At 67.7% G+C, this 50,595-nt stretch carries 48 protein-coding genes, 1 tRNA gene and 2 riboswitches (1 of these 51 only partly in view); of the genes, 14 read left to right on the top strand and 35 right to left on the bottom strand.

Features of this window, described 5'->3' with window-relative positions; all coding sequences use genetic code 11:
• The 4 genes from K309_RS0116125 to K309_RS0116110 all read right to left on the bottom strand — a co-directional run.
• On the bottom strand, nucleotides 1-407 hold a 407-nt coding region (locus K309_RS0116125), incomplete at its 3' end, for a 3-hydroxyacyl-CoA dehydrogenase NAD-binding domain-containing protein (RefSeq protein ID WP_029047399.1).
• 53 nt (nucleotides 408-460) lie between these two features.
• A complete protein-coding gene (locus K309_RS0116120; protein WP_029047398.1) occupies nucleotides 461-898 on the bottom strand; it encodes an HIT family protein in 438 nt (145 codons plus the stop codon).
• Between the two features lie 156 nt (nucleotides 899-1,054).
• A complete protein-coding gene (gene icmF / locus K309_RS0116115) occupies nucleotides 1,055-4,354 on the bottom strand; it encodes a fused isobutyryl-CoA mutase/GTPase IcmF (RefSeq protein ID WP_029047397.1) in 3,300 nt (1,099 codons plus the stop codon).
• A 266-nt stretch (nucleotides 4,355-4,620) separates the two neighbouring features.
• A complete protein-coding gene (locus K309_RS0116110) occupies nucleotides 4,621-4,968 on the bottom strand; it encodes a DUF2917 domain-containing protein (protein ID WP_029047396.1) in 348 nt (115 codons plus the stop codon).
• Between the two features lie 174 nt (nucleotides 4,969-5,142).
• On the opposite strand from K309_RS0116110, the gene K309_RS0116105 reads away from it, so the two are divergent.
• A complete protein-coding gene (locus tag K309_RS0116105; protein ID WP_029047395.1) occupies nucleotides 5,143-6,552 on the top strand; it encodes an aminotransferase-like domain-containing protein in 1,410 nt (469 codons plus the stop codon).
• Nucleotides 6,553-6,555: 3 nt separating this feature from the next.
• Here the strand turns inward: K309_RS0116105 and bcaP are convergent, their stop codons facing one another.
• The 3 genes from bcaP to K309_RS36665 form a co-directional block, all read right to left on the bottom strand.
• Nucleotides 6,556-7,953, bottom strand: a complete 1,398-nt coding sequence (gene bcaP, locus K309_RS0116100) for a branched-chain amino acid transporter BcaP (protein ID WP_029047394.1) — start codon at nucleotides 7,951-7,953, stop codon at nucleotides 6,556-6,558.
• A gap of 183 nt (nucleotides 7,954-8,136) precedes the next feature.
• Nucleotides 8,137-8,340: a hypothetical protein gene (locus K309_RS0116095; RefSeq protein ID WP_029047393.1), complete on the bottom strand. Its 204-nt coding sequence runs from the start codon at nucleotides 8,338-8,340 to the stop codon at nucleotides 8,137-8,139.
• Between the two features lie 9 nt (nucleotides 8,341-8,349).
• Nucleotides 8,350-9,585 carry an MFS transporter gene (locus K309_RS36665; protein ID WP_051320483.1) on the bottom strand — a complete coding sequence of 412 codons (1,236 nt, stop codon included), beginning with the start codon at nucleotides 9,583-9,585 and terminating at the stop codon, nucleotides 8,350-8,352.
• Between the two features lie 136 nt (nucleotides 9,586-9,721).
• Between K309_RS36665 and K309_RS0116085 the strand changes: the two genes are divergently transcribed.
• Nucleotides 9,722-10,741, top strand: a complete 1,020-nt coding sequence (locus K309_RS0116085; protein ID WP_369796433.1) for a GlxA family transcriptional regulator — start codon at nucleotides 9,722-9,724, stop codon at nucleotides 10,739-10,741.
• Between the two features lie 167 nt (nucleotides 10,742-10,908).
• On the opposite strand, the gene aptA is transcribed toward K309_RS0116085, so the two are convergent.
• Complete coding sequence (aptA, locus tag K309_RS0116080) at nucleotides 10,909-12,240, bottom strand: omega-aminotransferase AptA (protein WP_029047391.1); 1,332 nt, start codon at nucleotides 12,238-12,240, stop codon at nucleotides 10,909-10,911.
• Between the two features lie 382 nt (nucleotides 12,241-12,622).
• Here aptA and K309_RS0116075 point away from each other — a divergent pair, with 382 nt between their 5' ends.
• Nucleotides 12,623-14,089, top strand: coding sequence for an aminotransferase-like domain-containing protein (locus K309_RS0116075; RefSeq protein WP_029047390.1), 1,467 nt, complete (start codon nucleotides 12,623-12,625; stop codon nucleotides 14,087-14,089).
• A 421-nt stretch (nucleotides 14,090-14,510) separates the two neighbouring features.
• On the opposite strand, the gene K309_RS0116065 is transcribed toward K309_RS0116075, so the two are convergent.
• Nucleotides 14,511-15,389, bottom strand: coding sequence for an alpha/beta fold hydrolase (locus tag K309_RS0116065; RefSeq protein WP_029047388.1), 879 nt, complete (start codon nucleotides 15,387-15,389; stop codon nucleotides 14,511-14,513).
• A gap of 227 nt (nucleotides 15,390-15,616) precedes the next feature.
• On the opposite strand from K309_RS0116065, the gene dmeF reads away from it, so the two are divergent.
• On the top strand, nucleotides 15,617-16,630 hold the full coding sequence (gene dmeF, locus K309_RS0116060) for a CDF family Co(II)/Ni(II) efflux transporter DmeF (protein ID WP_029047387.1): 1,014 nt from the start codon (nucleotides 15,617-15,619) through the stop codon (nucleotides 16,628-16,630).
• Between the two features lie 35 nt (nucleotides 16,631-16,665).
• Here the strand turns inward: dmeF and K309_RS0116055 are convergent, their stop codons facing one another.
• From K309_RS0116055 to K309_RS0116040, 4 genes are all read right to left on the bottom strand, one after another.
• Nucleotides 16,666-17,109 carry a GNAT family N-acetyltransferase gene (locus tag K309_RS0116055; RefSeq protein WP_029047386.1) on the bottom strand — a complete coding sequence of 148 codons (444 nt, stop codon included), beginning with the start codon at nucleotides 17,107-17,109 and terminating at the stop codon, nucleotides 16,666-16,668.
• Between the two features lie 296 nt (nucleotides 17,110-17,405).
• Nucleotides 17,406-17,480 (bottom strand) — tRNA-Cys (locus K309_RS0116050).
• A gap of 98 nt (nucleotides 17,481-17,578) precedes the next feature.
• Nucleotides 17,579-18,058, bottom strand: coding sequence for a bacterioferritin (gene bfr / locus K309_RS0116045; protein ID WP_029047385.1), 480 nt, complete (start codon nucleotides 18,056-18,058; stop codon nucleotides 17,579-17,581).
• Nucleotides 18,059-18,378: 320 nt separating this feature from the next.
• On the bottom strand, nucleotides 18,379-19,359 hold the full coding sequence (locus K309_RS0116040; RefSeq protein WP_029047384.1) for a Bug family tripartite tricarboxylate transporter substrate binding protein: 981 nt from the start codon (nucleotides 19,357-19,359) through the stop codon (nucleotides 18,379-18,381).
• A gap of 113 nt (nucleotides 19,360-19,472) precedes the next feature.
• Here K309_RS0116040 and K309_RS0116035 point away from each other — a divergent pair, with 113 nt between their 5' ends.
• The 3 genes from K309_RS0116035 (at nucleotide 19,473) to K309_RS36660 (ending at nucleotide 21,752) form a co-directional block, all read left to right on the top strand.
• Nucleotides 19,473-20,423, top strand: a complete 951-nt coding sequence (locus tag K309_RS0116035; protein ID WP_029047383.1) for a LysR family transcriptional regulator — start codon at nucleotides 19,473-19,475, stop codon at nucleotides 20,421-20,423.
• A gap of 106 nt (nucleotides 20,424-20,529) precedes the next feature.
• The gene (locus tag K309_RS0116030) at nucleotides 20,530-21,498 is read left to right on the top strand and encodes a SphA family protein (protein WP_029047382.1); all 969 of its coding nucleotides are present in this window, start codon (nucleotides 20,530-20,532) and stop codon (nucleotides 21,496-21,498) included.
• A gap of 71 nt (nucleotides 21,499-21,569) precedes the next feature.
• Nucleotides 21,570-21,752: a hypothetical protein gene (locus K309_RS36660; protein ID WP_029047381.1), complete on the top strand. Its 183-nt coding sequence runs from the start codon at nucleotides 21,570-21,572 to the stop codon at nucleotides 21,750-21,752.
• A 120-nt stretch (nucleotides 21,753-21,872) separates the two neighbouring features.
• On the opposite strand, the gene glmS is transcribed toward K309_RS36660, so the two are convergent.
• Together glmS and glmU are read right to left on the bottom strand one after the other, a co-directional pair.
• The gene (gene glmS, locus K309_RS0116020; RefSeq protein WP_029047380.1) at nucleotides 21,873-23,711 is read right to left on the bottom strand and encodes a glutamine--fructose-6-phosphate transaminase (isomerizing); all 1,839 of its coding nucleotides are present in this window, start codon (nucleotides 23,709-23,711) and stop codon (nucleotides 21,873-21,875) included.
• 104 nt (nucleotides 23,712-23,815) lie between these two features.
• A complete protein-coding gene (glmU, locus tag K309_RS0116015; protein ID WP_029047379.1) occupies nucleotides 23,816-25,180 on the bottom strand; it encodes a bifunctional UDP-N-acetylglucosamine diphosphorylase/glucosamine-1-phosphate N-acetyltransferase GlmU in 1,365 nt (454 codons plus the stop codon).
• Nucleotides 25,181-25,470: 290 nt separating this feature from the next.
• Between glmU and K309_RS36655 the strand changes: the two genes are divergently transcribed.
• The gene (locus tag K309_RS36655) at nucleotides 25,471-26,298 is read left to right on the top strand and encodes a DUF6279 family lipoprotein (protein ID WP_035877651.1); all 828 of its coding nucleotides are present in this window, start codon (nucleotides 25,471-25,473) and stop codon (nucleotides 26,296-26,298) included.
• A gap of 63 nt (nucleotides 26,299-26,361) precedes the next feature.
• Here the strand turns inward: K309_RS36655 and ttcA are convergent, their stop codons facing one another.
• The 3 genes from ttcA to K309_RS0115995 form a co-directional block, all read right to left on the bottom strand.
• Nucleotides 26,362-27,303, bottom strand: a complete 942-nt coding sequence (gene ttcA / locus K309_RS0116005; protein ID WP_029047377.1) for a tRNA 2-thiocytidine(32) synthetase TtcA — start codon at nucleotides 27,301-27,303, stop codon at nucleotides 26,362-26,364.
• 108 nt (nucleotides 27,304-27,411) lie between these two features.
• On the bottom strand, nucleotides 27,412-27,816 hold the full coding sequence (locus tag K309_RS0116000) for a dihydroneopterin aldolase (RefSeq protein WP_029047376.1): 405 nt from the start codon (nucleotides 27,814-27,816) through the stop codon (nucleotides 27,412-27,414).
• 96 nt (nucleotides 27,817-27,912) lie between these two features.
• On the bottom strand, nucleotides 27,913-28,779 hold the full coding sequence (locus tag K309_RS0115995) for an SDR family oxidoreductase (RefSeq protein WP_029047375.1): 867 nt from the start codon (nucleotides 28,777-28,779) through the stop codon (nucleotides 27,913-27,915).
• 15 nt (nucleotides 28,780-28,794) lie between these two features.
• On the opposite strand from K309_RS0115995, the gene K309_RS0115990 reads away from it, so the two are divergent.
• Together K309_RS0115990 and K309_RS0115985 are read left to right on the top strand one after the other, a co-directional pair.
• Complete coding sequence (locus K309_RS0115990; RefSeq protein ID WP_029047374.1) at nucleotides 28,795-29,997, top strand: class I SAM-dependent methyltransferase; 1,203 nt, start codon at nucleotides 28,795-28,797, stop codon at nucleotides 29,995-29,997.
• Nucleotides 29,998-30,012: 15 nt separating this feature from the next.
• Entirely contained in the window at nucleotides 30,013-30,207 is a 195-nt protein-coding gene (locus K309_RS0115985) for a DUF2905 domain-containing protein (protein WP_029047373.1), read from the top strand.
• A 16-nt stretch (nucleotides 30,208-30,223) separates the two neighbouring features.
• Here K309_RS0115985 and K309_RS0115980 read toward each other — a convergent pair whose 3' ends face one another.
• The 4 genes from K309_RS0115980 to K309_RS0115965 all read right to left on the bottom strand — a co-directional run bounded on the left by K309_RS0115980 (nucleotide 30,224) and on the right by K309_RS0115965 (nucleotide 35,450).
• Nucleotides 30,224-31,471, bottom strand: a complete 1,248-nt coding sequence (locus K309_RS0115980; protein WP_029047372.1) for a multifunctional CCA addition/repair protein — start codon at nucleotides 31,469-31,471, stop codon at nucleotides 30,224-30,226.
• A gap of 48 nt (nucleotides 31,472-31,519) precedes the next feature.
• Nucleotides 31,520-32,209 (bottom strand): glutathione S-transferase family protein, encoded by a 690-nt coding sequence (locus K309_RS0115975; RefSeq protein ID WP_029047371.1) that lies wholly within the window; start codon nucleotides 32,207-32,209, stop codon nucleotides 31,520-31,522.
• A gap of 157 nt (nucleotides 32,210-32,366) precedes the next feature.
• Complete coding sequence (locus tag K309_RS0115970; RefSeq protein WP_029047370.1) at nucleotides 32,367-33,389, bottom strand: complex I NDUFA9 subunit family protein; 1,023 nt, start codon at nucleotides 33,387-33,389, stop codon at nucleotides 32,367-32,369.
• Nucleotides 33,390-33,494: 105 nt separating this feature from the next.
• Nucleotides 33,495-35,450 (bottom strand): lytic transglycosylase domain-containing protein, encoded by a 1,956-nt coding sequence (locus K309_RS0115965; protein ID WP_029047369.1) that lies wholly within the window; start codon nucleotides 35,448-35,450, stop codon nucleotides 33,495-33,497.
• A 109-nt stretch (nucleotides 35,451-35,559) separates the two neighbouring features.
• Between K309_RS0115965 and K309_RS0115960 the strand changes: the two genes are divergently transcribed.
• The gene (locus K309_RS0115960) at nucleotides 35,560-36,162 is read left to right on the top strand and encodes a 5-formyltetrahydrofolate cyclo-ligase (protein ID WP_029047368.1); all 603 of its coding nucleotides are present in this window, start codon (nucleotides 35,560-35,562) and stop codon (nucleotides 36,160-36,162) included.
• A 39-nt stretch (nucleotides 36,163-36,201) separates the two neighbouring features.
• Here the strand turns inward: K309_RS0115960 and K309_RS0115955 are convergent, their stop codons facing one another.
• The 5 genes from K309_RS0115955 to ahcY form a co-directional block, all read right to left on the bottom strand.
• The gene (locus tag K309_RS0115955) at nucleotides 36,202-36,945 is read right to left on the bottom strand and encodes a Mut7-C RNAse domain-containing protein (protein ID WP_029047367.1); all 744 of its coding nucleotides are present in this window, start codon (nucleotides 36,943-36,945) and stop codon (nucleotides 36,202-36,204) included.
• A gap of 48 nt (nucleotides 36,946-36,993) precedes the next feature.
• Nucleotides 36,994-37,353 carry a TfoX/Sxy family protein gene (locus tag K309_RS0115950; protein WP_029047366.1) on the bottom strand — a complete coding sequence of 120 codons (360 nt, stop codon included), beginning with the start codon at nucleotides 37,351-37,353 and terminating at the stop codon, nucleotides 36,994-36,996.
• An 18-nt stretch (nucleotides 37,354-37,371) separates the two neighbouring features.
• Nucleotides 37,372-38,202, bottom strand: coding sequence for a methylenetetrahydrofolate reductase [NAD(P)H] (gene metF, locus K309_RS0115945; protein ID WP_029047365.1), 831 nt, complete (start codon nucleotides 38,200-38,202; stop codon nucleotides 37,372-37,374).
• A 40-nt stretch (nucleotides 38,203-38,242) separates the two neighbouring features.
• Nucleotides 38,243-38,593, bottom strand: coding sequence for a phage holin family protein (locus K309_RS0115940; RefSeq protein ID WP_029047364.1), 351 nt, complete (start codon nucleotides 38,591-38,593; stop codon nucleotides 38,243-38,245).
• Nucleotides 38,594-38,765: 172 nt separating this feature from the next.
• Nucleotides 38,766-40,184, bottom strand: coding sequence for an adenosylhomocysteinase (gene ahcY / locus K309_RS0115935; protein ID WP_029047363.1), 1,419 nt, complete (start codon nucleotides 40,182-40,184; stop codon nucleotides 38,766-38,768).
• A gap of 121 nt (nucleotides 40,185-40,305) precedes the next feature.
• A riboswitch (S-adenosyl-L-homocysteine riboswitch) is annotated at nucleotides 40,306-40,399 on the bottom strand.
• 58 nt (nucleotides 40,400-40,457) lie between these two features.
• On the opposite strand from ahcY, the gene thiD reads away from it, so the two are divergent.
• Nucleotides 40,458-41,294 (top strand): bifunctional hydroxymethylpyrimidine kinase/phosphomethylpyrimidine kinase, encoded by an 837-nt coding sequence (gene thiD / locus K309_RS0115930; RefSeq protein ID WP_051320482.1) that lies wholly within the window; start codon nucleotides 40,458-40,460, stop codon nucleotides 41,292-41,294.
• A 7-nt stretch (nucleotides 41,295-41,301) separates the two neighbouring features.
• Nucleotides 41,302-41,736: a PGDYG domain-containing protein gene (locus K309_RS0115925; protein WP_029047361.1), complete on the top strand. Its 435-nt coding sequence runs from the start codon at nucleotides 41,302-41,304 to the stop codon at nucleotides 41,734-41,736.
• A gap of 23 nt (nucleotides 41,737-41,759) precedes the next feature.
• On the opposite strand, the gene K309_RS0115920 is transcribed toward K309_RS0115925, so the two are convergent.
• From K309_RS0115920 to thiC, 7 genes are all read right to left on the bottom strand, one after another.
• Complete coding sequence (locus K309_RS0115920; protein WP_029047360.1) at nucleotides 41,760-42,209, bottom strand: PaaI family thioesterase; 450 nt, start codon at nucleotides 42,207-42,209, stop codon at nucleotides 41,760-41,762.
• A 174-nt stretch (nucleotides 42,210-42,383) separates the two neighbouring features.
• Nucleotides 42,384-42,890, bottom strand: a complete 507-nt coding sequence (locus tag K309_RS0115915; RefSeq protein WP_029047359.1) for a GNAT family N-acetyltransferase — start codon at nucleotides 42,888-42,890, stop codon at nucleotides 42,384-42,386.
• 7 nt (nucleotides 42,891-42,897) lie between these two features.
• Complete coding sequence (locus K309_RS0115910) at nucleotides 42,898-44,031, bottom strand: thiamine phosphate synthase (protein WP_029047358.1); 1,134 nt, start codon at nucleotides 44,029-44,031, stop codon at nucleotides 42,898-42,900.
• A complete protein-coding gene (locus K309_RS0115905; RefSeq protein WP_029047357.1) occupies nucleotides 44,028-44,870 on the bottom strand; it encodes a thiazole synthase in 843 nt (280 codons plus the stop codon). Before K309_RS0115905 ends, K309_RS0115910 begins: the two co-directional genes overlap by 4 nt.
• Before the next feature lie 4 nt (nucleotides 44,871-44,874).
• Nucleotides 44,875-45,072: a sulfur carrier protein ThiS gene (thiS, locus tag K309_RS0115900; RefSeq protein ID WP_029047356.1), complete on the bottom strand. Its 198-nt coding sequence runs from the start codon at nucleotides 45,070-45,072 to the stop codon at nucleotides 44,875-44,877.
• 12 nt (nucleotides 45,073-45,084) lie between these two features.
• Nucleotides 45,085-46,275, bottom strand: coding sequence for an FAD-dependent oxidoreductase (locus tag K309_RS0115895; protein WP_029047355.1), 1,191 nt, complete (start codon nucleotides 46,273-46,275; stop codon nucleotides 45,085-45,087).
• Nucleotides 46,276-46,417: 142 nt separating this feature from the next.
• Nucleotides 46,418-48,298 carry a phosphomethylpyrimidine synthase ThiC gene (gene thiC, locus K309_RS0115890; RefSeq protein WP_029047354.1) on the bottom strand — a complete coding sequence of 627 codons (1,881 nt, stop codon included), beginning with the start codon at nucleotides 48,296-48,298 and terminating at the stop codon, nucleotides 46,418-46,420.
• A gap of 99 nt (nucleotides 48,299-48,397) precedes the next feature.
• A riboswitch (TPP riboswitch) is annotated at nucleotides 48,398-48,499 on the bottom strand.
• A gap of 210 nt (nucleotides 48,500-48,709) precedes the next feature.
• On the opposite strand from thiC, the gene K309_RS0115885 reads away from it, so the two are divergent.
• On the top strand, nucleotides 48,710-50,380 hold the full coding sequence (locus K309_RS0115885; RefSeq protein ID WP_029047353.1) for an acyl-CoA dehydrogenase family protein: 1,671 nt from the start codon (nucleotides 48,710-48,712) through the stop codon (nucleotides 50,378-50,380).
• Between the two features lie 24 nt (nucleotides 50,381-50,404).
• On the opposite strand, the gene K309_RS0115880 is transcribed toward K309_RS0115885, so the two are convergent.
• Nucleotides 50,405-50,595: the end of a GMC family oxidoreductase gene (locus K309_RS0115880; protein ID WP_029047352.1), read on the bottom strand. Its footprint extends 1,489 nt past the window's final position; only the last 191 of its 1,680 coding nucleotides appear in the window; its start codon lies off the right edge, out of view — the gene reads right to left on this strand; the stop codon is at nucleotides 50,405-50,407.

Genomic DNA, 50,595 nt, shown 5'->3' with positions numbered 1-50,595 from the left:
AAGCGGTCGGCGCGCGAGGTCACCGCGGCCAGCTTGGTGATCGAGATCGACGAGGTGTTGGACGCGATGATCACGTTCTCGCCGACGATGCCGTCGATCTGCTTGAGGATCTTGACCTTCAGGTCGTAGTTCTCGGTGGCGGCCTCGATGACGATGTCGGTGGCCTTCAGGTCGTCATACGAGGTGCTGCCCTTGAGGCGCGCCAGCGCGTCGGCCTTCTGCGCCTCGGTCAGCTTTTCCTTCTTGATCAGCCGGTCCAGGCTGCCCGACACGGTGGCCACGCCCTTCTGCACGGCGGCGTCGCTGATGTCGACCATCACCACGTTCAGTCCCACTACCGCGCAGGCCTGGGCGATGCCATTGCCCATGGTGCCGGCACCGACGATGCCTACTGTCCTGATTGCCATCTTCTCTTCCTCTGTCTGCTGGTTGCTTGCTGGATGCTTATGGATGTCTGGTTTCAGTCCGCCTGCTTGCCCAGCGCGGCGATGATGCGTTCGGCATGCCCCTTGAGCACTTCCGGCTCCTGCATGTCGCGCGCGTGGCCGCGCAGCGCCTGGTCGTTGTAGCGCGGCACGATGTGGAAATGGATGTGCGGCACGGTCTGGCCTGCCGCTGCGCCGTTGAACTGGCCGATCGAGATGCCGTCGGGGCTGAAGGCGGCGCGCACCGCGCGCGCCACGCGCTGGGTGGCCACGATGGCCGCCTGTGCGCCGTGCTCCGACAGGTCGAAGAGATTGACCGCGGCTTCCTTGGGCACCACCAGCGTATGGCCATCGGCCTGCGGCATGATGTCCATGAAAGCGATGGTGTCGTCGTCCTCGTACACCTTGATGCACGGCATCTCGCCACGCAGGATCTTCGCAAAGATATTGTTCGGGTTGTACTGGCTGTCCATGGTCTTGTCTTGCGGTTGTCTCGGGATTTGTTGCCGCCAGGCGCTATGTTGCGCTTGCTGCGCAGTTACGGTGCGGCGCAGCATTCGAGTGTAACGCAGGGCGGCCCTTCACTGCGGCCGCCCTGCGCGATTACCGGTCAGCGCGTGAATCCGGGTCTACATATTGCGCCGGTACTGCCCGCCCACCTCGAACAGGGCGTGCGTGATCTGCCCCAGCGAGCAGACCCGCACCGCGTCCATCAGCACCGCAAATACGTTCTGGTTGTCGATCACGGCCTGGCGCAGCCGCTGCAGCATCGCCGGGGCTTCGTCGGCATTGGCTTTCTGGAAGGACTGCAAGCGGTCGAGCTGGCTCTGCTTCTCGGCCTCGCTGGAGCGCGCCAGCTCCAGCTTCTGCGGGACCGGGTCGCCATCCGGATTGCGGAAGGTGTTCACGCCGATGAGCGGCAGCGTGCCGTCGTGCTTGAGCTGCTCGTAGTAGAGTGACTCTTCCTGGATCTTGCCGCGCTGGTAGCCGGTCTCCATTGCGCCCAGCACGCCGCCGCGCTCGGCGATGCGCTCGAACTCCTGCAGCACCGCTTCTTCCACCAGGTCGGTCAGTTCCTCGATCAGGAAGCTGCCCTGGTTGGGGTTCTCGCACTTCGCCACGCCCCATTCGCGGTTGATGATCAGCTGGATCGCCAATGCGCGGCGCACCGATTCGCCCGTAGGCGTGGTGATGGCCTCGTCGTAGGCATTGGTGTGCAGCGAATTGCAGTTGTCGTAGATCGCGATCAGCGCCTGCAGCGTGGTGCGGATATCGTTGAAATCGATCTCCTGCGCATGCAGCGAGCGCCCCGAGGTCTGGATGTGGTACTTGAGCTTCTGGCTGCGTTCGTTGGCGCCGTACTTGTCGCGCATCGTCACCGCCCAGATGCGGCGCGCGACACGGCCGAGCACGCTGTACTCGGGATCCATGCCGTTGGAGAAGAAGAACGACAGGTTGGGCGCGAAGTCGTCGATATGCATGCCGCGCGCCAGGTAGGCTTCGACGTAGGTGAAGCCGTTGGAGAGCGTGAAGGCGAGCTGCGAGATCGGGTTCGCGCCGGCCTCGGCGATGTGGTAGCCGGAGATCGACACCGAGTAGAAGTTGCGCACCTGGTGGTGCACGAAGTACTCCTGGATATCGCCCATCACCTTGAGCGAGAACTCGGTGGAAAAGATGCAGGTGTTCTGGCCCTGGTCTTCCTTGAGGATATCGGCCTGCACCGTGCCGCGCACGTTCTGCAGCACCCAGGCGCGGATCTTGGCCTCTTCGTCGGCGGTGGGATCGCGCTGGTTGTCGGCGCGGAACTTGTCGAGCTGCTGGTCGATGGCGGTGTTCATGAACATCGCCAGGATGGTCGGCGCGGGGCCGTTGATGGTCATCGACACCGACGTCGACGGACTGGTCAGGTCGAAGCCGTCGTACAGCACCTTCATGTCGTCGAGCGTGGCGATCGACACGCCCGAGTTGCCGACCTTCCCGTAGATGTCGGGCCGCACGTGCGGGTCTTCGCCGTACAGCGTGACCGAGTCGAACGCGGTCGACAGGCGCTTGGCATCCATGCCCTCGGACACCAGCTTGAAGCGCCGGTTGGTGCGGAAGGCATCGCCCTCGCCGGCGAACATGCGCGTCGGGTCCTCGTTCTCGCGCTTGAAGGCAAAGACGCCGGCGGTATACGGGAAGCTGCCGGGCACGTTCTCGCGCATCAGCCACTTCAGCACCTCGCCGTCGTCCTCGAAGCGCGGCAGCACCACCTTGCGCACCCTGGTGCCTGACAGCGTCGTGGTGACGAGGCCGGTGCGGATCTCCTTGTCGCGGATCTTCACCACGTATTCGTCGCCGCTATAGGCTTCGCGCATCTGCGGCCACATCGCCAGCAGCTTGCGCTCGACCTGGCCGAGGGCAGTGTCGCGTTCCGCGGCGAGCGCATCGAGTGCGGCGCCGCCGTCGGCCTGGCCGTGCGCGGCCCGCAGCATGCGGCTCGATTCGCGCAACTGCTGGCGTTCGCGTGCAAGGCGGCTTTGCTCGGACACGCGGCGGTGGTAGCCACGCACGGTATCGGCCAGCTCGGCCAGATAGCGGCTGCGTGCCGGCGGCACGATCACGTTCTGGCCGGTAGAGATGCGCCCCCACAACTCGGGCAGCGCGCCGGGCCGCAACTTCAGGCCGCGCTCGGCCAGCGCCGCGCGCAAACCCTGGTACAACATGGTCACGCCATCGTCATTGAAGCGCGACGCCTGCGTGCCGTACACCGGCATGTCCTCGGCCTTGCCATGCCATTGCTCGCGGTTGCGCTGGACCTGCTTGGCTACATCGCGCCACGCATCCTGCGCCCCCTTGCGGTCGAACTTGTTGATGGCGACAAAGTCGGCAAAGTCGAGCATGTCGATCTTCTCGAGCTGGCTGGCCGCGCCGAACTCGGGCGTCATCACGTACAGCGACAGGTCCACGTGCGGCACGATGGCGGCGTCGCCCTGCCCGATGCCGGAGGTCTCCACGATCACCAGGTCGAAGCCCGCCACCTTGCATGCCCCGATCGCGTCCGGCAATGCCTCCGAGATCTCCGAGCCCGCCTCGCGCGTGGCCATCGAGCGCATGAAGATGTTCGGATGGTTGATTGCGTTCATGCGGATGCGGTCGCCCAGCAGCGCGCCGCCCGACTTGCGGCGCGACGGGTCGATCGAGATCACGGCGATCGACAATGCGTCCTGCTGGTCGAGGCGGAAGCGGCGGATCAGTTCGTCGGTCAGCGACGACTTGCCGGCGCCGCCGGTGCCGGTGATGCCAAGGACCGGGATCGCGGCCTGCTGCGCCTGCGCATGCATCGCCTGCACCAGCGCGGCCTCGGCCTTGCCGTTTTCCAGCGCGGTAATCAACTGCGCCAGAGCACGCCGGTCGCCGCCGGCAACAGGATCGAGCGAGGTGGGCGCGTAGCGCGACAGGTCAATGTCGCAACGCTGCACCATGTCGGCAATCATGCCGGCCAGGCCCATGCGCTGCCCGTCCTCCGGACTGTAGATGCGCGCCACGCCGTAGGCCTGCAGCGCACGGATCTCGTCCGGCACGATCACGCCGCCGCCGCCGCCGAAGACCTGTACATGCTCGCCGCCCTTTTCGCGCAGCAGGTCGACCATGTACCGGAAGTACTCGACGTGGCCGCCCTGGTAGCTGGAAATGGCAATGCCCTGCGCGTCTTCCTGCAAGGCCGCCGTGACCACTTCCTCGACCGAGCGGTTGTGGCCCAGGTGGATCACCTCGCAGCCGTGCGACTGCAGGATGCGGCGCATGATGTTGATCGAGGCGTCATGGCCGTCGAACAGCGACGCCGCCGTGACAAAGCGCACCTTGTTGGCCGGACCGCGGCCCTGCTGCACCGGCTTGGGCTGCGGCGCGCCGCGGCGCACATCATGCAAATCGGAAAGGTCGGTCATTGTCTCCACCGTCTCTGGGTGTTGGCTGCCACCGCGAGGTCCGCCTCGGGTGCCGTTCTGTGCCGGCTTGGCTGGAGTTGCGCGGGCTTGCCCCGGACTTGGGCTGGTCGATTATATGACGTTGACGTAAACGTCAATCAATGGGGCAGAACCCCAACGGCGCGGCGCAGCGGTGCTTATAGAGTAGGTGGCCGCGGAGGATTGCAGGCAAGCAAAAGGCCACCTTGCGGTGGCCTTCCTCGGTACTTCGCCAGCAATGCCGGATATCACCGGCACAACGCCCATATCCGCGGGCATTCCCCAAACGCATCCGTGCTGTGCTCTTCGACCCTGTGCCGCAGCGCGTGCAGCCACGCCGCCATCCGCCGCACCGACCAGGGCGCCGGCGTCTGGGCCAGCGTAAAGCGTGCCCCCGGGCCATCACCCGACAGCCATACGCGATAGCCCTCCGGCAGCGCCAGTTCCTGGCCGGGCTCCAGCCAGATATCGTCGGGATTGCCTTCGACCGTCACCCACAGCTTGCCCGCCGCCGCGCAGACGGTCTGCCCGTAGCCGGCGCGCCAGCTCACTGGCTGTCCGGGCTCGCCCAGTTCGAAAGTCCGTAGTTCGCGCATGATGCTCTCCTGATCAGCCTGGCGGTCTCGATCTCTCCGCCATGCTTCCATTATTCGCATCCCTCACTACAATCCCATGTACAGTTGTGAACAGTTTTCGATGCACTGTTCAGTAGTTTCCCCTGACAGTTGCACTGACAGTTGCATATCCCGGTTTCCCCCGGCTGCCTGCCTATGAAACTCATATTAGATGCTTCCACCGGGATTCCACTGACCGATCAGATCGTCAACGGCGTGAAGTCGTGGATCGGTAACCGCGAAGCGCGGCCGGGGGCAAAGCTGCCCTCGATCCGCCAGCTGGCGGCAGAAAATGGCATCAGCCGCTTTCCCGTGATCGAGGCCTATGACCGGCTGGTGTCGCAGGGGCTGCTGGATTCGCGGCAGGGGTCGGGCTTCTACGTGGCGGACAGCCCGCTCGCGGGACGCTCGGCGCGCGGCTGGTCGGACCCCAGCCTGGCGGAGGATCTTTCCGACCACATCCTGGAGCAGTTCAACCATCCCAGCAGCACGCTGAAACTGGCCGGCGGCTTCGTACCCGAGAGCTGGCGCGACGTGGAAGGGCTGCAGCAGGCGATCCGCGCGATCTCGCGCACCGAGATCGACAGCGTGATCCACTACGCCACGCCGCTGGGCCATCCGGAACTGCGCCGGCAGGTGCTGCTGCGCGTGCGCCAGCTCGGCATCGCGGCGGAACTGCCGCAGGTGCTGATCACCACCGGCGCCAGCCAGGCGCTGGACCTGGTGGTGCGCCACCTGCTCAAGCCGGGTGATACCGTGTTCGTGGAGGATCCCGGCTACTACAACCTGTTCGGCCTGCTGCGGCTGCATGGTGTGCAGCTGGTGGGCGTGCCGCACACGCCCCTCGGCCCGGACCCCGACGCGTGCGAGGCGCTGCTGCGCCAGCACAAGCCCAAGCTGTTCTTCACCAACAGCGTATTGCAGAATCCCACCGGCGCCACGCTGGCGCCGCCGGTCGCGTTCCGGCTGCTGGAGCTGGCGCGCCGGCACGGCTTCCGCTTTGTCGAGGACGATATCTTCTCCGACTTCCAGACGCACTTCACCGACCGTCTGGCCACGCTGGACCAGCTCGAGCACGTGATCTACATCGGCGGGTTTTCCAAGACGGTGTCGGCGTCCCTGCGGATCGGCTACGTGGTGGCCGACAAGGCGCTGGTCAAGGACCTGGTCGACGTGAAGGTGCTGACCAGCGTCGCCGGCTCGCACTTCGCGGAAGCGGTCACGGCGGCGCTGCTGGAGCGCGGCGGCTATCGCAAATACATCGAGCGGCTGCGCCTGCGCGTGCGCGAGGCGTCGGCCAGCGCGGTGCGGCAGCTGACCGGCTGCGGCTGGGAAGTGTTCTGCGAGCCCAGCGGCGGCAATTTCCTGTGGGCGCGGCCGCCCGTCATCGAGGATTCGCGCGACCTGGTGGCGCTGGGCGAGGAATACGGCGTGACGCTGGCGCCGGGCAATTACTTCCGGCCCGGCGGCGAGACCTCGGCCTGGATCCGCATCAACGCCGCCTACGCCAACGAGCCGCGCGCGGTGGCCTTTATGAAGGCCGCGTCGGAGCGCCGCGCGCGCTGACGCTCAGCCGCCGTGGTTATGCAGCACGGCGTTGCGCCGCGCGTAGGCGAAGTAGATCACCAGCCCCAGTGCCAGCCACACCAGGAAGGCGATCCAGGTCAGTGCCTGCAGGTGGGCCATCAGGAACAGGCAGAAGCCGATCGCCAGCAGCGGCACCACCGGCACGCCCGGGCAGCGGAACGCGCGCGGCAGGTCGGGACGGATCCTGCGCAGCACCAGCACCGCGACCGAGATCAGCGTAAAGGCGGCCAGCGTGCCGATATTGATCAGCTCGGCCAGCACGTTCAGCGGCACAAAGCCGGCGATCGCGGCAAAGATCAGTCCCACGGTCCAGGTGGCGAAGTAAGGCGTCGCATGCACGGGGTGCACCGACGACAGCCGCTCCGGCAGCAGCCCGTCGCGCGACATGGCGAAGATCACGCGGGTCTGGCCGTAGGTCATCACCAGGATCACCGTGGTCATGCCCAGGATCGCGCCCAGGTCGACAAAGCCCGCGACCCAGTTCTGCCCGGCGTATTGCAGCGCCAGCGACACCGGGTGGTCGACGCCGGCAAACCTGGCGAACGGCACGATGCCGGTCATGATCGCCGCCACCACGACATACAGCACCGTGCATACCGCCAGCGAACCGATGATGCCGATCGGCAGGTCGCGGCGCGGGTTGCGCACTTCCTCGGCCGCCGAAGTCACTGCGTCGAAGCCGATGAAGGCGAAGAACACCAGCGCCGCCGCATTGAAGATGCCGCTGAAGCCAAACGGCGCGAACGGCTCCCAGTTGGCCGGCTGCACGTGCCAGACTCCGACCGCGATAAACAGCAGCACCACGCCGATCTTCACCGCCACCATCAGGTTGTTCACGCGCGCGGATTCGCGCACGCCGTAGGACACGACCCAGGTGATCGCCAGCATGATCAGGCAGGCCGGCAGGTTGATCATCGTCTCCACGCCCGGCACCGCGCCCGGCGCGGCAGTCAGCGCCGCCGGCAGCTTCAGCCCGAAGCCCGCCATCAACGACTGGAAATACCCCGACCAGCCCACCGACACTGCCGAGGTGGCCAGCCCGTACTCCAGCAGCAGGTCCCAGCCGATCATCCACGCGACGATCTCGCCGAGCGTGGCATAGCTGTACGTATAGATCGATCCCGATACCGGGATGGCCGAGGCAAACTCCGCGTAGCACAAGGCGGCAAAGCCGCACGCCAGCGCGGCGATGACGAAGGACACGGTCAGCGCCGGCCCGGCGGTCAGCGCGCCGGTGCCGGTCAGCACGAAAATCCCGGTGCCGATGATGGCGCCGATGCCCATCATCACCAGGTCGACCGGACCCAGCACCTTTTTGAGGCCGTCATCGCGCGCGACGGCCAGCATCGCTTCGATGTCCTTGGTGCGGAACAAACTCATTCAGACTCCTGCAGCAGTGGCCGGGGCGCCTGCTTCTGCCTTGGCAGCGGCCCGGAAAAAGCGCGCTAGTTTACGCCTGCCGCACTGCGCAGGCGTCACATTCGGCGTCCGTGCCCGGCGGGCACGGCATCGGAATGATAGGGAACGCGCGATCGTCCGGTGCTGACCGGCAGCAATCCGGCCTCAGCCGCCGCAGCCAGGCGCGGAAAGGACGCCGTCGACACGCGCCAGCGCGGTGGCGAGCGGGTCCAGCATGAGCATGGCGGTGCCGGCGAGCGCCAGCACCGCCAGGGCGACGATCCGGGCGTGCCGTGGGCCCGGCATCGTGCATGCGGCCGCCACCAGCGGAGCCAGCGTGGCGGTCACCAGGAGAAGCCTCAGCAGCATGGCGCCGACTCAACGGCTTGGCGCAACAGCCGGTCCCTGGCCATCGTCCTCCACTGGCAACGTCCCCGCACGGCGCAGCCCGAACCACGAGCATGCTGCCGAGCAAAGCGTGATCGCGACCAGCGCGACGATGGTGTGGCGGTAGCTGCGCGTGGCATCGAACGACCACGCGCCCAGCTGCACCGTCAGGAAGGCACCGAGCTGGTGGCCCAGGAACAGCAGCCCGAACACCTTGCCCTTGATCCGGTTGCCATAGCGCTCGAAGCAGAACATCGAGGTCAGGATCACCGTGCCCAGGTAGCTGGCGCCAAAGCCCATCGCGAAGGGCAGCACGCCAAGGCCCGGCACCAGCAGCAGCACCATCGACAGCGAGCGCAGCGCATAGAACCCCGCCAGCAGGCGATGCTTGTCCCACCGCAACGCCAGCGCGCCCGAGACGATGCCGCTGGCCAGTTCCAGCACGCCAAGCGTGCTCAGCGCGGTACCCATCGCCAGCCGCGGCACACCTTGCCCTTGCCAGTAGGCCACCAGGTGCACGTCGATGAAGGCCATGGTCGCGCCGCATCCGAAGAAGCCCGCTGCCAGCGCATAGAAGACGGGGTCGCGCCGGACCAGCGCCCATGCCGAGACCTCCGCCGCCTGCAGTGCCGGCGCGGCTCGCGGCTCCCGGCGCGAGGCCAGCCACAGCGCGCCAGCCACCGGCAGCGCGAACACCACGCCCGCCATGCCGAAGGCCGTGGTCCACCCTGCCTGCGGCTGCAGCCAGATCCACAGCGGCGACAGCACGATGAATCCAATCGCGGTTCCGTTCGTCACGACCGCGTAAGCCAGGCCCTTCCTGCGCTCCTCGAACAGGCGATCGACCAGGATGCCCATCGGCACGAAGGTCATCGCCGCCAATCCGAAGGCGCCCGCCAGCCCGAACGCCAGCACGAAGAAAGCGAGCGACTGGTGCCACCACGCCACGCTGGCAAGCGCCAGCCCTGCGGCCAGTGCTCCCGCCGCCGCCGTGCGCAGCGGCCCGACGCGATCGCTCAGTGCGCCGACCACCGGCGACATCAGCCCCGTCGCCAGCATGAACACGCTGCCTGACCAGGCGAACTGCGCGCGGCCCTGGCCGAAGTGGGTCGCGAGGTCGACGAAATACACCTGGTACAGGCCCTTCACCGCGGTCGAGACAAACATCGCGGCAAAGCCGATGGCAACCAGCGCGAGGGGGATGGCGGGGATGCGGGTGCGGGTCATGGCGGTTCCTCGGTTCATGCATGGTGCGGGCCTGCCGACATGCTAAGCAACGCCATGCTCTCGCCACGGCAATGCCGCAGACCAGAAAAGCAAATTTTCAGCCACCGCCGTCGCAACGGGGCCGGATCGCGCGAGAATGGCGGCATCGGACCGTTCGACCTTACTTGCCGCGATGACCAACGCCTATCTGCTGGTGCTGCCCAAGGTCCACATGCTCGACCTTGGCGGCCCGCTCCAGATCTTGTCCAGCGTATCGGAACTGGGCATCGCACCGCTGCGGGTCCGCTGCGCCGGACCACATTCGAGCGTGACGTCGTTCCAGGGGCCGGCGCTGAGCCAGGTCGAACGGCTGCCTGCGCGCGTGGCGCCCGGCGACGTGGTGCTGGCCATCGGCAGCAAACTTCTGGACACGCTGACGACTTCGCCGGCGTGGCGCGATAGCGCCGCGTGGCTCAGGGAAACGTTTGCGGACGGCAGGAATGCCGACGTACAGGTCGCCGCCGTCTGCACCGGCGCCTTCCTGCTGGGCGCCGCCGGCCTGCTCGACGGCCGCCTGTGCACCACCCACCATGCACACACCCGCCGCCTGCGCGCGCGGCACCCCGCTGCGTCGGTCGTGGACAACCGGGTGTTCGTTCGCGACGGCAATGTGTGGACGTCGGCCGGCGTGGCCTCTGGCATCGACCTCGCGCTGCGGCTGGTCGCCGACGCCTATGGCGACGACGCCGCCATCGCCGTCGCGCGCGACAACGTCGTGCCCTTCCGGCGCTTCAGCGCCGATCCGCAACTGGCGCCGCAGTTCCGCGCGCGCTCGCATGGCAACGCGCTGGTACATGCGGTGCAGGACGCGATCGCGCGCGAGCTGGACGCCAATGTCGCCGACCCGCGCTTCGCCGACCGCTTCGCCATCAGCGTGCGGCACCTGTCCCGCATCTTCCATGAGGAAACCGGCCTGACGCCCAAGCAATACCAGCTCACGCTGCGCATGGCGCGCGCGCGCAAGCTGCTGGCGTCATCGAGCCTTGCCGTGGAGGAAATTGCGTTGAAGAGCGGCTTCGCCAGCGTGCAGGCCTTCCGTGCCTGCTGGAACAAGGCCGAGCCGGCCACGCCGAGCGCCTATCGCCTGGCTACCACCGGCAATCCGCAAACCGTATAACTCATTACGACCCGCGCAGCGCAGCCGAAGGCGTTCCTACCACACCGCCCGCAGCAGGGGCCACCGTTGACACTTTCGATGGCCACGGCGCGCGCCGTGGCTTGCAATCAGAAAGCCGGCCCAGAAAACTCGAAGGGCCGGCGGCAATGCGATGCGGCGTGCGCCGCTTACTTGATGTCCTGCAGCGCCTTCTTCACCGTATCGAACAGCTCGCCGATCTGCGCTTCCGAGATGATCAGCGGCGGCGAGAACGCCAGGATGTCGCCGGTGTAGCGCACCAGCACGCCTAGCTCCAGGCACTTGAGGAAGGCCTCGTAGGCACGCGCGCCGGGCTGGCCCGGACGCGACTCCAGTTCGATCCCGGCCACCATGCCGAAGTTGCGGATGTCCTTCACGTGCGGCGCGCCACGTACGCTGTGCACCGCCGCTTCGAACACCGGCGACAGCTCGGCCGCGCGGCCGAACAGGTTCTCGCGCTGGTACAGGTCGAGCGTGGCGACGGCAGCGGCAGCGGCCAGCGGGTGGCCGGAGTAGGTGTAGCCGTGCAGCAGCTCGATCGTGCCCGGCGCGGCAGCGTTGACCACGGCGTCGTGCACCTCGCGGCGCACCGCGACGGCGCCCATCGGCACCGCGGCGTTGTTGATCGCCTTGGCCATCGTGATCAGGTCCGGCGTGACGTTGAAGCGCTCGGCAGCGGTGGCCGCGCCGAGGCGGCCGAAGGCGGTGATCACTTCATCGAAGATCAGCAGGATGCCATGCTTGCTGGTGATCTCGCGCAGCTTTTCCAGGTAGCCGACCGGCGGCACCAGCACGCCGGCGGAGCCGGCCAGCGGCTCGACGATCACGGCGGCGACGTTGGCCGGGTCATGCAGCGCGAGGATGCGCTCCAGTTCGTCGGCAAGGTGCGCGCCCCATTGCGGCTGGCCCTTGGAGAAAGCGGCCTCGGCGATGTTGAGCGTGGCCGGCAGGTGGTCCGTGCCCGGCATCAGGTTGGCAGAAAAGGCCTTGCGGTTCGGGCCGATGCCGCCCACCGCCATGCCGCCGAAGCCCACGCCGTGGTAGCCGCGCTCGCGGCCGATAAAGCGGGTGCGCTGGCCTTCGCCGCGCGCGCGGTGGTACGCCAGCGCGATCTTCAGCGCGGTGTCGACCGACTCGGAGCCCGAGTTGGTGAAGAAGATGCGGTCCAGCCCCTGCGGCATGAGCGCGGCAACCTTGGTGGCGGCCTCGAACGACAGCGGGTGGCCCATCTGGAACGGCGGCGCATAGTCCAGGGTGGCCGCCTGGCGCGCGACGGCGTCGGCGATCTCCTTGCGGCAGTGGCCCGCGGCCACGCACCAGAGGCCGGCGCAACCGTCCAGGATCTGGCGGCCGTCGTGGGTGGTGTAGTACATGCCGCTTGCCGAAGCCAGCAGGCGCGGCGCCGCCTTGTACTGGCGGTTGGCGGTGAAGGGCATCCACAGGGCATCGAGATCGGGAATCACGGTCTTGGCGGCGTCCATACGTCCTCCTCGGGGCAATTGGAAATTGGGCGGGTCGGTTGGCTGATGCCGGTACGGCACCGCTGCGAGTGGCGAGCACTGAAGCGGGACCGGAACGGCGGCAATGACGGCCACTCTACCGGCGGCGTCTGGCCGACAAAATATACAGTCCGGACAGCAACGCCTTACCGTACAGTTTGATCATGCAAAACCGTACAGGCAAGCAGCCGCGGCGCCTACCGGGCCATCACCCTGCCACGTGGCGCTTGCCGGCGCCGTGCGGCATCCCACGCTGCACTGCGGCAATTTTCGCAACGCGGGATGACACGGCGCGCGGCGCCCTGTGGAGCCCGCTAAACTGTACAGGTTCGCGCCTTCCGAGGTGCATGGTGCAACGCTTCCGATGCTGACCCTGAACCTGACCCGCAGCCGCCGCGGCGGCGAAACCCTGACCGAGCAGATCGTCGCCGGCATCGCCGCGCTGGTGGAGGAGCGCGTGCTGCGTGCCGGCACCACGCTGCCCTCGGTACGCCGCTTTGCCCAGCACCACCAGGTCAGCACCTTCACCGTGGCCGAGGCCTACGGGCGGCTGACCGCGCTGGGCTACCTGGCCGCGCGGCCGGGTTCCGGCTACACCGTGGCGCATCGCCACGCGCCCACCGGCAGCGCCCGTGCACCGCAATGGGAAGCGCCGGGACTGAACGCGGCCTGGCTGCTGTCGGACGTGTTCGCCGACCATTCCGTGCCGATCAAGGCCGGCGCCGGCTGGCTTCCAGGCGACTGGCTCAACGAGGAAGGGTTGCACCAGGCCATGCGGGCCTCTGGCCGGGTGCCGGCGGCACAGCTGTCAGGCTACGGCCATCCCTATGGATTCGCGCCGCTGCGCGAGCATATCGCCACCGGCCTCGGCCAGTACGGCATCCCGCTGCAGGCGCAGCAGGTGGTGCTGACGCAGGGCGCGACACAGGCGCTGGACCTGGTGGTGCGCACGCTGCTGCGCGCGGGCGACACCGTGCTGGTGGAATCGCCCTGCTATTGCAACCTGCTGCAGATCCTGCGGCTGGCGGGGCTGCGCGTAATCGGCGTGCCGCGTTCGGCGGCCGGGCTGGACACCGATGCGCTCGACGACGCGATCCGCGCCCATGCTCCACGCGCCTTCTTCGTCAACACCGTGCTGCAGAACCCGACCGGCGCCAGCCTCAGCAGCATGAACGCCTTCCGCGTGCTGCAGCTCGCCGAGCGGCACCAGCTGCTGGTGGTGGAAGACGATATCTACCGCGAGCTGGCACCGGCCGGCTCGCCGATGCTGGCGGCAATGGACGGGCTGTCGCAGGTGGTCTACGTGAACGGCTTTTCCAAGACCATCACGCCGTCGCTGCGCGTGGGCTACCTGGCTGCCAGTCCGGACCTGGCCAAGGCATTCGCGCGGACCAAGATGGCGGTCGGGCTGACCTCGTCGGAAGTGACCGAGCGCCTGGTCTACTCGGTACTGACCAGCGGCCACTACGGCCGCCACGTGGCCGCGCTGGCCGAGCGGCTGCGCGCGCAGCAGGACCTGGTGATGGAAAAGATGGAGGCGCACGGCCTGGAGGTGCTGCTGCGCCCCGAAGGCGGGATGTTCGCCTGGGCGCGGCTGCGCGACGACATCCAGCAGCGGCTGCAGGCAAGCCGGCGCGGCGAGCCGCTGGGCGGCAACCGCCTGGCCACGCTGGCGCTGGAGCACGGCATCTGGCTGGCGCCGGGCTCGTACTTCGAGCCGGACGAGGCCGATTCGCCGTGGATCCGCTTCAACGTGGCCACCGGCGACGCTCCGCAGCTGTGGCAGTTCTTCGACAGCCTGGCGCAGGCGCCGCGTGCCGCCGCGGCCTGAGAGCCGGCTACCATCAGAAGTGGTAGCGCAGGTAGCCGGGGATGGAAGTTGGCGCCGGGGTTGGGCTGTTGTTGCTCGTGGCGGGGGCGCGGGCCGGCGCCGCTCCCAGGGTGCCGCCTCAGCTCCAGAGGCGGTCGACGACCCAGCCTGCGGTGGCGCAAACGCCCACCCAGGTCACCAGTGCGATAGCGATAAAGCGGTATGTCATCTCAGAACGACAATAAACTCGTTGCGGGAATATGAATCTTTCGCAAAATCATACATCCATTCATGAATGTATGTAAGCAGCAATCAGATTTCCCTGAGATAGCCTGGGGACTTTTCGTAACGTGGGAAGGCAAGGAAGCGCCTGTTGCGGCACGCAACAGGCGCTGATGCGGCTGGATGCCGCGGGTCGGCGGGGTAACCGGTGCCGGATCCTTCAGCCGCGCAGGAACGGCAGCACTTCTTCCAGCAGCCGCTCCGGCACCTCTTCGGCGATGTAGTGACCGCACGGCAGCGCATGCCCGCGCACGTGCCGCGCCACCTTGCGCCATTCGTCGAGCGGACGGAAGCACTGACCGACGGCGCCCTGCTCGCCCCACAGCGCCAGCATCTCGCACTCGACCATGCGGCCCGCGGCGAGATCGGCGCGGTCATGCTCGAGGTCGATGGTGGCACTGGCGCGGTAGTCCTCGCACAGCCCGTGCGCGGCACCGGGCAGGCTCAGGCAGCGCAGGTACTCGGCCATGGCGGCGTCGGTGAACGGCGCCAGCCCGGCGCTGCGGGCACCCATGGTCTGGCGCAGGTAGAGCGCGGGGTCCGCTTCGATCAGCGTTTCCGGGAACGGCGCCGGGCGAATCAGGAAGAACCAGTGCCAGTAGGCGCGGGCAAAGGCCTCGCTGGTCTGCGCGTACATCGCCAGCGTGGGCGCAATATCCAGCGTCACCAGCCGCGTCACCGCCTGTGGATGATCCAGCGCCAGCCGGTGCGCCACGCGCGCGCCGCGGTCGTGCGCCAGCACGCTGAACCGTTCGAAACCGAGCGCGCGCATCAGCGCAAGCTGGTCGGCGGCCATGGTGCGCTTGCTGTAGTTGGCATGGTCCGGCAAACCCGCGGGCTTGCCGCTGTCGCCATAGCCGCGCAGGTCGGCTGCCACCACGGTGAAATGCCGCGCCAGCTCGGGCGCCACCTTGTGCCAGATCGCGTGTGTCTGCGGGTGGCCATGCAGCAGCAGCAAGGCCGGCCCCTGGCCGCCGGCCACCGCGTGGATGGCAACGTCGCCGCAGTCGACCCGGTGCGGCATGAATCCTTCGAACATCGTCTGTCTCCATGGCCGACCCGCGGCCGTCTGAACCGTGCCGGCTAGTGTAATCACTAAGCAGCGCGACAGGATTTCCTGCGACGACACTCATTCGGTCGATGTATTCATGAATTCATCCCTGCCGGCACGCCCCTGTCTCCGGCAGGGATGCAGCCGGTCGCACAGCGGCGCTCTGCTACCCTTGCAGCATCCGTACTGACTTCCAGCCACAGCAAGATCCGACCATGCATACCCAAGACCTGTCCGCATGGACCCACAGCCATACCTTCGACGGGGGCAACCGCGACGCCGAGCGCGGCACGCGCCTGGTGATGGTGATCACCGCCATCGTGATGGTGGTGGAAATCGCCGCCGGTCTCTGGTTCAACTCGATGGCGCTGCTGGCCGATGGCTGGCACATGAGCTCGCACGCGCTGGCCATCGGCCTGTCCGCCTTTGCGTACGCAGCCGCGCGCCGCTACGCCAGCGACCGGCGCTTTGCCTTTGGCGCCTGGAAGATAGAAGTGCTGGCCGCCTTTGCCAGCGCGGTATTCCTGCTCTGCATTGCCGCGCTGATGGCTGCGGGTTCGGTCGAGCGGCTGTTCAGCCCGCAGGAAATCCATTACCGCGAGGCCATGGCCGTGACCGCGCTGGGCCTGCTGGTCAACCTTGGCTGCGCGCTGATCCTGGGCGGACATGCGCACGGGCACGGGCACGATCATGAGCATGGCCATGGACATCACCACCATGGCCACCATGACCACCATGACCACCATGACCACGATCATCACCACCGCCACCACGACATCAACCTGCGCGCGGCCTACGTGCACGTGCTGGCCGATGCCGCCACCTCGGTGCTGGCCATCGTGGCGCTTGCCGGCGGCTGGTGGCTGGGCTGGGCCTGGCTAGACCCGGTGATGGGACTGGTGGGCGCGGCGCTGGTCGGCAAGTGGGCGATCGGCCTGCTGCGCCAGAGCGGCACCGTGCTGCTGGACCGCGAGATGGACCACCCGGTGGTCGAAGAAGTGCGCGAGGTGCTTGCCGGGCTCGACCGCGACGGCCGCCCTGGCGAAGAAGGGATCCGCGTGACTGACCTGCATGTCTGGCGCGTCGGCCGCCAGCACTTTTCCTGCATCGTCTGCCTGGTCACGCATGACGCCGCGCTGACGCCGCAACGCGTGCGCCAGGCGCTGTCCGTGCATGAGGAGCTGGTGCACGTGACCGTCGAGATCAGCCGCTGCGAGGGCACGCACTGACAATGCAGCAAGCGCACCAGGCCTGGCGCGCGGTCTCAGCTCAGCTCACACCACATGCACAGCGGCGGCGTATCGGTATGCCGCTGGAATTCGCTGGACGACAGCACCTCCTGCGGCAGCTTCGATGCCGGCACCAGCGTAAAGCCGTAGCGCGCGAAATAACTTGGGCAACTCGAGGCCAGCAGCACCGCGCGCTGCAGGCCATTCGAGCGCGCGCGCATCAGCGCGGCGCGCACCACGTGCGTGGCAACGCCCCGATCGCGGTGCTCGGGCAGCACGGCGACCGAGCGGATCACCACGGTCTGGCCGAAGGGCTCGCCGGCTGCGCAACCGATGATCCGCGATTCGAGGATCGCGACATGGAAGTGCTCCAGCACGCGGAACACATCGTCGGTCGGCAGGCCGCAGCGCTCCAGCACCGCCCCCACCGCTGGCGCGTCCGAGGGCACCGCCGCCCGGATCCGCAGGTCTTTCATCATCAGGAGCCTCTCTTCTTCACATCACTTGGCGACGGGAACACCATGGAAGCCCGGCATGGTTGCGCCGCCATCCAGGCAGCGCGCTGCGCACGCAGGCCGGTCCGGCCTGACTGCGAAACACTACCCGATTCGGTCGCTTTGTACCATCCGGGAAGAACAGGGCCAACCGGTGTCGGAAATTGCCCGCGGCATTCTGCACAGGGGCGCGCGGCTATTCGGCGCAGGCGCACCCCCGCGCGTGCGTCACGCGACTCAGGGTGCGAAGAAAGGGGAATGTCGCTGCCAGGAAGAAAAACTGGAGGCGGGGATCCGGAATCGAACCGTCGTATACGGCTTTGCAGGCCGTTGCATCACCACTCTGCCACCCCGCCGTGGATCACGCGCCATCCCGGCGCGTCGTGCTGCGGGCCGCAGTGTAGCGGGAAATGGAAAAGTCTGCAGGGCGCTGCGCGAGCGCCCGCGACGGCAGTCAGTCGCCGATCTCGCCCATGGCCGACTGCACGTAGTTCTGCAGGCCGACCTTGCCGATCAGTTCGATTTGCGACTCGAGCCAGTCGATATGCGATTCGGTCGCTTCCAGGATATCGACCACCACCTCACGCGAAACATAATCGCCGATCGACTCCAGATACTTGATCGCATCCTTGCAGCTGGCCTGCGAAACCTGTTCCAGCTTCAGGTCGCAGCCGAGCATTTCTTCGGTGTTCTCGCCGAGCAGCAATTTGTCGAGGTCCTGCAGGTTGGGCAAGCCATCGAGCAGCAGGATGCGCTCGATCAGCTTGTCGGCGTGCTTCATTTCCTCGATCGATTCCTCGTACTCGTGCTTGCCCAGGGCATTGAGCCCCCAATGCCGGTACATGCGCGCGTGCAGGAAATACTGGTTGATGGCGGTCAGCTCATGCCGGAGCTGAACATTGAGCATCTGAATCGCTTTCTTGTCGCTTTTCATGACAGCACCAACGACCCCTCGATACTGGTGGATCAATTCTCATTATCATGGCCAGCAGCACTGCTGCGGCCAATATCGCTTCGCGCCTTTCATGGTAGGCCGGCAAAGGGGGACATCAAGCAAATTCGGCCGATATTGACCGATTATCCAGCATTATTGCACATGAGAATGGCAATGGTTTCCATTCTATTTTCGCTAGCGCATGAAAAGCCGCATCCGGCATTAATACCCGAGCCTTCCGGACACATATTTCAAATAAGAAAACGGGCGCACGCGGCATACTGCCGCGCCGCCCGCCATGAGCGGAAATCGGAAGCAGATCAGTCGAGGCGCGCGCCCGAGTCCGCCACCAGCGTCTTCAGCACCGGCCAGTCGCGCGCATAGAGCGCCTGTGCCTCGGCCGGCGAGCTGCCCACCGGGCGTACCCCCAGCCCGACCATGCGCGCCTGCATGTCGGGGGTCTGCAGGATCGCCTTCACCTCGCTTTCGAGCTTGGCCACAATGGTCGCCGGCACGCCGACCGGCGCCACCAGCCCGATCCAGCCCACCGTCTTGAACGCGCTGTCCTGCATGCCCAGCTCGGCAAAGGTCGGCATCGCAGGCAGCGCGCTGCTGCGCTGCGTGCCGGTAACGGCCAGCGCCTTGAGCTTGCCGCTCTCGATATACGGCCTGGCCGTCAGGATGCTGGCAAAGCCGAACTGCACCTGCCCGCCAAGCAGGTCCTGCAGCATCGGCGCCTCGCCCTTGTAGGGCACGTGCGTGGCGTTGCCGCGCGTAAGCTTGCTGAGGTAGGCGCCGCTCAGGTGCGACAGCGATCCCACGCCCCACGAGGCATAGGTAGCCTTGCCCGGCTGGGCGCGCGCGTAATCCCCCAGCTCGCGCGGCGTGCGCGCCGGCACCGACGGGTGCGCCACCAGCACCAGCTGCGCGTCGGCGAGCACGCTGATCATGGTCAGGTCCTTGCGCGGGTCGTACGGCAGCTTCTCGAACAGGAACTGGTTGGTCAGCACCGACTGCGTCAGCGTCATCAGCAGCGTGTAGCCGTCCGGCGCCGCCTTGGCCACGGCATCGGTACCGATGATGCCGGAGGCGCCGGCCTTGTTTTCCACCACCACCGGCTGGCCCAGGCGCTTGCTGAGTTTCTCGCCCATGGCGCGGGCGATGGTGTCGGTGCCGCCACCGGCCACGTATGGCACCACCAGGCGGATCGGCTTGGCCGGATAGGTCTGTGCAGCGGCCGGCAAGCCGAGGCTGAGCGAAAGCCCGCTGACTGCGAGCGCGAGCCATGCGCGTCGATTCATGTCGTCTCCAGTTGTCTTGATTGTCTTTATGTCTTGGAGACAACGGTAGCGGGCTTGAGAAAGTACGTCCAATGCAATATTTTTCAGATTTCCATGCATGAATACTTAGATCAATGGGCCTGCGCCAGCTGCATCACTTCGTCACCCTGGTCGAACAGGGCAGCTTCGCGCGCGCGGCCGCGGCGCTGCACCTGTCGCAGCCGGCGCTGACGCGCAGCATCCAGGCGCTGGAGGCCGACCTCGGCACCCTGGTCGACCGAAGCTACGGCAAGGTACGCCCCACAGCCGCCGGCGCGCTGGTGCTGGAACGCGCGCGCCGCATGCTGCGCGAAAGCCGTGAACTGCGCCGCGACCTGCAGCTGCTGGACGAGGTGGAGATCGGCGAGATCCGCGCCGGCTTCGGGCCGTTCGCGGCATCGTTCCTGCTCGACCCGGTGCTGGAAGCGCTGGTGCGGCGCTACCCGCGCCTGCGCATCGACGTGGAGACCGCCGACACCACCACCATGCTGCGCGCACTGGAAGCCGAACGGCTCGATGTCTTTGTCGGCGAAAGCCGCAGCCTGGCGCAGCTCGGCCACCTGCAGATCGAGCGCCTGCCGGCGCTGGAGACCGGCCTCTTCGTGCGCGCCGCGCACCCGCTGGCGCAGCAGCGCGACATCAGCCTCGCCGCGTTGCGCGATTACCCGGTGGCAGGCCCACGGCTGCCCGCGCATATCCACCAGTTCTTCCGCGAGGCAATGCTGGCGGCCAGCAACGGCACGGCCGGGAACGACAGCGCCGGCCTGCTCACCGTCACCTGCAACGACATGCATGCGCTGCGCGCACTGATGCTGGCCGGCGACGCGGTCGCGCTGGTGCCGGTGGCGATGATGGCCGACGCCTGCGCGCAGGGCGCGGCGGTGCCGCTGCGGATGCGCCCGCGCCACGATTTGCGCGCGCAGTATGGCATCGTGTCGCTGTCCGGGCATACCCCGTCGCCGGCAACGCGCGCGTTCGTGGCGCAGGTGCACGCGGCGCTGGCGGACTACCCGGCTGCGGGCGCGAGCGCCATCCCGGTTCGCTAGAAACTTTCAGGGCGGCCCGGGAAAAATCTTCAGATCGCGAACCGGACCGGCGTGCTATGTTGGCCGCGGGGCACACCGTCATCCCAGGCGCTCCGGAGGCTCCGACATGCCAACCAACACCGCTCGCCGGCTGCTAGCTGCCCTTGTCCCCGCGCTGCCGCTGCTGGGCGCAGCTACCAGTGCCAGCGGCACCGAGGGCGCGCTCGGCCGGCCCGTCACCGGAACCAGCGTCACGCCCAATGCCGGCATCGTCTCGCCCGAACCCATCCTGGCGGTCAACCTCGGCGAGATCTACCTCGACGGATCGATCGGCGGCAGCCGCAGCGTGCCGATTGGCGGCAAGGCAGCCGTCGACGTCGACGGCAAGGTCGCCTTCACACTGGCCACGGTGATGAAAGCCTGGGACACCGGGCCCGGCGCGTGGAACTTTGCCTCCAGCTTCACGCTGCCCTACGTGTGGACCAGGGTCACGGCCAATGTCGGCATCGGCGGCGTCAGCGGCCGTACGCAAGACACCGCGTCGAACCTGTTCGACATCTATTTCACGCCGCTGGTCGCCGGCTACCACTTCTCCAAGACCGAGCATGTGGCGCTGAGCCTGAACATCTGGGCGCCGACCGGCAAGTACGATCCCAACGCACTGGCCAATCCCAGCCTGAACAACTGGACCTTTATCCCGCAGGTGGCCTACACCCGGCTGTTTCCGGAGCACGGGCTGGAATTCGATGCGGTGGCCGGGCTCCAGTTCTACACGCGCAACAATGCCACCGATTACCAGAACGCGCCGCTGTTCACGCTCGACACGATGCTGCTCAAGCGCTTCGGCAACGGCGCCGGCGCAGGCCTGATCGCCGGCACCACGCAGCAACTGGGCGACGACAGCGGTCCGCTGGCGGACCGCCTCAACGGCTTCCGCGGCCACGACTGGGCGCTGGGGCCGATCGTCACCTACGACACAAAAATCGGCGCGAAAAGCCACCTGTCAATGAGCCTGCGCTGGGTGCCGACCATCGCCAGCAAGAACCGGCTAAAGAGCACGAGCACGTTCATGGGGACGGCGGCGATCGTGTTCTGAATATGCCGCCGATCGTCCGCCGATCAGCTTGCCGCCGCCGGCGCCAGCCCATCGTCCGGTGCGGCTGCCGCATGCGCGGCGAGCCGGCGGCGCGAACGGCCGGGGTTCACGACAAGCAGCCCGACCAGGCCGCCCGCCAGCATCACCACGCCACACAGCGCCAGCCCAAGCTCAAAGCCGCGCGCCCCTGCGCGCTGTCGGACAAGCGGCTGGAGGTGGAGATGGCGCGGGCGTTCCTGTCGTATGTGGGGTAAAGGGGGGCACACTGACGTGCAAAGGCAAACAGGCCCCGAAGGGCCTCTTTGCCTGAGGAACGCCGCAGCAGGGACGCCAACAACGATGATGTCGTGGTGGTGGCCCCTGCCCCCGCTTCCTTACTCTACCGTCACCGATTTCGCCAGATTCCGCGGCTTGTCCACATCGGTACCACGCGCGCATGCCGTGTGATATGCCAGAAGCTGCAGCGGCACCACATGCAGGATCGGCGACAGGTCGCCATAGTGCTCGGGCATGCGGATCACCTGGATACCGTCCGACGACTGGATCTGCGTATCGCTGTCGGCAAACACATAGAGACGGCCGCCGCGCGCGCGCACTTCCTGGATGTTGGACTTGAGCTTTTCCAGCAGCGCGTCGTTGGGCGCGACCGTGACCACCGGCATGGCTTCGGTCACCAGCGCAAGCGGGCCGTGCTTCAGTTCGCCGGCAGGGTATGCCTCGGCGTGGATGTACGAGATTTCCTTGAGCTTGAGCGCGCCTTCGAGCGCGATCGGATAGTGCAGGCCGCGGCCCAGGAACAGCGCGTTCTCGCGGCGCGCGAAGTCTTCGGACCAGGCGATGATCTGCGGCTCCAGCGCCAGCACGCCGTGCAGTGCGGCCGGCAGGTGGCGCAGGTTGGCCAGATCCTTGGCCTCGGCTTCCTCGGTCAGCAGGCCGCGCACCTTGGCCAGCGCCAGCGTCAGCATGTACAGCGCGGCCAGCTGCGTGGTGAAGGCCTTGGTCGAGGCCACGCCGATCTCGGTGCCGGCGCGGGTCAGGAAGCGCAGCTCGGTCTCGCGCACCATGGCGCTGGTGGCGACGTTGCAGACCGCCAGCGTGTGCACATGGCCCAGCGCGCGCGCGTGGCGCAGCGCGGCCATGGTGTCGGCGGTTTCGCCCGACTGCGAGATCACCACCACCAGCGCGCGCGGGTTGGGCACGGTGTCGCGATAGCGGTATTCGCTGGCGACCTCGACCTGGGTCGGGATCTTGGCGATGCTTTCGAGCCAATACTTGGCGGTGCAGCCGGAATAGTAGCTGGTGCCGCAGGCCAGGATCAGCACGCTGTCGATGCCTGCAAAGACTTCCGCGGCGTTGTCGCCGAACAGCGCCGGCGTGATGCTTTCCACGCCTTCCAGCGTGTCGCCCAGCGCGCGCGGCTGCTCGAAGATTTCCTTCTGCATGAAATGGCGGTACGGGCCCAGCTCGACCGATGCGGCATGAGCCTCGACCAGGCGAGCTTCACGCTCGACCGCGTGGTCCTGCGCGTCATGGATGACGACGCCGTCGAGCGAGATCTCGACCACATCGCCCTCTTCGAGGTAGATGATGCGGTTCGCGGTGCCGGCCACGGCGAGCGCATCGGACGCGAGGAAGGCCTCGTTCTCGCCCAGCGCCACCACCAGCGGCGAGCCGGCGCGGGCGCCGACCACCACGCCGGGCTGGTCCTTGGCGAACACGGCGATGGCATAGGCGCCGTGCAGGCGCTTGGTGACGGCGCGCACCGAGTCGAACAGGTCGCCGCGGGTGGCGCTGCTGGGATAGGTGTAGGCCTGGTGGATCAGGTGCGCGACGACTTCGGTGTCGGTCTGCGACTCGAAGCCGTAGCCGACCGCGCGCAGTTCGTCGCGCAGCGGCTCGTAGTTCTCGATGATGCCGTTATGCACCAGCGCGATGGTCTCGCCCGACAGGTGGGGGTGGGCGTTGGCGGTATCGGGCTTGCCGTGGGTGGCCCAGCGCGTATGCGCCACGCCGGTGAAGCCGGACAGGCCCGAAGCCTGCGTCTGCGCATCCAGGTCGGCCACGCGCGACACGGTGCGCGCGCGCTCGACCGCATCGTCGCGCACGACCGCGACGCCGCACGAGTCATAGCCGCGGTATTCCAGGCGGCGCAGCCCCTCGATCAGGACCGGAACGATATTGCGCGTCGAAACCGCGCCGACGATGCCACACATGCTGAACCCCCGTTGCTGGCGCCCACTGCGGCGCCCTATCCAATCAATCGCGCCGCCCGTCCGGGCCGGCGCTTTCCATGGCCGCTCACGCGGCGGCCGGACGATTACTTCTTCGGCTGCTTGACCGGACGCTGCCAGGCGTCGACGGTCATCTGTTTGGCGCGTGACAGCGTCAGCTTGTCCGCGGGCGCTTCCTTGGTCAGGGTGGTGCCCGCTCCCAGCGTGGCGCCGCGGCGTACCGTCACCGGCGCCACCAATTGCGTATCGGACCCGATAAAGACGTCGTCCTCGATCACCGTACGGTGCTTGTTCACACCGTCATAGTTGCAGGTGATCGTGCCGGCGCCAATATTGACGCGCGAACCCACTGTGGCGTCTCCAACATAGGCAAGGTGGTTGGCCTTGCTGTGCGCGGCCACCTGGGCATTCTTCACCTCGACGAAGTTGCCGATATGGACATCTTCGCCCAGTTCGGTGCCCGGGCGCAGCCGCGCGTACGGCCCGATGCGTCCGGCAGGACCGATCCTGGCACTGTCGACATGGCAGAACGGGTGCAATTGCGCGCCGGCGCCCACGGTGCTGTTGCGGATCACGCAGTGGGCGCCGATGCTGGCGCCGTCTTCCAGGTGCACGCGGCCTTCAAACACGCAGCCGACATCAATGGTGACATCGCGCCCGCAAGTCAGCTCGCCCCGCACGTCGATGCGCGCCGGATCCAGCAGTGTCACGCCGGCTTCGAGCAGGCGGCGGGCCTGGTTGCCCTGGTGGATGCGTTCGACTTCAGCGAGCTGCAGCTTGCTGTTGACCCCGAGCGTCTCCCAGATCGCTGCCGGCTGCGCCGAAACGATCTCGACGCCTTCCGTGGCGGCGCGCTCGACCGTGTCGGTCAGGTAGTACTCGCCCTGGGCATTGTCGTTGCCGAGCATCGACAGCCAGCGCCGGAGGTGGCCCGTCGGGCACACGATGATGCCGGTATTGATTTCGCGGATAGCCTTGACGGCCTCAGTGGCATCCTTTTGCTCGACGATGCGGACGATGCTGCCCCCGGCGTCGCGTACGATACGGCCATAGCCGGTGGGATCGGGCATTTCGACCGTCAATACGCCGAAGCGCTCGTTGCCGGCCTCGGCCACCAGTGCCTTCAGCGTGGCCGCGGTTGTGAGCGGCACGTCACCGTACAGAACCAATGTAGGCTGGCCGTCGTCCAACAATGGAAGTGCCTGCATCACCGCATGGCCCGTGCCTAGCTGCTGGGCCTGTTCGGCGAAGGCGACATCGTCGGCGGCGACCGCCTCGCGCACATGCGCGGCGCCGTGGCCGACGACCACGACCAGCCGCGACGGCGACAGCGCGCGAGCCGTATCCAGGACGTGCGCCAGCATTGGCCGCCCGGCCACCGGGTGCAATACCTTGGGCAAGTCGGAAACCATTCGCTTGCCCATGCCCGCGGCGAGAATGACGATATTCACAAGGAGACCCCTACGTGAGTGTGTCCGAAAATATTCTGAAAAACGCCAACCGGGTGATTCGCGGTCTTCGCCGCCCAGCTTGGCTGCAGGTCCAGGCCCGATCGGTGCGGAATCCCGCAAACCCTTGCCAGTCTTGGGCTGGCGGCGATCGAAGCGGCCCGGCTGCAATGCGCGCCGATTTTAACATGGCGAATTCTGCCCAACGCGGCGCTGTTTCCGAATTTCACAATCGTTGGGCGCGGCGGATTTTGGTGATTTTCGGCGCCGCGGCGCTGTGCGCATGCAGCGCGATGAAACTCGGCTACCAGCAGGGGGATCGGCTGGCCTACTGGTGGATTGACAATTATGTCGATGTCACCTCGGCCCAGGAGCCGCTCACGCGCGAGGCCATCGCGCGCTTCTTCGCCTGGCACCGCAAGTCTCAGCTGCCTGAAATCGCGAGCCTGCTGCAGCAGGCCAAGGCCGAGGTCCGCCAGCCGGTGACGCCAGCCATGGTCGAGCACTTCCAGGACGCCTCGCAGCAACTGGCGCGCCGCTCTTACGAGCAGGCCATGCCCGACATGGCTGACCTGCTGCTGACGCTGACGCCCGACCAGATCGCCCGCATGGAGAAGAAATTCGCCGAGGGCAATGCCAAGTACCGCAAGAAATTCCTGAATTCCGACCCGGCCGAGCGGGTCGACGCCCGCTTTGACAAGGTGATGGACTACGCGCGGCTGGTCTATGGCGATTTCTCCGGCGAGCAGGAAAAGCAGATCCGTGCGGCGGTGCTGCCCGTGGTCGAGAACGCCGAGTCGCGCTACGCCGAACGGGTGGCGCGGCAGCAGGAATGGCTCAAGATGGTGCGCTACGTGCAGGCCACGCAGCCGTCCAGGCCGCAGGTGATGGACCTGCTGCGGCGCTTCCGCGAATACTGGCAGAACCCGCCTGGCAAGCATGCCGTGAGCCACGATGCCAGCCACAACGCCGGCATTGCACTGACCGTGGCGATCGCCAACATGACCACGCCGAAGCAGAAGGCGCATGCGCAGGACCGGTTCCAGAAGTGGATCGACGATACCAACGCGCTGATGCGGGAGAAGGCGCACGCCCCGGTGCAGGCAGCGGCGGCGAACTGAGTTTCGGCCACCCTCAATGCAAAATGCCCGCTCGCGCGGGCATTTTTGCCATGTGGCGGCAGTTTACTGCGGCGCGCCGGCCTGCTCCGCCTCGGGCGCGGACGCCGGCGGGCGCTCGAAGCGCACGAACTCCATCCGGTTCTCTTCCATGCTGCCCGCGAACACCAGTGGCTGCTGCTGGAAGGTGGTTTCACCGAACAGCGAAGCCTCGTCCACCTTGGCCAGCCCGGTAGCCAGCCCCGTAAACGGGAACAGCTCGGTATCGGCCAGGTGCGACGGCACCACGTTGCGCAGCGCCGAGAAGATATTGTCGATGCGGCCCGGGTTCTGGCGCTCCCACTCCTGCAGCATCTCGCTGACCTTCTTGCGCTGCAGGTTCTCCTGCGAGCCGCACAGGTTGCACGGGATGATCGGGAATTCCATCGCGCGTGCGTACGACGCAATGTCCTTCTCGGAGCAGTACGCCAGCGGGCGGATCACGATATGCGCGCCATCGTCGGTGGCCAGCTTCGGCGGCATGGCCTTCATCTTGCCGCCGAAGAACATGTTCAGGAAGAAGGTGTTGACGATGTCGTCGCGGTGGTGGCCCAGCGCGATCTTGTTGGCGCCCAGCTCCTTGGCGGTGCGGTAGATCACGCCGCGGCGCAGGCGCGAGCACAGCGAGCAGGTGGTCTTGCCCTCGGGCACCTTCTCCTTGACGATCGAGTAGGTGTCGGCCTCGACAATCAGGTATTCCACGCCCACCGACTTCAGGTATTCGGGCAGCACGTGCTCCGGGAAACCCGGCTGCTTCTGGTCCAGGTTCATCGCGATCAGCCTGAACTTGATGGGCGCGCGCTTCTGCAGCGCCATCAGGACCGACAGCATGGTGTACGAGTCCTTGCCGCCACTCATGCAGACGAGCACGGTGTCGCCGTCCTCGATCATGCCGAAGTCGCCGATGGCCTTGCCGGTTTGCGATTGCAGCCTCGTCTCGAGGCGGTAGAAATTGTTCGAGTGGCTCATGGAGCATCCTGTTGCATGGCGCCTGCCGGATGGAATGGCCGGCAGCGCGCGAAGGGGCAACATTTTACTTTAGGCGCCTGCGCACTGCAGGCGCCGGCAAATGCGGACTCAGGCGCCTTGCTTGATGTGGAACACCTCGACGCCCACCGAATCGCAGTCCGGGTACACGTCGGGCTTCTCGGTCGACACGCGCACGGCGCGCACCTTGGGATGCCTGAGCATGGCGCGCGCGACGTCGTCGCACAGCGTTTCCTGCAGGTGGACGTGGCCCTGCGCCATGCGCTCGGCCACGGTGTTGCGCATGAAGTCGTAGTCGACCACCTCGTCGAGCTTGTCGGCGCGCGGGGTGGATTCTTGCAGCGGCACGAACAGGTCGATATTGATCAGCACGCGCTGCTCGCCCTTCTTCTCGAACTCATGCACGCCGATATTGATCTGCACTTCATAGTTGCGCAGGAACATGCGTCGGCAGTCCTGCAGGCTGGGGTGGGAAAGAGCGGCGAGCATGGTCATGGCTGGGGAAAAGACAAGATAAGGGAACGCCGCGCCCGGCGGGCGCGGCACATCAGGATTACGGTTTGCGGGCGTGCCTGGCATACAGGCGCCAGCTTACTCGGTCAGGAACATCACGTCGCGCGCGAGCGGCATCAGGTGCTGGCCGCCGTCCACGTACAGCGTGGTGCCGGTGACCGCGCGCGCCTGCGCCAGATAGGCAACCGCCTGGGCGATATCCTCGGGCGTCGACGACTGGCCCAGCGGCGTCACGCGATGCGCGCGGCGGAAACTCTGCTCGGACTGCTCGCCCGACACCAGCGTGATGCCCGGCGCCACGCCGACCACGCGGATGCGCGGCGCCAGAGCCTGCGCCAGCTGCACCGTGGCAGTCTGCAGCGCGGCCTTGGACAGCGTGTATGACAGGAAATCGGGATTCAGGTTGTCCAGCTTCTGGTCGAGCAGGTTGACCACCACGCCGCGCGGCTCGGCGGCCTTGTCTTTGTCGCCAGCGGGGGCAGCAGCGGCCAGCGCCTTGTGCAGCTCGCGCGCCAGCAGCAGCGGCGCCGCCACATTGGTACGCATATGCGTATCGAGCGACGCATACGAGAAGCTGGTCGCCACGTCGTACTGGAACAGCGACGCGTTGTTGACCAGGCAGGTCGGCAGGCCCAGCGCGGCGATGCAGTCCGCGATCAGGCGGCCGGTGGCGGCCTCGTCGGCAAGGTCGGCGCGCAGCACCGCGGCACGGCGGCCGAGCGCGCGGATCCTGGTGGCGAGCGCCTCGGCCTCGTCCACCGAGCGGTGGCAGTGCACGGCGACGTCCCAGCCCTGCGTGGCCAGTTCCAGTGCAATGGCGCGGCCAAGGCGGCGCGCGCCGCCGGTGACGAGGGCGACGCCGCGGGCAGAGGCCTCAGGGGTCTGGGCGGCGGCATCGGGAGCAGGTTCGGCGGCAGCGGGTGCCGGAGTATCGGATGCGGGCATTGCTACAATCGCGGGATGCAGAAAGCAGCTAGTTTACCCCTTCCCCCCGCCGACGCGCAGGCCGCTTCCGATACCCTTGCGGCCCGTATTGGCGAATCGATCGACGCGGCCGGCGGCTGGATCGGCTTTGAACGCTATATGGCGCTGGCGCTGTACGCGCCCGGCCTGGGCTACTACAGCGGCGGTTCGGCCAAGTTCGGGCGCGATGCCCGCGACGGCAGCGACTTCATCACCGCCCCGGAACTGAGCCCGTTCTTCGCACGCACGCTGGCGCGCCAGTTCGCGCCGCTGATCGCCCAGGGGCTGCGGCGGGTGATGGAATTCGGCGCCGGCACCGGCCGCCTGGCCGCAGACCTGCTGCTCGGGCTGGAGCAGGAAGGCCAGTTGCCGCAGGAATACGCGATCGTCGAGCTGTCCGGCGAGCTGCGCGCGCGCCAGCAGGAAACGCTGGCACAGCGCGCCCCGCACCTGGCCGCACGCGTGCGCTGGCTGGATGCATTGCCCGACCGCTTCGAGGGCGTCATCGTCGGCAACGAGGTGCTCGATGCGATGCCGGTGCAGCTCTACGCACGCGTTGACGGCCGCTGGCACGAGCGCGGCGTGGCGCGCACCGAACCCGGCGCGGCCGCCGCGTTCCACTTCGAGGACCGCGTGCTCACCACTGCCGACGTGCCGGCGATGCTGCGCGACATCCCCGGCGACCACGATCTCGTCACCGAGACTCATGCCGAAGCCGAGGGCTTCATGCGCGCCGTTGGTGCAATGCTGGCGCGCGGCGCCGCCTTTTTCATCGACTACGGCTTCCCCGCCGCCGAGTACTACCACCCGCAGCGCGCCGGCGGCACGCTGATGTGCCACTACCGGCATCATGCGCACCCGGACCCGTTCCTCTACCCGGGCCTGCAGGACATCACCGCGCACGTCAATTTCAGCGGTGTCGCCGCTGCCGCGGTGGAAACCGGGCTGACTGTATCGGGCTTTGCCTCGCAGGCGCGCTTCCTGATGAATGCCGGCATCACCGAGCTGCTGATGGCGCTGGACCCGTCCGATGCGCGCGCCTTCCTGCCGCAGGCCAACGCCGTGCAGAAGCTGCTGTCCGAAGCGGAAATGGGCGAGCTGTTCAAGGTCATCGCGCTGACGCGCGGCCTCGACGACGGCACTGACGCGAGCGCGCCGCTGGCCGGCTTCGCCCGCGGCGACCGCTGCCATACCCTGTAAGCCACGGCGAACGCCATGCTGCGCTGGACCCTGACCATCTTCCTGAGCGTGATCATCCTGTCCTCGGCATTGCCGTGGCTGCAGAAAATCGGGCTGGGACGGTTGCCGGGGGACGTGCGCTTCCGCTTGTTCGGGCGGGAGTTCGTGCTGCCGTTTGCCTCGACGATCCTGCTGTCGCTGGTGGCGCTGGTGATCGGCAAGCTGTTGTAGGAACGGCCGCGGATTCTCAATCCGCCGCGTGCTCGCCCAGCCGCTGCGCCACGGCCGCGACGCGGGCCGCATGGACACGGTCCTTGATCTGCCCCACGTCGTCCGCACAGGCGCGCGCGATCGCTCCGGCATCGACGCCGGCGGCGGCTTCGCGTGCCGCCCGCAGGCGCTCCGCCTGCGGATAGTCGCTGTGCTCGAAGCCCTTGCGGCCGCGCTTGTCGGCCTCGCAAGCCTGCAGCGCCAGCGCGAAGCGGTCGGGCTTGCGCAGCGCGTCGCAGCGTTCCAGCAGCCGCACCACCGCGGCGGCACTGAATTCGAGCGAGCGGTGGATATTGCCGTGCTCGCGCGCCACCACCAGCGCCAGGTCGCGGCAATCGTTGGGCACGCGCAGCCGCGCGCAGACCTCTTCCAGCAGCTTGACGCTGCGCATCTCGTGGCCGACATGGCGCGGCAGCACGTCTTCCGGCGTGGTGCCCTTGCCCAGGTCGTGCACCAGCGCGGCAAAGCGCACCGGCAGCCGCGCGCCCATCGCGGCGGCGGTATCGATCACCATCATCACGTGCACGCCGGTATCGACCTCGGGATGGAAGTCGGCACGTTGCGGCACGCCCCACAAGCGGTCGAGCTCCGGCAGCAGCCGCGCCAGCGCGCCGCAATCGCGCAGCACCTCGAACATCCGCGACGGATGCGCTTCCATCAGGCCGCGCGCCAGTTCCTGCCAGACGCGCTCCGGCACCAGCGCATCAACCTCGCCGGCCATCACCATCTCGCGCATCAGGCGCTGGGTCTCGGCGGCGACGGTGAACCCGTGGAAGCGCGCGGCGAAGCGCGCCAGCCGCAGGATACGCACCGGGTCTTCGGCGAAGGCATCGGAGACATGGCGGAACAGGCGGGCCTGCAGGTCGCGCTGGCCGCCGTGCGGGTCGATCACCGGGCCGACCAGGTTGCCGCCGGCATCGACCTCGCGCGCCATCGCGTTGATGGTCAGGTCGCGCCGGACCAGGTCGTCTTCGAGCGTGACATCGGGCTCGCAGTAGAAGGCGAAGCCCTTGTAGCCCATCGCGGTCTTGCGCTCGGTGCGCGCCAGCGCGTATTCCTCATGGGTGCGCGGATGCAGGAAGACCGGAAAGTCCTTGCCGACGGGACGATAGCCCGCTGCCTCCATCTCATGCGGGGTCGCGCCGACGACTACGTAGTCGCGGTCCTGGCTGGGCTTGCCCAGCAGTTCGTCGCGGATCGCGCCGCCGACGGCGTACACCTGCATCGTTGTGGCCTCTTCTCTGGTGCCGGCGCCGGGCGTCGGCGATATTGCTCAGTGGTTGACGATAATCGCATCGGGGCGGTCGGGGGCCAGCCGGTAAGGCTCGTCGTCGGCCAGGAAATCGCGCTCCTCGCGCGCGGCGGCAATCCACTCCTGCATCGTCGGCAGCGCCAGCATGAAGTCGGCATAGGCCTTGGCGTCTTCCGGCAGGTGGATGCCGTAGGTGGCAAAGCGGCTCACCACCGGCGCGAAGAAGGCGTCGGCCACGGTGAATTCGCCGAACAGGAACGGCCCGCGCGCGCCATGCTGCTGGCGCAGCCCGCCCCAGATCGCGGCGATGCGGTCGACGTCGCGCTGCACCGCCACGTTCCAGCCGCAACCAGGCAGCACCGCGGTCACGTTCATCGGCAACTGGTTGCGCAGGTTGGTGAAGCCGGAATGCATCTCGGCGCAGATGGCGCGCGCCACCGCACGCTCGGCGCGGTCGGCCGGCCACAGCGTCTTTTCCGGGAAGCGCTCGGCCACGTATTCGGCGATCGCCAGCGAATCCCACACGGTGACGTCGCCATCGACCAGCGCCGGTACCTTGCCGGCGGGCGAATAGCGCGCGATCTCGGCGGCGAAGCTGCCGGTGAACAGGCGCACCTGCACCTCTTCGAATTCGATGCCGGCCTGGCGCAGCAGCAGCCAGGGGCGCAGCGACCAGGAGGAGTAATTCTTGTTGCCGATGACGAGCTTCATCGTAGGTCCTTGGGGGAGGAGGCGAAGGGAGACGGCGGCGGCGCGCCGGACCGGTCATTTTGCCAGCGCGCCAGCCTGCCTCAAAGTGAATTGCTCTCGCAACCGATCCGAAAATGGGTCACATAGGCCACCCCGCGGCCGGGGTCCGGCCGCCCCTTCAGCGGTGCACGCTGGCGCGCATCGAGGTCAGCGTGGCATCGCGGTTGCGCCCTGCCAGCGCGTCGGTCATCACCGATTCCAGGCTGGCCGGATGCAGGTCCAGCTCCGGCGCAACCGGATGCTCAAGCACATTGTCCAGCTGCATCGAGTCGAGGTTGTCGCGCGACAGCAGCGGCTCGCCCGGCATGTGTTCCATGATCGTCGCCTGCACCCGCGCCAGCGCGTCCGGCAGCGCGATCACCGGGCGCGGATGGCCAGACGCGCGGCCGGCGAAGCGCACCAGCTCTTCGAGCGTATAGACCTGCGGGCCGCCCAGCTCATAGCCATGGCCGATGGTTGCCGGGTTGACCATGGCATTGAGGTAGGCCTGCACCACGTCCTGCACGAACACCGGCTGGAAGCGCGCCTGTGCGCAGGCCAGCGGCACGATCGGCGCCATCTGCTGCATCTGCGCGAACAGGTTGAGGAAATGGTCATCTGGCCCGAACACCACTGAAGGGCGGAAGATGGTCCAGTCCAGCCCGCTGGCGCGCACGATGCGCTCGCCGTCGCCCTTGCTGCGCAGGTACATCGACGGCCCCTGGCTGTCAGCGCCGAGCGCACTCATATGCAACAGCCGGCGCACGCCGGTGGACAGGCACGAAGCCACGATCTGGCGCACCATTTCGACATGGGCGCTGGCAAAGGCCTCGCCGTACGGATCGGCACGCTCGCCGTGCAGCACGCCCACCAGGTTGACAACAATGCCGTCGACACCGAGCGAGCCGATGGCATCATCGAGCGCGGCATTGTCGGCCAGTCCCAGTTCCACCACCTCGACGCGCGGCAGCAGCAACAGGTGCTGCGCGTGCTCGACGTTGCGGGTGCCGACCACGATGCGGTCGGGGGCGATGGGCGAATCGGGATTGCTGCCCGGTTCCAGCGGCGCACCCGAGGCAGAAGCGGCGCCGGCCAGGCGCGAGACAAGGTGGCTGCCAATAAAGCCGGCGCCACCGATGACGAGGACGTTGCTGGTCTGCATGATGCCTCCGCGCAAAGTGAACTGCACGTCGCGGCGCATTGCGCCAGCCGGGCCGCCGCAACGCGCCCGGCGCTGCACACCAGCGGCCGTCCCGTCGGGTACCCGTCAGGGCAGGCTGGTGGTGGTCACCGGCGACGGCGCGACCGTGCCCAGGCGCGATTTCAGCGACTGCGGACGGCCACTCATCAATGCAGCATAGTACGTAGCGTTCGAAAGCACATTCTTCACATAGCCACGCGTTTCATTGAACGGGATGGTCTCTGCAAAGATCGCGCCTTCCACCGGGCGCGCCAACGTGCTGCGCCATGCCTTGGGCCGGCCCGGACCGGCGTTGTATGCGGCCGACGCCAGCGTCCAGGAACTGTCCAGGTCGGTCAGCACCATGCTCAGGTAATTGGTGCCAAGCTGGATGTTGATGGTGGGATCGCCCATCATCTGCGGCGAGAAATCGTTCATGCCGATCTTGCGCGCTACGTACTTGGCCGTCGCCGGCATCACCTGCATCAGGCCATGCGCACCGGCGGACGAGCGCGCGCTCATGATGAAGCGCGATTCCTGCCGGATCAGGCCGTAGACCCACGCCATGTCGAGGCCGACATCGTCGGTCGCGCGCTGCATGATGTCGCGGTACGGCATCAGGAAGCGCAGCCCGAAGTCATGCTCGTTGCGGGTGCGGTCGGCGGTATTGACCGTGCGGTCGAGCAGTTCGAGACGGCGCGCGAACTCCGCGGCGGCAAGCAGCTCGCGGTCGTTCATGCCGCGCAGTTCCCAGTTCCATTCGCGGTTGCCTTCGAAGCGCATGTTCATCGCATAGAACTTCTGCGCGCGCTGGAAGCCGGCGCGCGAGCGCATGGCATTGGCCTCGGCGTCGCTGACGCTGGTGCGCGCGGGCAGCGTGATGCGGTTGCCCAGTTCTTCGCTGGCGAGCTGGCCATAGAAGTTGAACTGGCCGGCGACCTGCTGGAAGTTCTGCTGCGCCTCGGTGTCGCGGCCTTCGGCCTTGAGCGCGCGGCCGTACCAGTAGAGCCACGCCGGGTCCTTGGCGCGCAGCTCGGGACGCATCAGCTCGACTGCCTGGCGCACCTGCTTCCAGTCGCCCTGGCGCAGTGCGGCGCGCACGCGCCATTCCTGGGTGTCGTCAGACAGCCACTGGTTGCCGCCCAGGTCCATCTGGCGGCGGTAGTAGGTGGCCGCTTCGGGCAGCAGTTTCTTGCCCGCGAACTGGCCGATCACACCCCAGGCCGCGCCCTGCTCGTCGCGCGACAGCGTGCCCTGGACGGTGCCCAGGTAGGCGACGGCCTGGTTCGGGTCGGTTCGCGCCATCTTGACGAGGGTGGCGAGCGTGTCGCCGTCGACGCGCGCATCGGGCAGCAGCGCCGCGATCTTGCCGGCCAGCGTCAGGTAGTTCTGCTCCAGCGCCAGCCGCGCCTGGTAGGCGACATCGCTGCGCTGGATCTGCTGGCTTTGCACCAGGTAGCCGATCAGGTCGACGCAGCCTTCGCCGTAGTAGCGCGGATCGCTCAGCGCCTGGCGCGACTCGGCGGCGACGTTCTGGCCCTTGAGCGCGCGCGACAGCAGCGCATAGCATTCGACCTGGGTGTCGTCCTTGAGCACGAACTGCGGGTACTCGGCATCGAAGGTGGCCCAGTCGCGCTTCTTGCCCAGCACCAGCAGCCAGTCGTTGCGCATGCGGTCGGCGATGGCCTCGCCCTTGTAGCGCTGCAGGAAGGCGCGCACCTGGTCGTCAGGCGCGTCGATGCGCGCCAGGCCGCTGGCGTCGAACATCTGCGGCTTGATGCGGAAGTACTCGATGTACGACGGGATCGGGTAGTCGACCAGGGTGGCCGAGATCGCGTAGGCGCGCTCCACGTCGTTCTTGCGCGCCGCCTCGCGCAGCGCGGCGAAAGCCTCGTCCGGATCGCTCGGGATCACCGCCGGCTGCTGCTGGCGCACCGGCGCCTGCGGGCGCTTCTGCGCATGGACCGGCGTGACAAGCAGTGCACATGCCACGGCAATCCAGGCGGCCCGCCCTGCACGCTGCAGATATACTCCCTTCAGCATTCTTTGCTTCCTTGTCGATGACGGCGGCGCCGGTGCCCGCCATGCAAGGCAAGGGCCGCAGCAGCTTCCGCCGTCCGTGTTGGTTCGGACGCGGGCATTATCCCACGCCATGTCTTCAAGATCCGCCGCTTCGGCCGCCACCTCGCCCGCCTCGCTCCCCGACCCCGCCGAAGACCGCCGCGCGCAGCGTGCGCGCCTGCTGGCATTGCGTGCCGCCCTGCCCGCGCGCAACGATGCCGATGCGCGCATCGCCGCCGCGTTGTCCGAGCTGCTGGCGGGCCTGGCCGTGCGCTGCCTCGGCTTCTACTGGCCGATCCAGCAGGAGTTCGACGCGCGCGGCGCGGTCGCGCAATGGCTCGCGGCGGTGCCCGGGCGCCAGGCTGCGCTGCCGGCGGTAAGCCGGCCCGGCGCGCCGCTGGACTTCCACCGGTGGGACCCGGACACGCCGATGACCAAGGGCCACTACGGCATCCCGGTCCCCGACGGCACCGAAGCCGTGACGCCCGACGCGTTGCTCATTCCCTGTGTCGGCTTCAGCCCGGACAAGTTCCGCCTGGGTTACGGCGGCGGCTTCTACGACCGCACGCTGGCGGCGATGGCGCACCGGCCGGTGGCGATCGGCGTTGGCCATGAGGCATGCCGCATCGCGCTGCCCGCGCAGCCGCATGACGTGGCGATGGACTGGATCGTGACCGAGGCCGGGGCGTTCTAGCCCAAAAGGGTGACGGCAGCGCGCGGGCACAGCTTGAGCTCAGCCGGGCTGCACGAGCTCATCCACCAGCGCGCGCATGCAGCGCCAGTGCGAGCCTTCCCAGAACACCCGCCGGCACTGGTCGCAGGTGACGAAGCTGCGGTGGCGCTCGAGCACGCCGTCAGGCACGCGCCCGGCCGCCGCGGCCACATCCAGCGTGTGCAGCGGCACGTTGCAGTCCAGGCACAGCGAGAACGGCCGCGCGCTGCGCGCCAGGTCCAGCCGGGCGAAGATCTCGCGCACCTGCTGGCGCGGCTTGAGCGCGCGCACATAGCAGCCGTGCGTGATGCGGCGGCGCTTGAGCAGTTCGCGGTCGCGCGTCAGCACCACGCGGCCTTCGTCAACCGCAATGCGCTCGATCTCGCTGTCTTCGAAGTGGTTGTCGTAGAGGGTGTCGAAGCCGGTCATGCGCAGCAGGTGCGCCAGTCCGCCCAGATGCGCGTCGGCGACGAAATGCATCAGGCGCAGCGGGTGTTCGCGCACGCGCAGCAGCGGCGTGATGTCGAGGCGCTCGAACTTGGGATAGACCGAGACCCGGTCGCCGTCCAGCAGCTGGCGTTCGAAGACGGAGGACTCGCCGTTGACCAGGATCAGCTCGACTTCGGTATGGGGGACGCCCAGCGCCTCGATCATGTGCTTGACGGTCGCGGCGCGCGCGCACGCGCAGGGCAGGTCACGCCGGCGCTGGTCCGGCGCGAGGAAGTCGTTCAGTTCCTCGTAGAAGCGGAAGATGGCGGTGACCATGGGGCGAGTATGGCACCGATCCGGCATGGATTGCGCGCTGGCGCAGGCTCAGCCCGCATTCCCCAGCCGCAGCGCCGCCTCTACCGCTAGCTTCGCCCACGGCGTCATCGCCGCCGGCGACTCCAGAGCGGCGGGCGGCAGGCTGAGGTAGTGGCGCATGGTGACCTCGCGCTTCGCCGACTGGTAGCGGAAGGGCTCGCTGCCTGCGGCGTCGAACTTGCCGCGCGTGGCGTCATCCGCCTTCAGGTAGCAGGTGCCGCCCGACACCAGCGCGAACATCAGCCCGTCATAGAACAGGCCGTGCCCGCCAAACATCCGCCTGGCCGTCACCGGCCCGATGCGCGCCGCCAGCGGCCCCATCAGCTCGAGCAGGTGTTCAATGAAGGGATCGGGGCGGCGCGTGGCCATGGGCGAGGTCCCGGGCGCTTACAGCTTCAGCCGCTGCCAGATCGCCTTGGTCGCGCCGGCCGCGTTGAGCGTGTAGAAATGCAGCCCCGGCACGCCCGCGGCCAGCAGCCGCTCGCACAGCGCGGTGACCACGTCGAGACCGAAGGCGCGGATCGATTCGCGGTCGTCGCCGAAGCTCTCCAGCCGCTTGGCGACCCAGCGCGGCACTTCGGCGCCGCACATCTCGGAGAAGCGCATCAGCTGCGAGTAGTTGGTGATCGGCATGATGCCCGGCACGATCGGCACGTCCACGCCCTGCGCGCGCACGTCGTCGACAAAGCGGAAGTACGCATCGGCGTTGTAGAAGTACTGCGTGATCGCCGAGTCGGCACCGGCCTTGACCTTGCGCACGAAGTTGTCGAGGTCATGGCGCGGCGACTTCGCCTGCGGGTGGTACTCCGGGTACGCGGCGACTTCGATATTGAACCAGTCGCCGGTCTCGGCACGGATGAACTCCACCAGCTCGTTGGCATAGCGGAACTCGCCGATCTCGCCCATGCCCGACGGCATGTCGCCGCGCAGCGCGACGATATGGCGGATGCCGCCGTCGCGGTACTGCTGCAGGATCGCGCGGATGCTCTCGCGCGACGAGCCCACGCACGACAGGTGCGGCGCGGCCTCGATGCCTTCGCGCTGGATTTCCAGCACGGCGTCGAGCGTGCCCTGCTGCGTGGTGCCGCCGGCGCCGAACGTCACCGAGATGTACTTGGGCTTGAGCGGGGCCAGCTGCGCGCGCGTGTTGCGCAGCTTCTCCGTGCCCTCCGCCGTCTTGGGCGGGAAGAATTCAAAGCTGAAGTAGCGGTCTTGCATGATGGTGGCGCGCCGCGTTGCCGCGGCGCGCGAAATAAGGTCAGTCGTCGCGGTTGCCCAGCAGCAGGCTGGACAGCAGCCACGAGATCACGCTGTACAGGATGGAGCCCAGCAAGGCTGCCCAGAAGCCGCCGACCGTGAAGCCCGACAGCAGGTTGCCGACAAACAGGAACAGCAGCGCATTGATGACGAAGATAAACAGCCCCAGCGTCAGCAGCGTGACCGGCAGCGTCAGGATCACCAGGATCGGACGGATCAGCGTGTTGACCAGGCCCAGCACCAGCGCCGCCAGCATCGCCGAGCCGAAGCTCTTGATGTGGATCGACGGGATGATGTACGGCAGTACGAACAGCGCGACAGCGTTGATGACCCAGACGACCAGTAGTCTCATGACGGCTCCTTGAATGGCGTGGTTGCTCCCCCCTCCCATTTATGGGAGAGGGGTCGGGGGAGAGGGCCGGCGCATCTCGATGCGATATGCCTTGCTTCGTGGCAGCGCCTGCCCTCTCCCCCATCCCCTCTCCCGCACGCGGGAGAGGGGAGTTGCTGCCTTCCTGCGCGCATCAATAGCGGTAGTGATCCGCCTTGTACGGGCCTTCCTTCTTCACGCCGATATACGCGGCCTGCTGCTCGGTCAGCTCGGTCAGTTGCGCGTTCAGCTTGCGCAGCTGCAGGCGCGCCACCTTCTCGTCCAGGTGCTTGGGCAGCGTGTAGACGCCGACCGGGTACTTGCCGCTGTCGCGTTCCTGCCAGAGCTCGATCTGCGCGATGGTCTGGTTGGCGAACGAGCTGCTCATCACGTACGACGGGTGGCCGGTGGCGCAGCCCAGGTTCACCAGGCGGCCCTTGGCCAGGATGATCAGCTTCTTGCCGTCGGGGAACTTGACGTGGTCGACCTGCGGCTTGATCTCGTCCCACTCGTACTTCTCGATCGAGGCGATGTCGATCTCGTTGTCGAAGTGGCCGATATTGCAGACGATGGCCTGGTCCTTCATCTTCGCCATGTGCTCATGGGTGATGACGTGGTAGTTGCCGGTGCAGGTCACGAAGATATCGCCATGCTCGGCGGCGTAGTCCATGGTCACCACGCGGTAGCCTTCCATCGCGGCCTGCAGCGCGCAGATCGGGTCGATCTCGGTCACCCACACCTGCGCCGACAGCGCGCGCAGCGCCTGCGCGCTGCCCTTGCCCACGTCGCCGTAGCCGGCCACGATGGCGATCTTGCCGGCGATCATCACGTCGGTGGCGCGCTTGATGCCGTCCACCAGCGATTCGCGGCAGCCGTACAGGTTGTCGAACTTGCTCTTGGTGACCGAGTCATTGACGTTGATGGCCGGGAACTTCAGTTCGCCCTTCTGCGCCATCTGGTACAGGCGGTGCACGCCGGTGGTGGTTTCCTCGGTCACGCCGCGGATGGCTTCCAGGTTCCGGCTGTACCAGCTCGGGTCGCGGGCCAGCTTTTCCTTGATCGCGGCGAACAGGTAGGTCTCTTCCTCGCTGCCCGGGTTGGCGATCAGCGAAGCGTCCTTCTCGGCCTTGGCGCCGAGGTGCAGCAGCAGCGTGGCGTCGCCGCCGTCGTCGAGGATCATGTTCGGCGTGCCGCCGTCGGCCCAGTCGAAGATGCGGTGCGTGAAGTCCCAGTATTCCTTCAGCGATTCGCCCTTGAAGGCGAATACCGGCGTGCCGCCCGCGGCGATGGCGGCGGCGGCGTGGTCCTGCGTCGAGAAGATGTTGCACGAGGCCCAGCGCACGTCGGCGCCCAGCGCCTGGAGCGTCTCGATCAGCACGGCGGTCTGGATCGTCATGTGCAGCGAGCCCGCGATGCGCGCGCCCTTCAGCGGCTGGGCGGCGGCGAATTCGTCACGGATCGCCATCAGGCCGGGCATCTCGGTCTCGGCAATGGCGATTTCCTTGCGGCCCCAGCCGGCCAGGTTAATGTCGGCGACGAGGTAGTCTTGCTTCAGGTCGGTCACGGCGTTCATGTTTCACTCCCGGTGAAGAGTGGCACGCAGGTGACGAGATCGGGAAATCGGGCAGCGGCGGCATGGCAATGGCGCATGCGCAGCGGGCGGATAGGTCGACTCGCCTCCGTGCGAAACCACGGATCAGCGAGCGCCGTTGAAGACAGTCCGAGCCTGGCGGATGCATGGGGTAGCACTTTTTGCCTACCGCATCCGTTGCAACGCTCCTCGGAGTGGCGGTATTGTAGCGTGCCCGGCCGCCTTGCGCACCGGCCCTCCTTGATTTCCCCACAGATGATCCCAACGCCACCCCGCACCCTGACCATCGCCGGTTCCGATTCCGGCGGCGGCGCCGGCATCCAGGCCGACCTGAAGACTTTTTCCGCGCTGGGCTGCTTCGGCATGAGCGCGATCACCGCGATCACCGCGCAGAACACGCTGGGCGTGACCGGCGTGCATGCGATCCCCGCCGACATGGTGGCCGCGCAGATCGACGCGGTGGCCAGCGATCTCGGAGTGGACGCCGCCAAGACCGGAATGCTAGGTACCGCCGCCATTGTCGAGGCCGTGGCCGCGGCGGCGGACCGGCATGGCATCCGCAAGCTGGTGGTGGATCCGGTGATGATCTCGACCTCGGGCGCGACACTGTCCGACGACGCCACCACGCAGGCCATGGTGCGGCTGCTGTTCCCGCGCGCGCTGCTGGTCACGCCCAACCTGCCCGAAGCCTCCTACCTGCTTGGCCGCACGATCGCGCGCCGCGCCGACATGGAGCAGGCCGCCGCCGACCTGATCGCGATGGGCTGCCCGGCCGTGCTGCTCAAGGGCGGCCACCTGGAAGACGATGGCGCGGCAGGCATCGCCGGCGGGCTGGACGACCTGCTGATGCTCAAGAACGGCACCGTGCGTGTGTTCACGCATCCACGCGTCGATACCCGCAACCTGCACGGCACCGGCTGCACGCTGGCGGCGGCAATCGCCTCGCAGCTGGCGCGTGGCGATGCGCTCGAGGATGCGGCGGGCAAGGCGCTGGACTATGTGGCGCAGGCCATCGCGGCCGGTGCGGGACTGCGGCTGGGCAGCGGCAACGGCCCGCTGAACCACGCCTTCGCGCCGCGTGCGCTGGGTTGAGCGGCAGATGCAGAGGCTTGCCAATATCGATCTGCGCAGCGACCCCGACGCGGCCTTCTACCTCAAGCATGAGGTCGTCGACGTGACGTTCGCCACCGAGGCTGGCGAGCTGGTCAGCCGCGAAGGCCCCAACCGCTACCAGCCCGGCGACGCGCTGATCACCAGCGCCACCGGCGACCGCTGGTGCGTGTCCCGCGACCGCTTCGACCCCAAGTACGAAGCCATTCCGCCGCTGGCGCATGGCCAGGACGGCGCCTATCGCAACATACCGATCCCGGTGCTGGCGCGCGAGATGCGCGAGGCCTTCAGCATCGAGCGCAGCGCCGGTGGCGACGTGCTGCACGGCAAGCCGGGCGACTGGCTGATGCAATACGCGCCCGGCGACTATGGCATCACCGAGCGCGCGAGGTTCGAACAGGTGTACCGGCCGCTGCAGGACTGAGCGGCCGGATTTTCAGGCGGGAATCAGTTGCCGCCGCTGGACAGCGGCACCAGCTTGAACGCGGCCCGCGCCACGCACACCACGTTGCCGGCGGCGTCCTTCACTTCCCCTTCGCAGAACGCGATGCGCGCGCCGCGACGCAGGCAGCGCGCTTCCAGCGTCAGCTCGCCACGCGCGGCGGCCAGGAAATGGGTCGACATGTCGATGGTGATCACGCCCGTTTCCGTGGGCGCATGCGAGCGCGCCGCGCCGCTCAGCGTGAAGTCCAGCGTCGCCATCAGCGTGCCGCCGTGCACGTCGCCGCGGCTGTTCACCAGCTGCGGGTGCGCCGGCAGCCGCGTGCGGCAGTAGCCCTCTTCGATCAGCTCCGGCTGCAGGCCGAAATAGCGCATCAGCGGCACGTCGATGCCGAAATAGGGCTTTTCAGGCGTGCCGGGGGCGGCGGGGATGATTTCGGGGAGCTGGGTCGACATGGTGCGCGATGCTGGGTGGATGGCGGGGAATGCTGCTCGACATCATAGCGGCGGGGTCCGGTCCGGTTCCCGCGGCTGGGCGAATGTCGCACAAATCTTGGCGATGCGGTGCACATCACCAGGTGCGGTCCGCTCCTCTCTCCGCGAGCGGGAGAGAGGAGCAAAACCACTGGCTCAGAGAGCCTGCCGCATCGCCACACGCTGCCGCAATCCGGCGGCACGCTGTGCCGCCAGCGCCTCCGACAGCAACGGGCAAAGCTCGCTGTCCTCCAGCCGCCGAAACCCCATCGAGGCATAGAACGGCGCATTCCAGGGCAAATGCGCAAACGTGGTCAGGTTCAGCGTTCGCAGGCCGCTCGTCCGCGCCCAGGCCTGCACGGCCCCGACCAGCGCACGCCCGATGCCGCGCCGGCCATGGTCCGGATGCACGTCCATTTCATCGAGATAGCCGCATGCGCCATTGCGGCTGGCCAGTGCAAAGCCGGCGACTTCGCCGCCATGCTCGGCCACCCACAACCGCCCTTCGCGCTGCGCGGCCACCAGCGCCGAGTCCGGCGTGCTGACCAGGCGCAGCAGCGCCGGCACGTCGCCCTCCGGAAACAGCGCCGCCGCCGCCAGCTCGATCCCGGGCAGGCGCGGCAGGTCATCCGCCTGCGCCAGGCGAATGCGCGGGGCGGCCACGGCGCGCTCAGCCGGCCGGGAACAGGCTGACCAGGTGTGCCACCGCGGCCGGCACGTCGTCGGCTTCGGTGACGGCGCGCACCACGGCGGCACTGCCGACACCCACGGCGAGCACTTCGCGCATATTCCCGGCATTGACGCCGCCGATACCGACCAGCGACGGGATCACCGGTTGCATCAGCTTTGCATACGCACGGAAGCGGCCCATGCCTTGCGGCTGCGTCGGCATCACCTTGGTCGTGGTCGGGAAGATCGCGCCCAGCGCCAGGTAGCTCGGGCGGATCGCCGCGACACGCAGCATCTCGGCGTAACCGTGCGTGGAAACGCCCAGCCGCAGCCCGGACGCGCGGAGCGCGTCGAGGTCGGCGTCGTCGAGGTCTTCCTGGCCGAGGTGGATGCCATAGATGCCGCTCTGCGCGCCGTTGGCGGCGTGGTAGTCGATCGCCGCCTGCCAGTGGTCGTTGATGAACAGGCGCGACGACGAGCCCTGCATGGCCCTGGCCGCGCGCGCGATCTCTGCGCGCACCGCGGCGGGATCGTCGGACTTGAAGCGCAGTTGCACCGTCGGCACGTTCAGCGGAGCCAGGCGCTCGATCCATTCTGCGCTCGGCACCACCACATACAGGCCCAGCGCGGGGCACGGCGCGAACGGCTCGGCGGCCTGCTCCGGCGCCACCAGCGCGGCATGGCGCACGCGCGGGAAACGCGCGAAATCCGATGGCCAGTCGGCCGAGCCCGGCGCCCAGGCGCGCGCCAGCGCCAACGCGTCATGCGCGGGGAAATGCAGCGACAGGCTCGCCAGCAACACCGCGACGAACGCGGCCGAATGCGGCTGGTCGCTGTCCGCGGCAACCGAGAACACCCAGGTGCCCATCGGCGAGCGCACCGTGTCGATCCACTGGCCGCCTTCGCGGTCGGTCTCGATCAGCGTGGCGCCGCTGGCTGCGACGCGTGCGATGACTTCTTCGGCGGCTTCGCCGTCGGACAGCAGCACATCGTGCGCGCCGGGCTGCGCGGGCGCGTCTTCCAGGCGCCACGCCTGCCACGGCTTGTCGTCGATGCCGAAGGTCTCGCCATAGTGCTCAAGCACTGCCGCGCGCAGCGGGCCGTCGCTGGGGGCGTGGACGGGGCGGCGGGTCATGCGCGCTGCTCCCGCTGCTCTGCCTCCGCATGCCAGAACGGCATGCCGACCACCGGCGTGCTGGCCTGCGCCACTTCGCGCTCGGGCATCGGCCCGGCCAGGTACGCGGTGCGGCCCGCCTCGACGGCCTGCGCGAACGCGCGCGCCATGTTGACCGGGTAGGCGGCCTGCGCCACCGCGGTGTTCAGCAGCACGCCGTCGTAGCCCCACTCCAGCACCTGCGCCGCATGCGACGGCAGGCCCAGGCCGGCATCGACGATCAGCGGCGTGTCCGGCAGGCGCTCGCGCAGCACGCGCATCGCATGGGGATTCACCGCGCCGCGGCCGGTGCCGATCGGCGCGGCCCATGGCATCAGCGCCTGGCAGCCGACGTCGAGCAGCCGGCGGCACAGCACCAGGTCCTCGGTGCAGTACGGCAGCACCTTGAAGCCTTCCTTGATCAGGGTCTCGGCCACCGCGGGCAGGTTGAGCGTGTCGGGCTGCAGCGTGTAGTCGTCGCCGATCAGCTCCAGCTTGATCCACGGCGTCTCGAACACCTCGCGCGCCATCATCGCGGTGGTGATGACCTCCTGCGCGGTGAAGCAGCCGGCGGTGTTGGGCAGCACCGGCACGTTCAGCGCCTTGAGCATCTGCCAGAACGCCTGGCCGCCCTCGCCATCGCCCACCGCGCCCTGGCGGCGCAGCGCGACGGTGATCATGGCCGGCGTGGACGCCTGCACGGCCGCTTCAAGCGTGGCCGGCGACGGATAGCGCGCGGTGCCCAGCAGCAGGCGCGAGCCGAACGACTCGCCATACAGCACGAACGGGTCGCGCAGGGTTTCGGAAGGTTCGAATGTCATGGGGTCAGCCTCCCGTCACGGGTTGCACGAGGTCGATGCGGTCGCCGGCCGCAAGGGGGGTGTTGGCATGCGCGGCGCGCGGCACGAACTGGCCGTTGACCGCCGCGGCAAAAGGAGGCGCGATCTTCGCCACGACCACCGCGTCCGCCAGCGTGGCGGATTCGGCAAGGGCGAGGGGTCGGCCGTTGAGCAGGATTTCCATGTCAGTCTTGCGTTAGTGCAGCAGCCCGGTGCGCGCGTGCAGCGCTGCGGCCGGCGCTTCCGTCACTGCCTCGATCATGCCGGGCCAGCGCAGCGCGGCAGGCACGGCGTGCGCGGCAGGATCGCCCTTGAGCAACGCGCCCACCACCGCGCACGCGGCCTCGGTGACCGCCGGGGCGATCAGGAAGCCGTGGCGGTACAGGCCGTTGACGCGCACCACGCGTGCCTGCTGGTCGACGCGGATCGCCGGCAGGTGGTCGGGCCGCGTGGGGCGGCGCTGCACGTTCAGCTCCAGCACGCGCGCCTCGCCGAAAGCGGGGTGCAGCGAATGCGCCGCCGACAGCAGTTCCAGCGCGGAACGCACGCTCATCGGCGAATCGTCCTCGCTTTCCAGTTCGGTCGCGCCGATCACGTACAGGTCGTTGGGCTTGGGAGCAATATAGATCGGGTAGCGCGGATGCAGCAGCCGCACCGGCCGGTGCAGCTTCACGTCGGGCGCATGCACGCGCACCACTTCGCCGCGCAGGCCGCGCAGGCCGGGCGCGGTGCCGCCGGGCTGCGCCGGCCATGCCGCGCGCGCGCCCAGGCCGCGGCAATCCAGCACCACGTCCGCGCGGATGCCCAGCGTGGGCAGCGTGTCGGCTTCCACCTCGCCGGCCTCCCAGACGCAATGCACGCCCTCGCTGACGGCGCACGACAGCAGCGCGCGCAGCGCGCCGCGGTTGTCGAGCTGGCCCTCTCCGGCCAGCAGCAGTCCTTGCGGGAAGCGGCCCGCCAGCGCCGGCTCGACTTCGCCCACGCCCTTGCCATCCAGCGCCCGCAGCCGCTGCGACACCAGCTCGGGCGGCGCCACCGCACGCACGCGGCTGGTGAACAACGACATCTCGCCGCGGTCGCGCGCATGCCAGACCACCAGCGTGCCGTCCTCCTGGAAGAAGACCGGCTCCGGCAGCTCGGCCAGCCACGCACGCCACAGGTCGACGCTGGCGATGCCGAGGTCGACGATGCGGCGCTCGGCGATGGCCGATTCCGCCAGCGGCGCCAGCATGGCCGCGGCAACATATGCGGCCGAACCCGCGCCGTCCGGCCCGGCGCGCTCCACCAGCGCCACGCGGGCACCGCTGCGCACCAGTTGCCAGGCAGCCAGGCGGCCGGCGAGTCCGGCCCCGAGGATGGCGACGTCAAACGACTGTACTGCTGTCATGAGGGATGTTGTGCCGGGGCAAAAGCATGCAGGCATGCCACCGCGCCGGCCTCCTTGTTGTCTGGGCCGCCGCGCGGGGCGCTGCGCGGCGGCGGAACACACGCGGGCATGGTTGCGACGCCATGCCCGTACTGCCGTTGCCTTACGAGTAGATCTTGCTGCCCTTCTTCAGGAACTCGATCGACTTTTCTTCCATGCCTTGCTGCGCTTCCTTGGGCAGCGACGCCGCGTAGTCGCGCACTTCCTGCGTGATCTTCATCGAGCAGAACTTCGGCCCGCACATCGAGCAGAAGTGGGCGATCTTGGCGCCTTCGGCCGGCAGCGTGGCGTCGTGGTACGAACGCGCGCGCTCCGGGTCCAGGCCAAGGTTGAACTGGTCTTCCCAGCGGAACTCGAAGCGTGCCTTGGACAGCGCGTTGTCGCGCAGCTGCGCGCCCGGCCAGCCCTTGGCAAGATCCGCGGCGTGGGCAGCGATCTTGTAGGTGATGATGCCTTCGCGCACGTCTTCCTTGTCCGGCAGGCCCAGGTGCTCCTTCGGCGTGACGTAGCACAGCATGGCCGTGCCCATCCAGCCGATATTGGCCGCGCCGATGCCGCTGGTGATGTGGTCGTAGCCGGGGGCGATGTCGGTCACCAGCGGTCCCAGGGTGTAGAACGGCGCCTCGTAGCAATGCTTGAGTTCTTCGTCCATGTTGGCCTGGATGCGCTGCAGCGGCACGTGGCCCGGGCCTTCGATCATCACCTGCACGTCGTGCTTCCACGCCTTGGCGGTCAGCTCGCCGAGCGTGCGCAGTTCGCCGAACTGGGCATCGTCGTTGGAGTCGGCGATGCAGCCCGGACGCAGGCCGTCGCCGAGGCTGAACGACACGTCGTACGCCTTCATGATCTCGCAGATCTCGTCGAAGTGCGTGTACAGGAAGTTTTCCTTGTGGTGCGCCAGGCACCACTTGGCCATGATCGAACCGCCACGCGACACGATGCCGGTGACGCGGTCGGCCGTCAGCGGCACGTAGCGCAGCAGCACGCCGGCGTGGATGGTGAAGTAGTCGACGCCTTGCTCGGCCTGCTCGATCAGCGTGTCGCGGAACATCTCCCAGGTCAGGTCCTCGGCGATGCCGCCGGTCTTGTCCAGCGCCTGGTAGATCGGCACCGTGCCAATGGGCACCGGCGAGTTGCGCAGGATCCACTCACGGGTTTCGTGGATGTGCTTGCCCGTGGACAGGTCCATGATGGTGTCGGCGCCCCAGCGGATCGACCACACCATCTTTTCCACTTCCTCGGCCAGCGACGACGTCACCGCCGAGTTGCCCAGGTTGCCGTTGATCTTGACGCGGAAATTGCGCCCGATCGCCATCGGCTCCAGCTCGGTGTGGTTGATGTTGGCGGGAATGATCGCGCGGCCCGAGGCGATCTCCTTGCGGACGAACTCCGGCGTCATGTCTTCCGGACGCAGCGGCAGGCCGGCGCCCAGCGCGTTGCCGGGGTGCTGGCGCAGCAGCGCCTTGTATTCAGGCTTGTCGTACAGTGCCTGCAGGTTCAGCGACTCGCGCAGCGCCACGTATTCCATTTCCGGCGTGATGATGCCGCGGCGCGCATAGTGCATCTGCGACACGTTGGCACCGGCCTTGGCGCGGCGCGGGTTGGTCAGCTGGGCAAAGCGCAGGTGGGCGGTGGCGGGGTCGTTGGCGCGGTCGCGGCCGTATTCCGACGACAGGCCGGGCAGCACTTCAGTGTCGCCGCGCTCTTCGATCCACTTGGCGCGCACCGGCGGCAGGCCGGCCTTCAGGTCGATATGCACGTCCGGGTCGCTGTACGGGCCCGAGGTGTCGTACACCGGGATCGGCGGATTGGGCATCTCGCCCTTCTCCGTGCGCGTGGACGTCTGCAGGATCGTGCGCAGCGGCACGCGGATATCCGGGCGGCTGCCGGTCAGGTAGGTCTTGCTGGATGCCGGGTAGGCGAATTTCTGGTCGAGGTCGCTCTCGAGCGATTCGAAGGAAGCAGCGGGGGCAGTACGGGCCATGGGTGTCGTCCTCTCTCTTGCGGGGTGGACGAAACCAGGAGCCCTGTGAGCGCCGCCTGGGCTTGTGGCCGGAGGGGCGAGTCCCGGAGGGACTAGAGGCTTGGTCTTGCTGAAACTTCCCACGCCGGTACTAACCGGATCGGGTTCGAAGGGACTCTCTCAGCCGCACGGCCCATCCGTACGGCACCCCTGTTTCATCCAACGGGGTGAATTTAAGCACAGAGCACCGGTGGGCGCCAGTGCCAGTTCCCTATGGTTTGTGGTGCCACACCTTTGCGCAGAGGTATCGAATCGCGCATGGTGCAGCGCAAAAATCGGCGTGAAGCGGACAGGCATGCACTCAAACGCCTGTCACGTGCCCTACCATGCAAGCAAACGGCAAGCATCGAACCGATCCAGGAGACCCTTATCATGACCGACGCCGCCACGCACCGCGTCTTCAACCAGGTGCCGGATCTTGCGCACTATAACCTCTTCGTCTGCGATCCTTTTGTCCGCGCTGCGCTGGAACGGCTTGGCGGTGGCTGGCATGCCGAGGCGCTGGGGCAGTTCGGCGCGCGCCTGGGAGAGCCGGAAGTGCAGCAATGGGCAGCGGATGCCAACCGCCATACGCCCGAGCTGCACACGCACAGCCGCACCGGCGAGCGCATCGATTTCGTGGAATTCCACCCGAGCTGGCATGCACTGCTGTCGCTGCTGCGCGGCCAGCAATTGCAGGCCCTGCCCTTCGCGCAGCCGCGCGCGGGCGCGTGGAGCGCGCGCACCGCGGGCTACTTCCTGCAGGCGCAGGTGGAGTCCGGCTCGCTGTGCCCGACCACGATGACCCTCGCCAGCATCCCGGTGCTGCGCAAGGAAGCCGCGCTGTTCGCCGAACTCGAACCGCGCTTGTACGCGAGCGAGCATGATGCGCGCGACCTGCCCTGGCGCGACAAGACGGCGATCATGATCGGCATGGGCATGACGGAGAAACAGGGCGGCTCCGACGTGCGCGCCAACACCACGGTGGCGCGCGCCGTGCGTGGCGAAGGCCGTGGCGCGGAATACACACTGACCGGGCACAAGTGGTTCTTCTCGGCGCCGATGTGCGATGCGCACCTGGTGGTCGCGCGCATGGGCGCCGAAGACGGTCCGCTGTCGTGCTTCTTCGTGCCGCGCTTCCGCGACGACGGCAGCAAGAACCCGATCCAGATCCAGCGCCTGAAGGACAAGCTGGGCAACCGCTCCAACTCGAGCAGCGAAGTCGAATTCCGCGACGCCACCGGCATCCTGATCGGCGAGGAAGGTCGCGGCATCCCCACCATCATCGAAATGGCGACCAATACGCGACTCGACTGCGTGATCGGCAGCTCTGCGATCCTGCGCGCTGCCTTCGTGCAGGCGCTGCACCACACGCGCCACCGCAGCGCCTTCGGCCGCCTGCTCGCCGACCAGCCGCTGATGCGCAACGTGCTGGCTGACCTGGCGCTGGAATCCGAGGCGGCCACACTGCTGATGATGGAACTGGGCCACGCCTTCGAGCATGCCGAGGGCGACAACCCCGACCCGCTCGCGGCCGCATGGAAGCGCGTGGTCACGCCCGCGGCAAAGTTCTGGATCTGCAAGCGCGCCATCGAGGCCACCGGCGAGGCAATGGAGGTCTGGGGCGGCAACGGCTACGTGGAAGAAAGCCCGATGGCGCGGCTGTACCGCGAAGCGCCGGTCAACTCGATCTGGGAGGGCTCGGGCAACATCATGTGCCTGGACGTGCTGCGCGCGCTCCAGCGCAACCCCGACGACGGCGCGCGCCTGCTGCAGGACCTGCAGCGCCGCGCCGGCGGCCATCCCGCGGTGCGTGCGGAGCTGGCCTCGCTGCAGGCGCTGCTGCGCGAGGCGCCGGAGCACCTGGAGGCCAACGCGCGCCGCTTTGCGCAGGGGCTGGTGCTGACCACGCAGGCAGCGCTGATGCTGGCGCATGCCGATGCGGAGGATGCGGAGCTGTTTGTCGCCAGCCGGCTCGGGCGCCAGCACGGGCGCGTGTTCGGCACGCTGGATGCGGAGGCCGGGTTGCTGAAGCGCGTGGCGTCGCGCGGCTTCGAAGGCTAGCCGCGCCCGCACCCGGCGCTCGCGTCACGCCTCCATCGACTCCAGCACGCGCAGCATCACCCGCGGCGCGTAGCGGATCAGGTCATGCGCGCGTTCGCCGATCATGATCGCGGGCGCGTTGGTGTTGCCACCGACCAGCGTCGGCATCACCGAGGCATCGACCACGCGCAGTCCTTCCACGCCCCGCACGCGCAACTGCGGGTCGACCACCGCCA

Origin of the sequence: Cupriavidus phytohabitans (assembly GCF_000426345.1) — a bacterium.
GTDB lineage: Bacteria > Pseudomonadota > Gammaproteobacteria > Burkholderiales > Burkholderiaceae > Cupriavidus.
This window is presented reverse-complemented; position numbering and strand designations above follow the sequence as displayed.

What these genes read in the sequence shown, in the direction of transcription:
- dmeF (WP_029047387.1), top strand. Translation starts at nt 15,617, where the DNA reads ATGCATACCCAAGACCTGTCCGCATGGACCCACAGCCATACCTTCGAC.
- K309_RS0115950 (WP_029047366.1), bottom strand. Translation starts at nt 37,353, where the DNA reads ATGGCCACGCGCCGCCCCGATCCCTTCATTGAACACCTGCTCGAGCTG.
- thiC (WP_029047354.1), bottom strand. Translation starts at nt 48,298, where the DNA reads ATGGCCCGTACTGCCCCCGCTGCTTCCTTCGAATCGCTCGAGAGCGAC.
- K309_RS0115940 (WP_029047364.1), bottom strand. Translation starts at nt 38,593, where the DNA reads ATGAGACTACTGGTCGTCTGGGTCATCAACGCTGTCGCGCTGTTCGTA.
- K309_RS0115905 (WP_029047357.1), bottom strand. Translation starts at nt 44,870, where the DNA reads ATGACATTCGAACCTTCCGAAACCCTGCGCGACCCGTTCGTGCTGTAT.
- K309_RS0115895 (WP_029047355.1), bottom strand. Translation starts at nt 46,275, where the DNA reads ATGACAGCAGTACAGTCGTTTGACGTCGCCATCCTCGGGGCCGGACTC.
- K309_RS0115995 (WP_029047375.1), bottom strand. Translation starts at nt 28,779, where the DNA reads ATGCCCGCATCCGATACTCCGGCACCCGCTGCCGCCGAACCTGCTCCC.
- K309_RS36665 (WP_051320483.1), bottom strand. Translation starts at nt 9,585, where the DNA reads ATGACCCGCACCCGCATCCCCGCCATCCCCCTCGCGCTGGTTGCCATC.
- ahcY (WP_029047363.1), bottom strand. Translation starts at nt 40,184, where the DNA reads ATGAACGCCGTGACCGACCTGAAGCAAGACTACCTCGTCGCCGACATT.
- metF (WP_029047365.1), bottom strand. Translation starts at nt 38,202, where the DNA reads ATGCAAGACCGCTACTTCAGCTTTGAATTCTTCCCGCCCAAGACGGCG.
- K309_RS0115980 (WP_029047372.1), bottom strand. Translation starts at nt 31,471, where the DNA reads ATGCAGGTGTACGCCGTCGGCGGCGCGATCCGCGACGAACTGCTGGGC.
- aptA (WP_029047391.1), bottom strand. Translation starts at nt 12,240, where the DNA reads ATGGACGCCGCCAAGACCGTGATTCCCGATCTCGATGCCCTGTGGATG.
- K309_RS0116085 (WP_369796433.1), top strand. Translation starts at nt 9,722, where the DNA reads ATGGCGGCATCGGACCGTTCGACCTTACTTGCCGCGATGACCAACGCC.
- glmS (WP_029047380.1), bottom strand. Translation starts at nt 23,711, where the DNA reads ATGTGTGGCATCGTCGGCGCGGTTTCGACGCGCAATATCGTTCCGGTC.
- K309_RS0115925 (WP_029047361.1), top strand. Translation starts at nt 41,302, where the DNA reads ATGCAGAGGCTTGCCAATATCGATCTGCGCAGCGACCCCGACGCGGCC.
- K309_RS0116120 (WP_029047398.1), bottom strand. Translation starts at nt 898, where the DNA reads ATGGACAGCCAGTACAACCCGAACAATATCTTTGCGAAGATCCTGCGT.
- K309_RS0116075 (WP_029047390.1), top strand. Translation starts at nt 12,623, where the DNA reads ATGCTGACCCTGAACCTGACCCGCAGCCGCCGCGGCGGCGAAACCCTG.
- K309_RS0115965 (WP_029047369.1), bottom strand. Translation starts at nt 35,450, where the DNA reads ATGCTGAAGGGAGTATATCTGCAGCGTGCAGGGCGGGCCGCCTGGATT.
- K309_RS0116110 (WP_029047396.1), bottom strand. Translation starts at nt 4,968, where the DNA reads ATGCGCGAACTACGGACTTTCGAACTGGGCGAGCCCGGACAGCCAGTG.
- K309_RS0116055 (WP_029047386.1), bottom strand. Translation starts at nt 17,109, where the DNA reads ATGATGAAAGACCTGCGGATCCGGGCGGCGGTGCCCTCGGACGCGCCA.
- K309_RS0115885 (WP_029047353.1), top strand. Translation starts at nt 48,710, where the DNA reads ATGACCGACGCCGCCACGCACCGCGTCTTCAACCAGGTGCCGGATCTT.
- icmF (WP_029047397.1), bottom strand. Translation starts at nt 4,354, where the DNA reads ATGACCGACCTTTCCGATTTGCATGATGTGCGCCGCGGCGCGCCGCAG.
- K309_RS0115975 (WP_029047371.1), bottom strand. Translation starts at nt 32,209, where the DNA reads ATGAAGCTCGTCATCGGCAACAAGAATTACTCCTCCTGGTCGCTGCGC.
- K309_RS0116000 (WP_029047376.1), bottom strand. Translation starts at nt 27,816, where the DNA reads ATGACCATGCTCGCCGCTCTTTCCCACCCCAGCCTGCAGGACTGCCGA.
- bfr (WP_029047385.1), bottom strand. Translation starts at nt 18,058, where the DNA reads ATGAAAAGCGACAAGAAAGCGATTCAGATGCTCAATGTTCAGCTCCGG.
- K309_RS0115970 (WP_029047370.1), bottom strand. Translation starts at nt 33,389, where the DNA reads ATGCAGACCAGCAACGTCCTCGTCATCGGTGGCGCCGGCTTTATTGGC.
- K309_RS0116030 (WP_029047382.1), top strand. Translation starts at nt 20,530, where the DNA reads ATGCCAACCAACACCGCTCGCCGGCTGCTAGCTGCCCTTGTCCCCGCG.
- K309_RS0116105 (WP_029047395.1), top strand. Translation starts at nt 5,143, where the DNA reads ATGAAACTCATATTAGATGCTTCCACCGGGATTCCACTGACCGATCAG.
- bcaP (WP_029047394.1), bottom strand. Translation starts at nt 7,953, where the DNA reads ATGAGTTTGTTCCGCACCAAGGACATCGAAGCGATGCTGGCCGTCGCG.
- K309_RS0115910 (WP_029047358.1), bottom strand. Translation starts at nt 44,031, where the DNA reads ATGACCCGCCGCCCCGTCCACGCCCCCAGCGACGGCCCGCTGCGCGCG.
- thiS (WP_029047356.1), bottom strand. Translation starts at nt 45,072, where the DNA reads ATGGAAATCCTGCTCAACGGCCGACCCCTCGCCCTTGCCGAATCCGCC.
- K309_RS36660 (WP_029047381.1), top strand. Translation starts at nt 21,570, where the DNA reads ATGCGCGGCGAGCCGGCGGCGCGAACGGCCGGGGTTCACGACAAGCAG.
- K309_RS0115985 (WP_029047373.1), top strand. Translation starts at nt 30,013, where the DNA reads ATGCTGCGCTGGACCCTGACCATCTTCCTGAGCGTGATCATCCTGTCC.
- thiD (WP_051320482.1), top strand. Translation starts at nt 40,458, where the DNA reads ATGATCCCAACGCCACCCCGCACCCTGACCATCGCCGGTTCCGATTCC.
- K309_RS0116040 (WP_029047384.1), bottom strand. Translation starts at nt 19,359, where the DNA reads ATGAATCGACGCGCATGGCTCGCGCTCGCAGTCAGCGGGCTTTCGCTC.
- K309_RS0115990 (WP_029047374.1), top strand. Translation starts at nt 28,795, where the DNA reads ATGCAGAAAGCAGCTAGTTTACCCCTTCCCCCCGCCGACGCGCAGGCC.
- K309_RS0116095 (WP_029047393.1), bottom strand. Translation starts at nt 8,340, where the DNA reads ATGCTGCTGAGGCTTCTCCTGGTGACCGCCACGCTGGCTCCGCTGGTG.
- K309_RS0116035 (WP_029047383.1), top strand. Translation starts at nt 19,473, where the DNA reads ATGGGCCTGCGCCAGCTGCATCACTTCGTCACCCTGGTCGAACAGGGC.
- K309_RS0116065 (WP_029047388.1), bottom strand. Translation starts at nt 15,389, where the DNA reads ATGTTCGAAGGATTCATGCCGCACCGGGTCGACTGCGGCGACGTTGCC.
- K309_RS36655 (WP_035877651.1), top strand. Translation starts at nt 25,471, where the DNA reads ATGAAACTCGGCTACCAGCAGGGGGATCGGCTGGCCTACTGGTGGATT.
- K309_RS0115960 (WP_029047368.1), top strand. Translation starts at nt 35,560, where the DNA reads ATGTCTTCAAGATCCGCCGCTTCGGCCGCCACCTCGCCCGCCTCGCTC.
- ttcA (WP_029047377.1), bottom strand. Translation starts at nt 27,303, where the DNA reads ATGAGCCACTCGAACAATTTCTACCGCCTCGAGACGAGGCTGCAATCG.
- K309_RS0115920 (WP_029047360.1), bottom strand. Translation starts at nt 42,209, where the DNA reads ATGTCGACCCAGCTCCCCGAAATCATCCCCGCCGCCCCCGGCACGCCT.
- K309_RS0115955 (WP_029047367.1), bottom strand. Translation starts at nt 36,945, where the DNA reads ATGGTCACCGCCATCTTCCGCTTCTACGAGGAACTGAACGACTTCCTC.